The sequence below is a fragment of the Micromonospora sp. NPDC049559 genome, from assembly GCF_040676675.1.
Classification (GTDB): Bacteria; Actinomycetota; Actinomycetes; order Mycobacteriales; family Micromonosporaceae; genus JBFAPK01.
The window spans coordinates 1-56,354 of the sequence record NZ_JBFAPK010000025.1 but is presented as its reverse complement, the minus strand read 5'-3'; the positions used below and the strand labels follow the sequence as shown (position 1 = coordinate 56,354).

Below are 56,354 nucleotides of genomic sequence, written 5' to 3'. Positions count from 1 at the left end.
ATGGCCAGGTGCGCGACCTCGGGGCCGCCGACGATCCGGCCGACCTGGTCGTCCTGGTACGCCGTCGGCGCCGTGGTCGGGCGCACCTGGGCCACGCAGAGGAAGGAGTCGTCGTCGCCGCCGACCGGCACCCAGAGCAGCAGGTCGGCGAAGGAGAGGTCGGAGAGCAGCTGCCAGTCCCCCGCCACCCGGTGCAGGTGGTCGATGTCGACCGGGCGCAGGGCGGTGTGTTCCTCGGCGAGATCGCGCAGCGTGGACACGCCTGCAAGAGTGCCACGCCGGGGTCAGCGCGTGACGGTCACCTTCTTCAGCCCCCTGGGCGTGTCGGGATCCTCGCCCCGCGCCAGCGCGAGCGCGAGCGCCAGTCGCTGCAGCGGCAGGATGTCCAGCAGCGGCGCGTACCGCTCGTCCACCTCCGGTACCGGCAGCCGGGCGCTGGCGCCGGCGGCGTCGGCCGGACCGATGGCGACCACGTCGGCGCGCCGCTCGCCGAGCCGCTCCAGCACCTCCCGCATCGACTCGCCGCCCGGGCCGGCGCCGAGCACGGCGAGCACCGGCACGTCCGGGTCGGTCATCGCCAGCGGGCCGTGCAGCAGGTCGGCGCCGGAGAAGGCGAGCGCCGGCAGGTACGAGGTCTCCATCAGCTTCAGCGCGGTCTCCCGCGCGGTCGGGTAGGCGTACCCACGGCCCGTGGTGACCAGCCGGGCGGCGAAGCGGTACCGCGCGGCCAGCTCGGTCGCGGTCGGGTCGGCCAGGGTCCGTTCCGCCAGCTCCGGCAGGGCGTCGAGCGCGGCCCGCTCCGGGGCGGGCAGCCCGCCGTCCCCGGCGCGGATGCCCTCGACCAGCATCAGCAGCGCGAGCAGCTCGGCGGTGTAGGTCTTGGTGGCGGCGACCGCGCGCTCGTGCCCGGCGGCGATGTCGACGGAGAGTTCGGCGGCGCGCGCCAGCGGCGAGGCGGGGTCGTTGGTGACCGCGAGGGTGAGCGCGCCGGTCTCCCGGGCCACCCGCAGCACCTCGGTCAGGTCGGCCGAGCCGCCGGACTGGCTGACCCCCACCACCAGCGCGCCGGAGAGGTCCGGCCGGGCGCCGAAGAGGGTGACGGCGCTGGGCGAGGCGAGCCCCGCCGGCAGGCCGAGGCGGATCTCGGTGAGGTACGCGCCGTAGAGCGCGGCGTGGTCGGAGGTGCCACGGGCGGTGAAGACGACGTGCCGCGGCCGCCGACGTGCGATCTCGGCGGCGACGGCGGCGATGGCGTCGCGGTTGGCCGGCTCCAGCAGCCGCGCGTAGCCCGCCGGCTGCTCGGCGATGTCCGCCGCCATGCCGGCCCCGGGTGATGTCACTGCCCCTCCCGTCCTGCGCGGTTCCGCGCGCCGCATTCTCGTGCGCGATTCCCGCGCGTTTCATGCGCAGTCTTGCACCATTCAAGCTACTTGGGCAACCGAACGCTCAAGAACGCGCAGGGGATCACGCGGTGTCGAGTGGATGTAGGCTCCACACGCCGGGACGACGACCCGGGGGGAGCGGAGAAGCCGGACGTGTCCGAGGGAATGGACGACCCTCGCCTGTCGGCCGAGGGCGAGCTGGCCCTGGCCCGGCTGGCGCTGGGCGAAGGCGACCTGCGGCACGCCGCCGAACACCTGGCCGGAGCGATCGTGCACACCCCCACGCTGCCCGAGGTGCACGAGGTGCTCGCCCAGCTCGCCGCGCGGGCCGACGGCGGGGTGGAGCTCTTCCCGCTCGACCAGCACCACGCCTTCATCGGCGCCGTGGTCGCCCGGGCCCATCTGCTCGCCGCCGCCGGGCACCCCGCCGACGGGCTGGAACTGCTCGCGGCCGCCACCAGCCACGCGCCGGCCGTCGACTGGGCCGGCGTGCCCTGGGTCGGCGCCCCGGACCTGCCGGGCCGGGTCACGCCCGACCGGATCGCCCGGATCCTGATGCAGGTCTGCGCCGCCGTACCCGACCCGGTCGCCGAGGACGAGCGCGGGCCGCTCCTGCCGTACCTGCGGCTGGCCCGGCACACCGTCGCCGCGTACCCGCGCCACGGGCTGCTGCTCGGCGCGGCCTCGGCGCTGGCCCGCCGGCTCGGCGAGACCGACCTGGCGGTCACCTGGGCCACCCGTGGCGTACGGGAGTCGCCGTCGAAGCTGGCCGAGGTCTGGCTCGGCTACGCGTACCGCAGCGCGGGCCGTACCGCCGACGCGCTCGCCGCGCTGCGCCGGGCCGTCGACCACGATCCGGCGGACCTCTCCGTCTACGCCGACATCGCCGGCACGCTCGCCGACAACGGGCGGCTCGACGAGGCGATCGACTGGATCGACCAGGCGCTCGCCCGCGACCCCACCTTCGACTGCGCCGTGCACACGGGGCACCGGCTGCGGTACCAGCGGGACGGCGAGCTGGCGCAGCTGGTCGCCCTCGCCGACTTCCAGCGCGACCATCCGGACGACTCGCACGAGCACAACGACCTCGCCGAGTGCTGCCACGGCCAGCCCTGGCTGGGGCAGGTGCCGGCCGCCGGGGAGGCCGTGATCAACGTACTGCGGCAGGTGCTCGCGGCGGACGGCCCCGCGACCGACGGTCAGCTGCGGCTGAGCGGGCTGGAACCGCCGAGCGCGATGCGGGCGATGAGCGCGGCGCTGCCGGGCCTGGACGTGGCGGTCGCCGCCATCCCGACCCCGGACATCCGGGAACCCCGCCGGCCCTCGTCCCGCCGGCTGTGGCGGTACGACGGCCCGGTGGCGGTGCCGCTCCTGCCGGCGCCCTCCGAGGCCGCCGTCGAACGGATCCGCCGGCTGGCCCATCCCGCCTGGCCGCACCCGCCGGCGGCGTACGACAGCGCGGTCAGCCTCGCCACGCTCCCCCTCGACGACCTGCTCGGGCTGCTGGTGCATCCGCCCGCCCCGCCGGAGAGCGCGCTCGGCCGGGCGCTGACCGCGCACGATCCGGCGCTGTGGGTACGCTGCGTCCAGGTCTGGGCCTGCCTCGGGCTACTGCACCACAACACCGACGAACCGTGGCCCGACTCGACCCGGCGCCGGGTCCTGGTCGACCTGGTCTGGGGCGTCGAGGACTGGGTCACCGAGGCGGCGCTCTTCGCGCTGCTCACCGCCGCCTGGGTCGACCCCTCGATCCGGGCGGACGTGGCCGCCGTCGCGGCGGAGCGGCTGGCCGACGGGATCGCCGTGGCGCGGCACCGGCCGGTCTCGATCGTCCGTTCGCTGGCTCACCTGGCGCTCGCCACGCCCGACCTGGACCCGGTCGCCGCCACCCGGGCCCGCCGGGTCCTGGCCAGCACCAACGGCCCGGGGCCGGAGGGCCGGCTCCGGCGGCTCTGGCGCCGGCTCACCGGCCGCGGCTGACCATCCCGGCGTTCCTCCGGCCCCGCCCCTCCCCCGAACGCGCACCAGCGCCGATCGTGGAGTTGCGGCTCGGACAGACGGCCACACAAGCCGCGTCTCCGCGACCATAACTCCATGATCGGCGCTGGTACGGCGCCCGGCGCCCCGTGTCGGGCGTCAGGCGCCGGGTGTCAGTGCACCGGGGCGGACGCGAGGGCGGTCTCCGCCTCCTCCTCGGGCGTCTGCTGGCCGCCGGCGGGGCCGCCGCGCAGCGGGATCTCCTTCACGAACCAGGCCAGCACCGGCACCGCGACGGCGAAGAGGATGGCCCAGCCGAAGACCCCGGAGATGGAGTCCGCCAGGCTGGCGAGCAGCCCCTCCCGGATCGGCGCGGGCAGCGCCTTCAGCGCGTCCGGCTCCATCCCGGCGCCGCCGCTGCCGCCGCCGCTGAACTGGTTCGCGACCTGCTCGCCCAGCCGGCTCGCGAGCGAGTCGTGCAGCCGGTTCGCGAAGATCGCGCCGAAGAGCGAGATACCGAACGAGCCGCCGATCGACCGGAAGAAGGTGGCCGCGCCGCTCGCCGCGCCGAGGTCCTTCTGCTCGACGCTGTTCTGCGCGATCAGCATCGTGGTCTGCATCAGGAAGCCCATGCCGGCGCCGAGGACGACCATGTACGCGGACAGCTCCAGCTTGCTGGTGTGCACGTCGAGCAGCATCAGCAGGCCCATGCCCGCGGTCATCGCGACGCCACCGATGATCGGGAAGATCCGGTAGCGGCCGGTCTTGGTGATCGCCCGGCCGACCACGATCGAGACCACCAGCATGCCGAACATCAGCGGCAGCAGGAGCAGACCGCTGTTGGTCGCCGACGCGCCCTGCACGGTCTGCTGGAACAGCGGCAGGAAGTTCATCGCGCCGAACATGGCGAAGCCGAGCAGGAAGCCGATCACCGAGATCAGCGCGAAGTTGCGGTTGGCGAAGAGCGCGAGCGGGAGGATCGGCTCCGGCACCCGGCTCTCGACGAACCCGAAGATGACCAGGGTCACCACCGCGAGCGCGGCGAGGCCGAGAATCTGCGGCGAGCCCCAGTCGTACTCGTTGCCGCCCCAGGTGGTGATCAGCACGATCGCGGTGATGCCCACCGAGAGCAGGCCGGCGCCGATCCAGTCGATCCGGTGCTCGGTACGGTACTTCGGCAGGTGCATCGTGGTGATCAGCAGCAGCAGCGCGACGCCACCGAGCGGCAGGTTCACGTAGAACGCCCAGCGCCAGGAGAGGTTGTCGGTGATGAAGCCACCGACCAGTGGGCCGGCCACCATGGCGATCGCCATGATCCCGGCCATCATGCCCTGGTAGCGACCCCGCTCGCGGGGCGGGACCAGGTCACCGATGATCGCCATGACGCCCACCATCAGGCCGCCGGCGCCCAGACCCTGCACGGCCCGGAACCCGATCAGCTGCATCATGCCGTCCGCGGTGCCGCCGAACATGCTGGAGCCGGACATGCCGCAGAGCGCCGAACCAACCAGGAAGATGACGATCGAGGTCAGGAAGACCGCCTTGCGGCCGTAGAGGTCGCCGAGCTTGCCCCAGATCGGGGTCGAGACGGTGGTGCCCAGCACGTACGCGGTGACCACCCAGGTGAAGTGACTCAGACCGCCGAACTCGCCGACGATACGAGGTAGCGCGGTACTGACGATCATGTTGTCGAGCATCGCGAGCATCATCGCGATCATGAGGCCGGCTAGTACGACCCGGACGTTCGGTCGTACCGCAGCCGGCGGTGCGGTTGCGGTCATCGGTACGCTCCCCCAAAGCTTCGATCTACTTACTTGCCGCCCGGCTAGTATACTTACTAGCCGTACGGTAAGTTGGGGCAGGCCCTTCGTCAAGCCGGTTTCTTGGTTAGGTGGTAATGGTGAGCGAGAGCACAGGGAGCACGCGGTCGCGCATCCAGGCCGTGGCGCTTGAGCTCTTCACCGAGCAGGGTTACGAGAAGACCTCGCTACGCGAGATCGCCGAGCGACTCGGGGTGACCAAGGCGGCCCTCTACTACCACTTCAAGAGCAAGGAAGAGATCGTCAACAGCGTCGTCGAGGACCGGCTGGCCCGGCTCGACGCGATCATCGAGCGGGCGCACACCCGGCCGGACGACGCGGCCGGCCGGCACGCCATCATCGCCGAGTACGCCGACGAGTTCTTCCAGCACGGGCCGTCCGCGATGCGGTTCTTCGAGCAGAACCAGACGGCGTTCAAGCACCTCAGCGGCGGCCAGCAGATGCGCGAGCGGCTCTTCGCCATGATCGGGCTACTCTCCCGCGGCACCGACTCGCCGGCCGACCAACTGCGGGCGGCGCTGGCCCTCTTCTCGATCCACAGCAGCCTCTTCGCCGTACGCGGGCCGGAGCTCAGCAACGAGGAGCGCAAGCGGGTCGCGCTGGAGGTCGCCCACGAACTGCTCGACACGATCGACGGGAAGCCGCCCGCCGGGACGGACTGATCCCGGGGCCGACTCCGGCCGACGGGATCCCCGGACGGACTGATCCCGGAGCGGGCCCGCCCGCGTGCGGCCTGCCGCCGGGCCGCCCGCACGCGGTCGACCGGGCCGGCCTCCCCGGCCCCGCTCAGCCGCGCACCGCCGGCCCGCTCAGCCGCGTGCCGCGGGCACCTGCGCGGCGCGGGCGCCGCCCGGTTCGGGCGCCGGCTCGCGCGGGGTGCGTACCAGCGCGAAGACCAGGCCGGCGCCCAGCACCGCCGCCCCGCCGGCCACCAGGTAGCTGGTGTTCAGCGCGGTCGCCACGGACGTTCCCGGGCCGGTGACCCCGCCGGTGGCGAGGTTCGAGAAGACGGTACCGAGCACGGCCACCCCGATCGCCAGGCCCAGCTGCCGGGCCGAGTTCAGTGCCCCACCCGCCATGCCGGCCCGCTCGCGCGGCACCGCCGCCAGCACCGCCGAGGAGAGCGGCGGCAGCGAGAGGCCGGCGCCCAGCCCGATGCAGATCAGCCCCGGGATCAGGACGCCGGCGGTCGAACCGCTGCGCACCCGGGCCTGCAGCAGCGATCCCACGGCGATGAGGAGCAGCCCGAGCGTCACCGAGTAGCGCGGCGCGACCGCGTGCCCGAACCGCCCCATGACCAGCGGGACGACGAAGGAAACCAGGCTCATCGGCATGATCACCAGTCCGGTGGCGACCGGCCCGAGGCCGAGCCGGTTCTGCATCCACAGCGAGGCGTACGGGAACATCGCCCACGCCCCGAGGGAGAGCAGCGCGCCGCCGACGACCAGTCCGACGAAGGTACGGTGCCGGAAGAGCCCGAGGTCCAGCATCGGCTCGGCCGAGCGGCGCTCGACGGCGACGAAGCTCACGAGCGCGACGGCGGCCACCGCCAGGGGCCCCCACACCTGCGGCTCGGCCCAGGAGATCTCACCGCCCCGGATGAGCCCGTACGTCAACGCGCCGGCCGCCACCGTGAAGGTGGCCATGCCGGGCACGTCCAGCCGGCGGTAGCGGGAGCCGTGGTCCGGCGCGACGGTCCGCAGGGTGATCAGGATCGCCACGACCGCGACCGGCACGTTCACCGCGAAGATCCACTCCCAGCCGAAGTGCTCGGTGAGCAGCCCGCCGATGATCGGCCCCGCCGCGGCGGCGGCGCCGTTCACCGCACCCCAGACGCCGAACGCCACCGCCCGGTCCCGGCCCTGGTACGTCGTGCCGAGCAGCGCGAGCGTGGTGGCGAACATCGCGGCGGCGCCGACGCCCTGCAACACCCGGCCGGCGATCAGTAGCTGCGTCGACGGCGCCAGGGCGCAGCCGAGCGAGGCCGCCCCGAAGAGCGCGAGCCCGGCGGCGTAGACCCGGCGGTGCCCCAACCGGTCGGCGACCGTACCGGTACCGAGCAGCAGCGCGGCCAGCGTCAGTGCGTAGCTGTCCACCACCCACTGCAGCCCGCTGAACGACGTACCGAGTTCGCGCGCCATGTCCGGCAGCGCGACGTTGACGATGGTGACATCGATCAGGAGCATGAAGGCGCCCAGACCGACCGCGGCCAGCGGCCACCACTTGCGCATGAGACGTGCTCCCGGGATATGTATGCCCACCCTAACCGGAACGATCCGAATGATCCCTGGTCACCCGGCCGGTCGGGAAGAGCCGCCGCGCCGGTCCCGCCGCACCCCGCGGACCAGCCGGAGCGGCGCGGAACCGGTCACCGGCGGGACGGTCACTCGATGACGGCGATGAGATCCCCGTCCTGTACCACGTCGCCCTCGTTGACGGCCAGTTCCCGCACCACGCCATCGGACTCGGCCACGACGGGGATCTCCATCTTCATGGACTCGAGGATCACGAGCGTGTCCCCCTCGGAGACGGTGTCGCCCGCGGAGGCGACAACCTTCCAGACGTTCGCCACCATCTCGGCGCGAATCTCCTCGGCCATTCCGGCCCTCCCTCATCTGCGGAGCGTGTGTGCGAACGGTATCCAATCATGGGGCCGCTCGCGCGCGGACGACGACGCTCTCGTCCAGATGTCCCGGCGTCGTCCGGGCCCGCCCGGCGCGGCCCGGATGTGCCCGGCGTCGTCCAGTCGTACCGGTGGAGCGCGGCGGCCGGCACCGCATGGCCTAACATCAGCGGATCGGCTCCCCGGGGTGGCGGGCAGAAAAAGCGGAGAAGTGGAGGCCAGGATGGCGAAGAAGGCTCGGAAGAAGAAGGCGCGTCGCAAGAGCGCGGCGAACCACGGCAAGCGCCCCAACTCCTGACCGGGAGTTCCGCGCACACGAACCGGCCCTGGACCCGGGCGGCCTGAGCGGGCCGCCCCGGTCCAGGGCCGGTGTCGTTTTCTCGGTTGTCGTCGTCCCGGTGCGGTCGGCGGTTCGAGCCCGGTTCAGTCGGCGAGGTACTCGCGGGTCTCGGTCTCGAACACCAACTCGGCGAGCCGGGTGCGCAGCCGCTCGCGCAGGTCGGCCGGGGCCGTCTCGTTGCCGCAGCAGCGGGCCACGAGCGCCTTCACCTCCTGCTCGATGCCGTACTCGCGCAGGCAGGGGGAGCACTCGTCCAGGTGGTCCCGGATCACCGAGCGGCGCTCGTCGGCGCACTCGAGGTCGAGGTAGAGGTAGACCTCGGCCAGCACGTCGCGGCAGTCGGTCTCGTGCGGTTCACCGCAGCTCATCGGTCACACCTCCCGGGCGGCCGTGGCGGTCGGCTGCGCGGCCGAGATTCCGCGCTCGGCGGCGTAGCGCTCGAGCAGCTTGCGAAGGTTACGCCGGCCGCGGTGCAGCCGCGACATCACGGTACCGATCGGCGTGCCCATGATGTCGGCGACCTCCTTGTAGGAGAAGCCCTCGACGTCGGCCAGGTACACGGCGAGCCGGAAGTCCTCCGGCAGCTGCTGGAGGGCCTGCTTGACGTCGCTGTCCGGGAGCCGGTCGAGCGCCTCGGTCTCGGCCGAGCGCAGCCCGCTGGAGGTGTGCGACTCCGCCTCGGCCAGCTGCCAGTCGGTGATCTCCTCGGTCGGCGCCTGGATCGGCTGACGCTGCCGGCGCCGGTACGAGTTGATGTAGGTGTTGGTCAGGATGCGGTAGAGCCAGGCCTTGAGGTTCGTACCCTCTTCGAACTGGTGGAAGGCCGCAAAGGCCTTCAAAAAGGTCTCCTGGACCAGGTCCTCCGCGTCGGCGGGGTTGCGGGTCATCCGCAGCCCGGCCGCGTAGAGCTGGTCAACGAAGGGCAGCGCGTCGCGCTCGAACCGCGCGCGGCGCTCTTCCGTCGTCTCAGGTCGCGTCAACCGCAGGTCCCCTCGAATCGAATGCTGTTCCGCCGAGGATACGCGCAAATCGCCGACGGCACCTCGCATTCGGGTGCCTGTGCCGGTCCTCACCCCGGCCGGCTCGACCGGCGGCGGCGCCGCCTGCCACTCGGGGCCGTGCAGCAGTTCGACCAGCTGTCGCGCTTCCCGCTCGTCGCGTTCCGGGCTCCGTGTCTCGGTCGGCACCGGTCAACCCCCTCGCCATGGATAGCTTCCGGGGGGTGTAACGCCAGCGGCCGGGCCGGACATTCCGGGGTCTGGCCCCATCCCTGGCCCCGGCGGGGCGCACCGCCGCTGGGACCAGGAAGGGCCTGGGAGGATGACGCCGGGGTACCCCCGCGAACCGGTTCCGGTGCCCGGAGCGCCCGGCGTCATGAGTTGCAACGATCACCCATCCGCCGGGAAACGGCAGGCGCGGACCGGAGCCGAGGCCGGCGGGAAACCGCGGGCGACGCCGCCGGGCAGCAGCAGGAGCGGCCGGCGGAGCACAGCCGGCGGGGGTCAGCCGGCGGGGGTCAGCGGGCCCAGCCCCGCTCGCGGAGCCAGGCGACCGCCACGGCCGCCGTACCGGCGGGGTCGCGCCGCAGGTCGTGGCGCTCCCCGGGACGGGTCTCCACCCGTACGCCCGGTCCGGGGGCCGGCACGCCGAACGGGTCCCGGTCGCCGTTGACCACCAGCGTGGGCAGTCCGGTCGCCAACTCGTCCGCCCGGGACCGTTCCGGCCGCCCGGGCGGGTGCAGCGGAAACGCGAGCGCGACGACGCCGGCCGCGCCGAGCGCGACCGCGGTGCGGCAGGCCACCCGCGCGCCGCTGGACCGGCCGCCCACAACCAGCGCCGGGCCGGCCGGGTGGCGCTGGCGTACCGCGCCGACCACGGCCGACCAGGCCTCGTCGAGCTGACCCGCGGGCGCCGGGGCACGGCGGCCGGCCACCCGGTACGGCTGGGTGACCCGGACCACCCCGACGCCGGCGGCGACCGCCGCGTCCCGGAGGGCGACCAGGTCGGGCGCGTCCACGTCGCCGCCGGCGCCGTGGCCGAGCACGAGCAGGCTCGCCGGGTCACCCTCCGGCAGGTCGAGGTCGACCCGCGCCGGGCCCCGGGGAGTCTGGATTTCTTCGGTACGCCGCACCGGGCCATTCTGCCGGGCCGACCCGCCCGGATCGGCTCAGCTCAGCGGCACCAGCGTGAGCAGACGGTCGCGTACCGGCGGGCCGGGATCGTCGACGGCGTCGGGATCGGGCTGCCCCTGACCGCGCCACGCGACGAGCATCGCCCGGCGCTCCCGGGGCGTCGTCCCGCCCCAGACACCGTGGCAGTCGCCGACCGTCAGCGCCCAGGCCAGGCACGAGCCCTGCACGTCGCAGGTGCGGCAGAGCGCCACCGCCGCGTCGGCCGGCTCGCTCGGCGCCGGGAAGAACGTCTCCGGATCCACGCTCTGGCACGCACCTCTGGTACGCCAGGCTTCGTCGAAGGTCTGTTCCCGCAGCGCCCGGAGCAACCTCGGGTCCCGGCGCGCCGCGTCGACCTCATGCGGGCGTGGCATCCGCGCCCGTGTCATTCACCCACCTCCCCCGTGGGACCGGCATGTTCGAGGGGGGACGCGATCCGCCCGGTGCGAATCGACGCCTACTGCCGGCGCTGTGTTCTATCGCACTCGTCCGGGGGGAGACAAGGGGTTGCCGAGAAGCTGAAAAAAGACTGGGCGACGTTTCACCCACAACCCTGGCAAATCAGCGCACGACAATATGCTGAGCGACCGCGCAGAGCGTCGGCATCGATCCGGTCGGGATCGGTCGGAGGCGCGCTAAAAGAGCGTCAGATCGACCGGCTCGCTCTCCGGTACCGCCGGGACGGGGACGCGCTCGATCAGACCCGGGCCGTCGTTGCGTACGTCGCCGACCTCCGGTCCCACCGGCCGGATCTCGATACGGGCCAGCCACTCCGGCCCGGCCGGGGCGAGCAGTTCCGCCGGTTCGCCGCCGCCGGCCAACCACGCCGACCAGCGCTCCGGCGGCAGCAGCAGCGGCATCCGCTCGTGCACCTCGGCCAGCTCGCCAAGGGCCGCGGTGGTCACCACGCTGCACGTGAGCAGCGAGTCGCCGCCGTCCCCGCGCGAATCGCCGCCGCCGCGCGAGCCGCCGCCGCGCCAGCGCGACCAGATGCCGGCGAAGGCGAGGACTTCCCCGTCCCGCGGGGTCATGAAGTAGGGCTGCTTGACGCCGTCGCGCCGGACCCACTCGTACCAGCCGTCGGCCGGGACCAGGCAGCGGCGCTTGGCGAACGCGGAGGCGTACGCCCGGCTGGTGGCGACGGTCTCGGCCCGCGCGTTGATCATGCGGGCGGCGCCACGGGTGTCCTTCGCCCAGCTCGGTACGAAACCCCAGCGCGCCAGCGAGAGCAGGCGCCGGGCGTCGGGCTCGTCGTCGCGGCGCACCACCGGCACGGCGTCGGTGGGCGCGACGTTGTAGTCGGCGGCGAGCCGGTCACCGGTCTCGTCGTACGACTCGAAGACGGCGGCCAGGTCGGCCGCCGGCCGCGTGGTCGCGTACCTCCCGCACATGGCCACACGCTAGCGCTCGCACGATCATTTCGCCGTCCCGGCGCACCAGAGCGAGCTTTCAGCGATCTTCCCGACGAACCGGGCGCGCGGACACGAACCTCCCCGCCGTCCCGGTCTACGGGAGGAGGGGACGGCGATCACCGCCCGCCAGCGGAGCACGGCAGAATGTACGGGTGCCGAACCTGACCGCGACCCGCCCACCCCGTCCCTGGGCCGCACCGCGCGCCACCGAGCCGGTCACCTCGGCCCTGCGCCTGCCCGGCTCGAAGTCGATGACGGCGCGGGCGCTGGTGCTCAGCGCTCTCGCGGACGGCCCCTCGACCCTGCTGCGACCGCTGCGCGCCCGCGACACCGAGCTGATGGCCGGCGGCCTGCGCGCGCTCGGCGCGCACGTCTCCAACTCCGACGACGAGCGCTGGGTGCTGCGGCCGCACCCGCTGCACGGGCCCGCGCAGATCGACGTCGGCCAGGCCGGCACCATCATGCGCTTCCTGCCCCCGCTGGCCGGGCTCGCCGACGCGCCGGTCAGCTTCGACGGGGACCCGAGCGTCCGGTCCCGCCCGCTCGGGCCGCTGGTCGGGGCGCTGCGCTCGCTCGGCGTACGCATCGAGGCGGCCCCCGGCGACGGCCTGCCGCTGACCGTGCACGGCGCGGGCGGCATCGGCGGCGGCGAGGTGGTCATCGACGCCTCCGCCTCCAGCCAGTTCGTATCGGGGCTGCTGCTCGCCGCCCCCGGCTTCGCCCGGGGCGCCACGATCCGCCACGTCGGCCCGCCGGTCCCCTCCGCGCCGCACCTGCGGATGACCGTACAGATGCTGCGGGCCGCCGGCGCCGCGGTCGACGACACGGTCCCGGACGTCTGGGCGGTGGCACCGGGGCGGCTCTCCGGTCGCGGCTGGGAGATCGAACCCGACCTCTCCGGCGCGGTGCCGTTCTTCGCGGCGGCGCTGGTCACCGGGGGGTCGGTGACGCTGCTCGGCTGGCCGCGACGCAGCCTCCAGCCGGTGGAGACCCTGCGTACGCTGCTGCGGCAGCTCGGCGGCGAGGTGACCCAGGACACCGACGGGCTGACCGTGCGGGGCACCGGCACCGTGCACGGCGTCGACGCGGACCTCTCCGATGTGAGCGAGCTGACGCCGGTGGTGGCGGCCCTGGCGGCACTGGCCGACGGGCCGTCGCGGCTGCGCGGGGTGGGGCACATCCGTGGGCACGAGACCGACCGGCTGGCCGCGCTCGCCCACGAGCTGACCGGGCTCGGCGCCGAGGTCGACGAGGCGCCGGACGGGCTGTCGATCCGCCCCCGGCCGCTGCACGGCGGGACGTTCCGGACCTACGACGACCACCGGATGGCCCACGCGGCGGCGGTGCTCGGGCTGACGGTGCCCGGCATCCAGCTGACCGACGTGGGGTGTACCGCCAAGACCCTGCCCGAGTTCCCGGCACTATGGTCAGCGATGGTGAGCGGCGAGAGCTGAGCGGCGGAGGAGAGGGGAAGGCCCTGGCGGCGGGAAAACGGCGCGAGTACGACGAGGAGGACGTCCGCGTCCGGCCCGGCCGTTCCTCGCGCCCGCGTACCCGTACCCGGCCCCGCCACTCCGACGCGGTCGAGGGGTTCGTGGTCGCCGTCGACCGGGGCCGCTACACCTGCGTGCGCGACGACCACGAGGGCGCCGGGCCCCCGCGTACGGTGACCGCGATGCGCGCCCGCGAGCTGGGCCGCAAGTCGGTGGTGGTGGGCGACCGGGTGAGCCTGGTCGGCGACGTCAGCGGCGCGCCCGGCGCGCTGGCCCGGATCGTCCGGATCTCGGAGCGCAGCTCGGTGCTGCGCCGTACCGCCGACGACGACGAGACCACCGCCGAGGGGCGGCTCGAACGGGTCGTGGTGGCCAACGCCGACCAGTTGGTGATCGTCAGCTCGCTGGCCGACCCGCCGCCGCGTACCGGCTTCATCGACCGGTGCCTCGTGGCGGCGTACGACGCCGAGATCGAGCCGCTGCTCTGCCTCACCAAGGCCGACCTCGCCGCGCCGGACGCCGTCCTGGGCTACTACGCCGAGCTGGACCTGCCGTACGTGCTGGTCCGCCCCGACTCCGACCTCACCGAGCCGCGGCGGCTGCTCGCCGGGCACGTGTCGGTGCTGGTCGGGCACTCCGGCGTGGGCAAGTCGACGCTGGTGAACCGGCTGGTGCCGGAGGCGGAGCGGGCGGTCGGTACGGTCAGCGCGATCGGGCGTGGCCGGCACACCTCGACCAGCGCGGTGGCGCTGCGCCTGCCGCCGGTGCCGGACGTCGAGGGCGACCCCGGTTGGATCGTCGACACCCCCGGGGTACGCAGCTTCGGGCTCGCCCACGTCTCGGCCGAGAGCCTGCTGCACGGCTTCCCCGACCTGATCGAGGGGTCGCTGGAGTGCCCGGCCAACTGCGAGCACACCGCGAACGAGCTGGACTGCCGGCTGGACGCCTGGGTCGCCGCCGGGCACGCCGACGAGCGGCGGCTGGCCTCGTACCGGAGGTTGCTCGCCTCCCGGGCCGGCGACACCGACCCGCCACCGGCGGCTTCCCCGTCGATCTAGGGCAAATCCCCGTGGTTTGATCTCCAATCACCCCGATTTGCCCTAGATCGACGCGTCTGGTCAGTCGGCGTACTCCACCGGGCCGCCGATCCGCCAGTAGACGCCGTCCTCGCGCGCCATCAGCGCCTCGTCCACCAGGTAGCGGCGCAGCGCGGCGTGGTCGTCGTGCCAGGCGCGCAGCACCGCGTCCACCTCCCGCTCCGGGTAGCGCACGCCCGGCTCGAACGCCGCCGCCAGGTGTTCGAGCAGGATCCGGCGCTTGCCGCGGGACGCCGGAAGCTGGGTGATCCGGCCGTCGGCGAGGAACGCGCGCAGCACGGCGGCCCGTCCGGGGTCCGGGTCGAGGTCGGCATCGGGCTTCGGGTCGGGGGCGTGCTCGCGTACCGCGGTCTTGAATGCCTCGGTCCGCGCGGCCAGCCGGCCGCCGTCGGCGGTGACCAGGCCCCCGGATTCCAGCCGGCGGATCGCGGCGGCGGCGCGGCGCGGATCCAACCCCGCGCGACGGGCCGCCTCGGTGGGCGTGTCGGCACCCAGCACGATCGCGGCGAAGACGGACAGCCGGTCCGGCTCGGCGAGCAGGCCGACGAGAGTCTCGGGCGTCATGCCGCAGGACCCTACGCGTGTCGCCGGGAATCATCAGCTACGTTTCCGGCCATGACGGGCTACGCCGACGACCTCTCCCTCGCCCACGTGCTGGCCGACACCGCGGACTCGATCTCGATGGCCCGGTTCCGCGCCATCGACCTGCACGTCGAGTCGAAACCGGACCTCACACCGGTCTCCGACGCGGACACCGCCGTGGAGAAGGCCATCCGCTCCACGCTGGGCCGCAGCCGTCCCCGGGACGCGGTGCTCGGCGAGGAGTTCGGCGCGTCGGAGGCGCCGGCCGGGCCGGGCAGCCGCCGCTGGGTGATCGATCCGATCGACGGTACGAAGAACTTCGTCCGGGGCGTACCGGTCTGGGGCACCCTGATCGCGCTGCTGGAGGGGGACCGGCCGGTGGTCGGGCTGGTCTCCGCGCCGGCGCTGGGCCGCCGCTGGTGGGCAGCGACGGGCCACGGGGCGTACGCGGGCCGGCATCCCGCCGCGGCCAGCCCGATCAAGGTCTCCGGGGTACGGCGGCTCGCCGACGCCAGCTTCAGCTACAGCGACCTGATGAGCTGGGAGAAGCGCGGGCGCCTCGACGGAATGCTGGACATCATGCGGCAGAGCTGGCGCAACCGCGCCTACGGCGACTTCTACGGCTACATGCTGGTGGCCGAGGGCGCGGTGGACGCGATGGTGGAGCCGGAACTCTCCCTCTGGGACGTCGCCGCGCTCATCCCGATCGTCACCGAGGCCGGCGGTACCTTCACCGACCTCTCCGGCGCACCCGCGCCGGGCGACGGCAGCGCCGTGGCCAGCAACGGCAGGCTGCACGAAGATCTGTTGCAACGGCTTCGTTGACCCGCCGCGCGGAACGCGCGACCAACCTCTATCCTCGCCAGGTGTCCTCTGGCGGATGGTGGTTCCTGGCGGCGATGATCGTCGCGTACGGGGTCGCCAACCTGCTCCAGTCGATCGCCGCGGCGCGGACCACCGTGCACCACACCTTCGATCCGGGGCTGCTGCTGCGGCTGGCCGGCCACCGCACCTACCTGGTCGGACTGGGCTGCCAGATGCTCGGCTTCGTGCTCGCCTTCCTGGCCCGGCGGGACCTGCCGCTCTTCCTGGTCCAGGCGAGCGTGGCCGCCGGCCTGGGGGTGACCGCCCTGCTGGGCGTGCTGGTGCTCAAGTGGCGGCTGCCGGCCGCCGAGGTGGCCCTGCTGGTCCTGCTCTTCGTCGGGATCACCGCGCTGGTCGTGGCCGCCCGGCCGGCGCCGTCGCGGCAGCTCGGTTTCGCCGGGCTGATCGCGCTGGTCGTCACGCTCGCGGTGATCGCCGTGCTCGGCGTCTTCGCGGTACGCCTGCACGGCTCGCCCGGCTCGGTCGCGCTCGGTTCGCTCGCCGGCATGGCCTTCTCGGCCGCCGCGGTCGCCGCCCGGCCACTCGCCTCGGTCGGCTCGGTCGAGGGCTGCTTCCGCAGCCCGCTGCTCTACCTGCTGGTCGCCCACTCCGTGGTCGGTCAGCTGCTGCTCGGGCTCGCCATGCAGCGCGGCTCCACCACGGCCGCCGTCGCCGCCATGGACGCGGCCGGCGCGATACCGGCCGCGGTGGTCGGGTTGACGCTGCTCAACGACAAGATCTGGCCGGGCCGGGAGTGGCTGGCCACGCTCGGGTTCGCCATCACGCTGGCGGCCGTGATCGGGCTGACCCGGTACGCCGAGCCCCAGCACCACCACGCCGTACCGAGATCGCGGCTGACCTCCTCGTCGATCTAGGGCAAATCCCCGTGATTGGAGATCAAACCACGAGGATTTGCCCTAGATCGACGAGGTCGGGCGCGCGCGGTGGCGGTCAGGCGACCACGACGGGGCGGCGCCGCTCGACCACGCGCTCGTAGAGCCGCTCCAGCGCGCCGGCGGTACGGTCCCAGGTGAAGCTGCACCGCACCCGGTCCACCGCGGCGTGCCCGTACGCGAACCGCTCGGCGTCGTCGGAGAGCAGCCGGCGCAGGCGTATTCCCAGGTCCCGCGCGTCGCCCGGCTTGACCAGGTGCCCGGTGACCTCGTCCACGACGGTGTCGGCGATCCCGCCGAGGGCGTACCCGACCACGGGCACCCCGCAGGCCATCGCCTCCATCGGCACCCGCCCGGCCGAGGCGTACCGGGCGGTGCAGGCCACCACGTCCGCCGAGCGGTACCAGCTGGGCATCTGCTCGTGCGGGACGCCGCCGACGAGGCGTACCTGGTCACCGACGCCGCTGCGGTCGGCCAGCTCGCGCAGCCGGCGCGCCTCGGCGTCGCCCGCGAGCGAGTCCTCCGGCGGGCCGCCGGCGATCACCAGCTCGGCGTCGCCGACCAGCCGCAGCGCGAGGATCAGGTCCTCCTGCCCGTGCCCGGGGCCGAGCCCGCCGGCCGACAGGATCCGCGCCTGCCGGTCGCGCGGCGCCGCCTCGCCGTCCGGGTGGAACCGTTCCGTGTCGACGCCGCCGGGCACCATCGTCACCGCCGCCCGCCGCAAACCCATCCGGGTCAGCTCGTCCACCTCGTCGGTGCACTGGGCGACCGCCATGTCGACGGCCCGGGTCAGCGCGCGTTCCAGCGGGACGCGCTGCTCCGGGCCGGGGTACTCGTCGCCGAGGTGGCGCAGCTGCTCGGCGCCGAGGGAGTGGAAGGTCTGCACGACCGGGATGGCGGTCTCGCGTACCGCGCTCGCCGCCGCGAGCCCACCGATCCAGAAGTGCCCGTGCACCACGTCCGGGCGCCAGTCGCCGGACCAGTCGTCCAGCAGCCAGCGGCTGAACTCCGGTACGAGGGCAACCAGCTCGCCGGTCGAGGTGCGCGCGGGCGGCCCCACCGGCGCGCGGATGACCCGATAGCCGTCCCGCTGCTCGGCCGGCAGCCGGTCCGGGTCGTCCAGGCGCTGGTAGACGCGCACGTCGTGCCCCCGGACGGCCAGTTCGGCGGCGATCCGGGCGACGTGCTGATGCGTACCGGCGGTCTGTTCCGGCGCGGGGCCGGGCGGCCCGGCGTGTGCGCAGACCAGGCCGACACGCATATTCACCTCCGCGTAGAACGCACCAATGGCTTCCGATCAGAGGCTCCCATTAACCGGCCCATCCCGAGCCGAAACGTGCCAACTCAGCCAGCGCCGCCGCGACGCCCGGCGCCGCCCCGACCTCGGGCGCCCCGCCAGGCCCGTCGTCCCCGACGCGCGCGGCGCGCCTCACCCGTCCCGCCGGGCACGGAATCCCCTGGTACGCCTCGCGTCCCGCCCGCCGCGTCGACCTACTCTTCGTCCGGCCAGTGGCCCCGGTTGATCGGGATGCGATGCCTGGCCCGGCAGGGCAGGTCGTTGCCGCACCGGCAGATCCGCCGCCACTTCCACCAGGACCAGACCGGGCGGTGGCGGCGGGCGAGGGTCAGCGCGGCGGCGAACAGGTACTCGTCGTACGACACCCGCCTCCCCGGTTGCCCGCGCCCGGCCACGGATCAGGCCGCCCGGCAGGGGCAGTCGCAGCGCCAGTCGCGCAGGTACGCGTACGGCCCGCCGCCGTCGCGCTCGATGCAGTGGTGCGGCCCCCGACCGCTGGCGGCGCACCGTACGCAGATGTCCCGGAGGCCCATCGGGAGCCCGGGTACCGGGGACCGGCCGGCGGGCAGAACGCGAGCGGCTGGCGGCGGCCAGGGCTCGGGCGCGACGGCTGAGCAGCTCACGGTCGGTCTCCTTTCGACGTATCGGCAGGTCCGGCCCCGGAGACGGCTGTCACGGAGCCGGACCGCCCTCTGGCGCGATCGCGTTCGTTGCCAACCGAACGCGAGCGCTAACCAAGGGTAGATGTGTACGAGCATGTACGTCCAGAGACGTATCTAAAGAACTGCCATCATGCATGGTCGAATAGCGTCCACTCATGATCGATCCAGACGGTCCCGTCCCGGTCTACCAACAGGTCGCGGACATCCTGGCCGCCCGCATCGCGAACGGAGACCTCGCTCCACACCGGCCGATCCCCAGCGAGACCGCGCTCGTCCAGGAATTCGGCATCGCTCGCGGCACGGCCCGGCGCGCCGTCGCGCTGCTCCGAGAGCGCGGACTGGTGTACACGGTGCCGCAACGCGGGACCTACGTGGGCCAGCCGAAATAGCCCACGGGTCAACCGCAGAGCGAAGGGCCGCGCCGATGAGCGGCGCGGCCCTTCCCCGTTGCGTGGCCCTACCAGGGCCTGGTGCTCACGTAGCTGTTGTGGCCGCCGAAGACGATCGGGTCGCTGGCGCAGCCGCCGAGGTTGGCGTTGCTGGCCGCGTCGTGTCCCCAGAGCCGGACCCGGACGGGGTTGATGCTTCCCTGGGCGTCCTCGTTCCAGCGGTCGTTGTTGTACGTGGTGGTGCCGACCTGGTTGTTGTCGAAGAGCCCGTCGGTGCCGCACGCCTCGTCGTCGAACCGCCAGTCGCTGAAGATCGCGTACGCGCCCGTCTTCCAGAACTTGTTCGAGTCGACCGTCGTGTCGTCCGCCCGGTTGCGGGTGCGGATCGGATCGCCGGAGATCAACTCGAAGCGGTTGTCGACGACGCGGGTACCGGTGGCGAGGTTGGCGGCGTAGACGCCGTGGATCGAACCGGGACTGTCGGTGTTCTCCAGGTTCTGGAAGAGGTTGTCCTGCACCGTCAGGCCCGTCGTGTAGGTCGCGTGGACGCCGCCGTAGCCGGTGCCCGGGCCGCTCTGGAACTTGCTGCCGAGGCGCCGGAACGTGTTGCCCGTCACGGTCAGCCCGACGAGTCGGTTGCCCGAGCTGCCGGCGGCGCGGATCCCGCCGTTGCGGCAGTTCTGAAAGACGTACCCGGTGACCGTGACGTCGTCTGCGGTGACGGTCATGCCGTACTCGGTGTTGGTGTTGCCGTCGTCGAAGGTGGCGCAGTCGACGGTCACCGCCGCCGCGCCGACCGGGCCGAACGTGATCCGCCCGCCCGGCGGGGACCAGGTCACCCGCATCGGCCCGTACGTGCCGCCCGCCAGCAGTACGCTCGCCCGCCGCACCCCCCGGGCGCGCAGGATCTCCTGTGCCGCCTCGACGGAGGCGACCGCGCGTTCGGGCGCGAGGCCGGTACGGGCTCCGGCGGTGACGGCCCGGCTCGGATCGACGTACACGGTCAGCTCGCCGACGGGTCCGGCGGCGGCGGGGACCGCCGGTAGCGCGACCGCGAGCGCGAGGCAGGCCGCTCCGGCGGCCACCGGTGCTGTTCCGGGCATGGCTCAACTCCCTTGATCGTCGGATCGCCGGTCACCGGACCGACCAGGCGATGATTTCTGTCGATTTCCCACCGAGAAACCGATCCACCGCCGCCTATGCTGATGGACATGCGGCCCCGCCGCCGGCCGGCGCGTTCGACGGCGGGCCGGTACCGGGGCCCCGACCAGGGCCGGCGCCCGGCACCCCGACGTGGTCGCGCTCGCGTCCCAGGTGGCGAAACCGATCGGCGACGGCCGCATGAAGCGGCGCCGGCCTGGGTACCGGCAAATAACCAGAGGCCAGAGCAGAAGAATTGACCATGGACGACGAATGGACCCTCCCGATCGACGCCACAGCCCGCACCGCCCGGCTGGCGATCCTGCCGGTACGGCGGCCGCAGCGGCCCGGAACGACGCGTAAGGCAGTGACCACCATGTCCACAGCCCAAGGGTCCGGTACCTCCCCCACGACGGCCCGACCCGGCGGCACGGCCGGCGTACGTTTCCTGGTCGAGACCGGAAGGTCCCACTCGCTCGTCCGGCTCGTGGGCGTGCTCGACGGGGCAGCCGCCGGCCCGGTTCGCGGCGCGCTGCTGGCCTGCCTCGCCGACCAGCCCACCCCCGCCGCCGTCGTCGACGTGTCGCGGCTGCGGGTGGCCGAGCCCGCGGCGCTCTCGGTCTTCGCCGCCGTGGCCCGCGAGACGGCCGACTGGCCCTCCGGCCGGCTCACCTTCTGTCTCCCCGAGGCCGGGCCCGACGCCGGGTGGGACGGGGTCGAGGTGGTGGTGCGGGAGAGCCTGGCCGAGGCGCTCGCGCTGCTCGGCGAGCCCGAGGCGGCGCGACCGCTGCGCGCCGAGTTCGCGCCGGCCGCCGGTGCCGCCCGCGAGGCCCGCGAGCTGGCCACCGAGGGGTGCGCGCGGTGGGGCGTACCGGAGCTGGCCGGATCGGCGTGCATCGCGCTGACCGAGATGGTCAACAACGCGGTCGCCCACGCGGCCACCCCGCTGGCCGTCGCGCTGACGCCGCGCGGCCGGGCGCTGCACATCGGCGTACGGGACTACTCGCGGGACGCGCCGACCTTCCACGGCACCGTACCGCCGACCTCGGCCGGCGGCCGGGGCATGCTGCTGGTCGACACCGTGGCCCGGCGCTGGGGCACCAGCCTGCTGCCGGACGGCAAGCTGGTCTGGGCGGTACTGCACGCCGACGACGAGCACCTGGACTGACCCGAGGGGCGGTAAGGCGCCGTCTGCGACGGATGTCCCGGTTGGCGGCTGACCGCTGCGGTTATGGTCGGTGCGGCGATGGGTAGTGAGACCTCATGCGCTACGACGACTACCCGACCCCCGTGTCCGATCCCGAGGCCGAGGGACTGCCCGGCACGGCCGACGACGACTCCACCGCCGGCGACGACGTGCTGACCGGCCGCGAGGCGGACGGGCTCGACCCGGCCGCGCTGCCGGCCGACGAGTTCCTCGCCGCGGACCACTTCGGCAACACCGCCGAGGAACAGCTGGACGGCGAGTCGCTCGACTACAAGATCGCGCGTGAGCAGCTGGAGCCGGACGTCGACGACCCGCTCGCCGGTCCGGTGGACCCGGCGATCGCGGCCGAGGCCGACAGCCAGCAGGCCGCCGCCGAGGCCCAGCTGGACGCGGACGTGATGGATCCCGGCCCGACCTCGGACCCGAACTCGCCGGTCTCCCTCTACGACCACGGCCAACTGGGCGGGCAGACCGCGCCGCCGATCGGGCGGCTGGTCGAGCCGGACCAGGGTGCCCGCACCGACGACGAGCCGGACTCGATCGCGTACGACGCGGGGGCCGCGGGCGGCGGCGCCAGCGCCGAGGAGCTGGCCGTGAACGAGACCGACCCGCCGCCGCGTACCGACTGACCCGCGCGCCCCGGTCAGTCGGGCTCGACCAGGAGGCGGGCGTAGTTGGCCATCGAACGCCGGTAGCGCGGCAGGTGCCGGGCGAGCGCCCCGACGGCGATCGACACCGCCTCCCGCTCCCGACCCACGCTGGTCAGCGCCAGCGCGAGCGTCGCGCTGACCGCGTCGTCGAGTTCGTCGGAGCCGCGCTCGCGCTCCTCGGTCAGCAACCGCACGCTCTCCTCGGCCTGCCCGACGTTCCGCAGCGAGCTGGACAGCTGGATCACCGAGCGCCGCCGCCGGATGCCGTCGATGCCCAGCTCCAGCGCCCTGCGGTAGAGCGGGATCGCTCGGTCGGAGTGACCGGTGGAGTCCCAGGCGCAGGCGCGCTCGAACGCCGCCACCGGATGGTCCGGCCCCAACTCGTCGACGAGGGCGCCCACCCGCTCCCGGAACTCCGCCTCGTCCCACGCCTCGGGCGCCGCGTCGAAGGCCGCCCACAGCTCGGTACTGCGCCGCTCCCAGTCGGCGTTCGGGTCCATCGCCCCTCCTCATGCTCGTCGGTGCGGACCTGGGAAGTCCTGGTGGAGTGTACGGATTCGCGCCGCGTCCGCCCGTTCCAGCAGCTCCGCGGTGACCGTCCACAGGCGCCGCTCCCGGTCGCGGTCGAGGGCGACCGGCCGCACGTTCGTCAGCCTCGTCTTCACCACGAACGCGCCGTCGCGCAGGTGCGCCCACTTCTCGTCCACGGCGACCGCGGCCAGCAGTGGCCCCGAGCGTCGCGGGGTGGAAACACCCGGAACGCGGCCCAGGGCGCGGCCGATCGCCTGGAACGCCTGGGGGGCGTGGCGGCCCAGAGCGGTACCCGGCATCCAGCCGGGCTCGAACACCGACACGTTGATTCCGGCGCCGACGTGGCGTTGCAGCTCGTGCGCGTAGTACAGGATCGCCAGCTTCGCGTTGGAGTAGGCGATCCCGGCCTCGGTCATGCCCGGGTTCGTGTCGCCGCCCGCGGGACGGGCTAGCTCGACCGGGTCCGCCCAGCTGGCCTCCGGCACGTGCAGCATCCGGCGCCACAGGTTGGCGTGGTAGGTGTTCGAGCCGACCAGCACGACCCGGGCCGGGGCGGTGAACGAGTCGAGCAGGTCTCCGATGAGCTGCGCGTGAGCCAGGTAGTTGACGGCGAAGGTCAGCTCGTAGCCGTCGGCGGAGGCCCGGCGGGTGTCGGCCGACATGACACCGGCGTTGGCGACCAGCGCGCGCAGCGGGCGTACGGTGCCGGAGGCGAGCAGGTCGCGTACGGTGGCCGCGGCGGCGCGGACGTCGGCCAGGCGCGACAGGTCGCAGCCGATCTCGCGGACCCGCGCGCCGCGGGCGCGGGCCTCGCTCGCGATCACGGTCAGGTCCGGCCCGGCGCGGCCGACCAGCAGCAGGTCGGCGCGTCGCTCGGCGAGGGCGAGCGTCGCGTGGCGGCCCAGGTTACGCGTCGGGCCGGTGATCAGTACGGTTCCGGGTTCGGTGGACGTCATGGCCTCAGGCTGCGGGCCCGGCGCGGCGTCAGGCAGTCGTGCGCTTTTCGTAGGACTGCCAGGGCCAGGACATCCTCCTCGGGCTCGCGCAGACTGGACGGGTGGAAGCGTGGGAGTTCGGCCGTACGGTGCGCCGCTGGCGCGACCGGGTCGCACCGGAGCACGTCGGCGTGCCCGTCGGGCGGCGCCGTCGGGCCAGCGGTCTACGCCGTGAGGAGTTGGCCGCGCTCGCCGGCATCTCGACCGACTACCTGACCCGGCTCGAGCAGGGCCGCGCGACCGCACCCTCGGCGCAGGTGGTGGAGGCCCTGGCCCGGGCCCTGCGCCTGGCCGACACCGAACGTGACCTGCTGTACCGGTTGGCCGGGCACGCCGCGCCCGGCCTGGACATGGTGCCGTCGCGGGTCACCCCGAGCGTGCAGCGGCTGCTCGACCGGCTCGCACACACCCCGGTGGTGGTCTACGACGCGAGCTGGACCCTGGTCCTGGCCAACGCGCCGTACGACGCGCTGATGGGTGACACCTCCACCTGGCGCGGCCTGGAACGCAACGCCGTCTGGCGCAACCTCGCCGGCCTGCCCACCCGAGTCGTGCACACCCCGGTCGAGCAGGCCGACCATGAGGCCCGGCTCGTCGCCGACCTGCGCCTGACCGCCTCGCGCTACCCCGGCGACCACGCGCTGCGCCGGCTGATCGCCGAACTGGCCGACAGGAGCGCCCGCTTCGCCGAATTGTGGGACGCTCCAGCCCCGCCGCTGTCCGACCCGTCGAAACGCAAGGTCGTCGACCACCCGGCGGTCGGACGCATCACCCTGGACTGCGACACGCTCGTCGTCGCCGTCGACGATCTCCGCATCACCGTCTACACCGCCGAACCGGGCACCGAGGACGCCGAACGCCTCGCCCTCGCCGTCGTCCTGGGCACCCAGACCCTCGTCGACCAGCATCGACGCCGCTAGGCGGGATTCCCGCTAGCCGTCGAGGCCCTGTTCGATGGCGTACCGGGTGAGTTCGACCCGGTTGTGCATCTGCAACTTGCCGAGCGTGTTCTGTACGTGGTTCTGCACCGTACGGTGCGACAGTCCGAGCCGCTCGGCGATCTGCCGGTACGACAGCCCCTTCGCGACCAGGCGCAGCACCTCGGTCTCCCGGTCGGTCAGGCGCGGGGCGTCGCCCGGCTCGTCGCGCGGCGCGGGCGCGATGGCGAGCCGGCGGTACTCGCCGAGCACCAGACCGGCCAGGCCCGGGGTGAAGACCGTCTCGCCGGCGGCGGTACGGGTCACCGCCTCCAGGAACTCCCGTGGCGATGCTGACTTCACCAGGTAGCCGGTGGCGCCGGCCTTGACCGCGTCCAGCACGCTCTGCTGCTCGCCGCTGGCCGAGAGCATCAGCACCCGCACCTCGGGCACCGCGGCCACCAGGCCGTGGATCACCTCGACGCCGGAGATGTCGGGCAGTTGCAGGTCGAGCACGACGACGTCCGGGCGGGTGGCGCCGGCGATGCGGACCGCCTGCCGGCCCTCGCCGGTGGTCGCCACGACCAGGTGCCCCGCCTCGGTCAGGTCGCGGGCGACCCCCTCCCGCCACATCGGGTGGTCGTCGACGACCATCACCCGGATCGGTGCCGCCTCGCTCACGCGCCCGAGCATAGCGGCCGGCCACCAGACTTGATCATGAGCGAGGGCGCGGGACACGCGGGACACGGGGGACACGGGAGGCACGCGGTACAGCGGGGACGCCCGGAACCTCCGGTACGCCCGGGACAGGCGGCACTCGCGGGACGCGAAGCTCGACCTCGGTGCCCTGCCCGGGCGCCGAGGTGATCTCCACCGATCCGCCCAGTGCCTCGACCCGCCCCCGGATCGACTGCACGACGCCGAGCCGCCCCTGCCCGGCCGCCTCGGCGAGCCGCCCCGCCGGGATCCCCGGCCCGTTGTCGCGTACCGAGACGGCGATCTCCTCCGCCTCGTCCTCGATCAGCACCCAGGCCCGGCCGCCCCCGTGCCGGGCCACGTTGTCCAGCGCGGCCCCGACCGCGGCGCCCAGCTCCCGGGCCGCCGCCTCGGGCAGCCGCACGGCGGTGGCCGGCGAGGCGATCGAGACCTGCGGCGAGGCGTACCCGCCGAGGACCGTACGCAGGTCGGCCAGGCCGCCGCCGGCGCCGCCCTCGTCCGGCGGGCCGCTGGCGATCAGCGACCGCAGCGCCGCCTCCTGCTCCCCGGCGAGCCGCGCCAGCTCCCCCGCCTCCCCGTCGAGGTGTGCGCCGCGCCGCTGCACCAGCGCCAGCACCTGGAGCACCGAGTCGTGGATGTCCCGGGCCAGCCGCTCCCGCTCCCGGGTGGCCGCGGTCAGCTCGACGGCGCGTTGCAGCTGCTCCTCGGCGGCGACCGCCAGCCGGGCCACGTGCCCCACGGCGAGGCCGGCGAGCAGCATCAGCGCCGCCCCGGTGGTCGAGGACTGGGTCAGCCGCTCCCGGACGGTGAGGTCGACCGCGCCGAGGATCAGCGCCGCGGCGGCGCCCCGGCTCCGCCCGCCGGAGACCGCCCAGGCCAGCACCGGCCCGGCCAGCCAGGCGACCGCGAGCGGAGGTACGCCGCTGGCGAGCGCGGGCCGGCCGACCACCCACGGCGTGACGAGCAACACCCCCACCGGTACCGCGAGGTCGGCGGCGAGCAGGGGCCAGCCGCGGCGCCTCGGCCGGGCGTACGCGTAGCCGGCGAAGACCGTCCAGCCGGCCATCACGAGCAGGACCGGTACGGCGCCGAGCGGGTGGGCGTAGTCGCGCACGTTGCGTACGACCAGGACCAGGACGTACGCCAGCGCGGCGAAACGGAAGACGGCGATGGCCCGCCAGAGCGGCACCTGAAGTCCACCGGGCGCGTCGGGCACGCCCCGACGATGTCACAGGCCCGCCACCGCCGGGCAAGGCGGTCGCCGGCAAAGTGCATCCCACCTGCTGTTGACGTAGGGTGGAGGGGCGCGTACGCGCTAACGATCATTGGCGGGACGAGGCCATGTCTGACGAAGATCCCCTCGCGCCGCACACGGTTCTGCCCGTCGAACCCGTACCGCTCATCGCCGAGACCTTCGATCGTGGCCAGGTGACCGAAGTGCGGCACAGCGTCTCCGGCTGCGCCGCGGCGGCCGGGCTCCGTGGGCAGCGCCTCGACGACTTCGTGCTCGCGGTGAACGAGCTGATCACGAACGCGGTGCGGCACGGCGGCGGCCGGGGCTGGTTGCGGCTGTGGCACGAGGCGGGGACCGTGTACTGCGAGGTCTCGGACGCCGGCGTCGGCTTCGACTCCGTCGAGCACGAGTCCGGGCAGCGGCCGGAGCCCGGTACGGCGGGGGGCTGGGGGCTGTGGCTGGCCCGGCAGCTCAGCGACGAGATGCGGGTGCTGACCGGGGCGGCCGGGACGACGGTACGGGTCGGCACGGCGATCGAGCAACCCGCGCCGGAGCGCCTCGCCACCGAGGCGGCGGGCGGCCTCGTCGGCCAGCCCGAGCCGGACGGCCTCGCCGCGGGCTGACGCCCCCCCGCCGGCAAGCGGAGGCGCGGCCGTCGATACAGGCCGACGAGCGGAGGCACGGCCGTCAATACGGACCGACGCGCCCCAGGCATGCGAAAGGACCCCCGGTCACCGTGCTCCGGTGACCGGGGGTCCTTTCGCAGTGCCTCACCCGCAGGGGTGCTGGTCCTCCACGAACCGCCGTACCTGTTCGGCCGAGCGCGACCCGCCCGCCGTCTCGAAGGTCATCTCGGCCAGCGGGGTGCCGGCCGGATAGTCCGGCAGGTCGGCGGAGTGCTCGCGGTTCTCCGAGGGTCCCGCGCCGCTGACCGTGTCGACGCTGACCGACAGGCGGCGGGGGAAGCTGGCCGGCGGCGCCAGCTTCACCGTCTCGAACTGGCTGTCGTCACCGAGCACCACGAGGCCCTTCCGGGCCGCGTCGACGCGCGGCGTCTCCGCCTGCCAGAGCAGCGTGAAGTTGCCTCCCTTGTCCGGGTCCGGGGCGGCGTAGACCCGTACGCCCCGGACCTCGTCGTCGGGACAGAGCGGCGCGTAGACCGCCGGTTTCCCGGCCACCTCCGCGTAGCCCAGCTGGTAGCGGACCTGACCGCCCGCCCGGGAGCAGTCGGCGGCCCCCTGGCTCAGGCAGATCAGCCCCGCCAGAGCCAGGAGGTAACGCCGTCGATGCCGGATCAGCAAGGGAGGTAGTTTCCGTCCGCGAGACCGGCCTGGATCTCGTAGATGTTCTTGCAGCCGTTGCCGCCGGTGCGGATCAGCTCGGTCAGGTACATCGGGCCGAACAGCGAGCCGTACCTGCGCCACTGCTTGTCCCGGTGCACCTTCTCGTGCTTGAGCATGTCCGAGTCCGGGTTGGCGTTCTTGTCGGTGACGAAGGTGTCGCCGTACGTCGTGCCGCTGCCGCCGTACAGGGGCCACCGCGTCTTGCAGACCCGGATCCCCTCCATGGTGGAGCAGGAACCGCCGGTCAGCTCGACCGCGTTCTCCGTGATCCCGCCGATCAGCCACGACTGGCCTCTGGTGATCAGTGGTATCGGGTTGTGCTTGGACAGCCAGCCGAGGCCCATCTTGAACGGGTTGGACCCGCCCTTCCGGTCGTCCTTCAGCGCCTCCATCAGCGCCCGCTGGACCATGTCCCGCAGCCGGGCCGCCGCCTCCAGCGCGGCCAGGTAGTTCTGGAACGCCTTGGCCGTCGCCTTGATCGAGTTCAGCTCTTTATTGATCTTGTTGGCTAGTCGTAGCTTCGCCTTCTTGCTCTTCGTCTGTACCCAGACTCTGATCATCTTGACGACCTTGACCAGGCGCTTCACCAGGTACTTGATGTAGCGGATGATGTGCTTGACCACCACGATCTGCCGCGGCACCCAGAAGCTGGCGAAGATGGCCAAGATCAGCTTCACCATCATGGTGATGATCAGTCGCACGATCTCCACCACCTTCCGGATCATCGTCTGGTACACCGTGCGGTAACTGGTGACCATACGCGTCACGTACGCCCGGCCGTCCGGGTCGGTGAAGCTCACCGGGCTGTTGTTGGCGTACGCGTACCCGTGCATCGCCTGCGGATCGTCGAAGTCGATCATTGGGTCGACGGATATGAACCGTCCGGTGTTCGGGTCGTACTCGCGGGCGCCCAGATGGGTGAGCCCGGTCGAGTCGTCCTTCGAGCCGCCCACGAAGCCCCGGTCACCGGCCAGCTTCGGCGTGCCGGTGCCGCGGTCGGAACCGTACGGGTCGTGCCGCTGCCGCTGGATGATCTGGGTCCCCTCGTCCACGCCCAGCTCGGCCGTGCCGTGGTGGTCGGAGACCAGCCAGGTCACCCGCCCGTCCCGGCCGGTGCGCATGGCCACCGTGCTGCCGCCGTGGTTGTAGTACCGCACGGCGGCCAGGCCGCCACCGGTGTCCAGGTGCAGCTCGGTGTCGCCCAGGTAGAGCGTGCTGCCGGTGTCGTCGCGCCGGATCAGCCGCTCGCCGGAGGCGTCGTAGACGTACGAGGTGACCTTGCCGTTCTCGGTGACCTTGGAGAGGTGGCCCTCGGCGTCCCACTCCAGGGTCTGGCCGACACCGGCCTGCACCCGCGACTTCGTGTTGCCGGCCGAGTCGTAGTCGTACTGGTCGACCTTCGTACCGGTCGACGAGGTGGTGGTCACCTTCCGCAGCGCGTGCGGCTGGGCACCCCCGGCCGCGTTGTACTCGTAGGTGCTGCTGGTGGCGGCACCGCTCGGCGCGGTCCGGGTTTCGGTCTTCCGGTTGCCGACGCTGTCGAAGGTCCAGGCGTGCCAGTACGGGGCCGGCCCGCCCAACTGCTGCGCGACCGGTGCGGCCGCACAGTCCCCCGAGGCCGGGGTCCACGCCTCGACCAGCCGCCGCAGCGAGTCGTGCTTGAAGCACTGCGTGTCGGTGATCGAGCCGCTCGCCGGGTCCGGCGCGTCGGTGATCTTCGTGACGTTGCCGGCCTGGTCGTACTCGTAGCCGACGCTGGCGATCAGCTGCGGTCCGGTCTCCCGCCGGGTCTCCGCCTTGCTGAGGCGGCGGGTACCGAACTCGTAGCTGAAGTCGCGGCGCAGCCACTTGCCGCCAGTGGAGAGGTTGACCTGCTTCTGCTCCCCGAACTCCGTGTACGAGGTGCCGGTCACGTACGGCGTGGCGCCGGTCAGCGTCGTCGGCAGCCCGAGCGCGTTGTAGCCGTAGGTGAGCGTCTCGGCGGGCAGCCCGCCGACGCCCGGCAGCGTCTTGCTCGCCACCTCGCCGTCCGGGTAGTAGGCGGTGCCGAACTCGTACGTGTTGCCGAGCCGCCCCTCCTCACCCGGAATGGTGATCGTCTGCTTCGTCACCCGGCCCGCGCCGTCGACCGACTTGACCGCCGTGGTGTACGCCCGACCGTCGACGTAGCGGGTCGCGGTGCCGAGCAGCCCCGGCGCCGGCGTACCGTCGGCGAGCTTGTCATACGTCCACTCGGCGAGCTTCGGACCGGTCGCCGAACCCTGCCGGATCGCGGTCTTTCGGCCCAGCGCGTCGTACTCGTACGCCAGGACCACGCCCCGGGAGTCCTTCTCCGTCAGGATCTCGTTGCCGTCGCCGTAGGTGTACTCGGTGGTGCCCTGGTCCGGGTCCACGCTGCGAATCATCCGGTCCCGGGCGTCGTAGTCGTAGCTCCAGACGTTACCGGCCGAGTCGGTGATCGACTTGGTCTGCCCGGAGTTGGTGTACGTGTACTTCGTCGCGTCGTACGGACCGCTGGTCGTGGTGCCCTTGTACTGCCGCAGCTCGACCAGCCGACCCTGCGCGTCGAGGATGCGGGTGGTGGGCGTCTCGCCGAGCGGCGGCGTGGTGTGCTGCCGGTCGATTTCGTGCACGTGCGTGGTGCGCCACTTCTCCACCCCCTCGACCTTGAAGATCTCGTTGGTGGGCCGGTCCGCGTCGTCGAAGACCGTCACCGTCTGCGCCGGGAGCAGGTCCTCCTGCGGGATCACCGGCTGGTCCCCGGGCGGCGCGTCGTTGTAGTACGGCCCGTTGACCTTCACCTCGCGGCCCCGCGAGTCGTAGACCACGTCCTTGATTACCCGACCGCCGGCGGGCGACGGGGTCTGCGTCTGGCGCAGCCGCATCTTCCCGTCGAAGAGCTGGTACTCGGTCCGGTAGCCGCCGTTGGACTCCAGCGTGCTGGCGATCACCACGTTGGGTCCGTCGGTGCGGATCACGTACTGGTACGTCGCGCTCGGCGACAGGCTGGTGTCCCGGCCCGGCAACCAGGTATTGGTGACCCGGCCCAGCGCGTCGTACTGGGTGACGCTGCGGCTGCCGTCCGGGCCGGTGACCGTCAGCTCCGTCCCGCGGGTCGGGTCCAGCGTGGTGGTCGTGGTCTGGCCCAGCGGGTTGGTCGCCACCACCTTGGTGGTCGGCGCGCCGGTCGCCGGCGTGTAGCCGAACGTCTGCTTGGCGCCCAGCACGTCGGTCTGCTCGACCAGCCGGCCGTGCACGTCGTACGCGGCCCGCATGGTGGTCAGGTACGTCGCCGCACCGTTCGCCCAGCCGTTGATCTCCTCGCGACGGGTCACGTCACCGCGCACCGGCGCGGCGCCGAACGTGTCGCTACCGTCGTAGTAGTACCGCTCGTCCGAGACTATGTCGCCGGCACCCGTCGGCTGCCGGGTGCACGACCCGATCGACGTACGGGTCTGCGACGGCAGGTCGAGCAGCCAGACGGACTGGTTGCGGGCGTACGTGTACTTGGTGCAGGTGTCGTCGTCCGGGTCGGCGACGTTGCCCAGGTCCGCCGCCTCCAGCAGGGTGCCGGAGTCGTCGTACGTGTGCGCCGTGGCCGTCTCCCGCCACTGACCGTTGATCGTCTCGCCCTGGCTGATCTTCTTCTGCTGCACCTGGTACGCGCTCGTGGTGCCCCACGAACGGGTACGGGTCGCGGTCGGCGGCGAGAGCCACGGGTCCGTGATGGTCCGCGACAGCATGGTCCCGCCGTCCGCGGTGTAGGTGATCGTCTCCCGGGCCAGGCCCGCGAACTGGTCGGTGTCCTTCCACGACGTGTTCGTGGAGTCCACGATCGAGACGTTCTTCTTGACCCCGGCGGTGGCGGTCAGGTCACCGTCCATGCCGCGGAAGTAGACCAGCTCGGTGAGCGAGCGGGGCTGGCCCTGCTTGCCCTTGCGCACCCGCAGCCGCTCGTACCCGCGCCACTGGCTCCAGGTCTTGCGGTCCTCGGGGACCAGTCCGTCCTCGTCGTCGTGCCGCCAGGCGGGCGGGCTCACGTACTCGACCGAGGAGATCTCCGGCTCGAACCCGGTGGTCCGGTCGGACTCGCTGACCTCGGTCACCACGTACTTGTTGAACCAGTCGGTCCGCTCGCCCAGCCCCTCCGGGGTCCACCGCAGCGGGTGGCAGCGCTTGGTGTTGGTGTCCGGCGCCGGCAGGTTGGTGCCGTACGCGCACTCCTTCGGCGAGTAGGTCACCCGAATCTCGCCGCCGGACTCGTTGCGCACCGCCTTCATCCGCCACCAGTTCATCGGCGGGATGTTGTCGTTGCCGTCGACCCGGTTGTTCATCTGCACGCCGTCGAAGTTGACCGCGGGCAGCGAGGTGCTGGTGCCGGTCAGACCGGTGTGCTGGATCGAGGCGAGCCAGAGCCGCGCCTTCGTACCGTCGCCCGGGTCCGGGTAGGTCTGGGTGAGGGTCCACGAGTCCACCTCCGTGGGCCCCGTGCCGTTCCAGACCTGGGTGGTGACCTTGCTCAGCCGCTTCTGCGTCCAGAACGTCGGCGTGTACTTGTTGGTACAGCTCGTCGTGCTGGTGCAGGACTGGTCCCACGGCACGTCCGGCCAGTTGGCCGGCGAGGTGGTCGCGCAGGTGGTCCCCGGGATGCAGCGGTCGGCGATCGTGAAGGTCACCTGGCCCACGTACGGCTTGGTGTAGACCTCGCCGTCCCGCTGGCCGTACTGGATCTTGGTGAGGTAGCCGCCGCGGGTGTATTGGGAGACCTTGCTGGCGGTCAGGTTGCGCGCGTAGTTGTTCATCTCGCGCCCGTAGTAGTAGCTGGCGGTGTTGCCGTGCGTGTCCACCACGTAGTCGAGGTTCCAGCGCCAGGCCTGCTGGCACCAGGACGCGTCGAAGGTGGAGGCGTGGCACTCCTCGCCGGTGTGGTTGCCGTACACCGGCACGGTCCAGACCGACTGGGTCTGCGCGTGCTGCGTACTGGCCCAGCCGGGCAGCTTGTTGCGCCCGAAGTAGAACTGCGTACCGGTGCGGGTGGTGATCCGCCAGTACTCGCCGTTGTTGTCGCCGTTGCCGAGGCTGGTGTCCTTCAGGTGCTCCACCCGCGACCCGTCGTCGTTGCGCGGGCGCCAGATCTCGGCGGTGGTGCTGTCGTCGCGGATCAGCTCGCCGCCCTGGCCGTTCAGCGCGAACGACAGGTTGTCGGTGCCCCAGCAGAGGTCACCGGTCTTGGTGGTGTTGTTGGCACCGTTCTTCATGTCGGAGGCGCAGGGGGTGTACCGGCGCTCGATGAAGCCGCCGGGGGCCAGCTCGAAGCCCTCACCGACCCAGGACGGCTGGTTGTTGGTGCCGGTCGTCCGGCCGTCGACGCTGCCAGAGGAGTAGTTCAGCGCCAGCTCCGGGACGGGCCCGTTCAGCGCTGGCGGGATCTCCATCGGGTAGTTCCAGCTGAAGTCGCCCGACGGGCCACCGGCCTGCCAGGTCGAGCTGGGCGACAGCGAGGTCTCGCCGAAGTTGCCGGCGGTACCGGCCGCGGCGGCGACCACCGCGAAGAGACCGGAGGAGGTGGCGCCCGTGGCGGCCAGCCCGCTGCCCGGTACGGCGACCGCGACGTCGCCGCTCAACTTGCCCGAACCATTGTTGCGGGTGGGCACCGGGGTACCCCGGCACTCGGCCCGCTCGGGCGTGGCCGTGGCGCACTCGGGCAGCGCCACCAGCCGCAGCCGGGTCGCCCAGTCACCGCCGTACGCGTTGCCGAAGGTGGAGTAGTCGACCTCCAGCGAGACGCGCCCGGCCCGGGCCACGCCGTCGGCCCGGGCGACCTTGAGCAGCAGCCCGTCGGCGTGCCGCCCGACCAGGTCCACCTTGACCCGGCCCGGGGCCTCCTCGGCCACCGCGGCCCGGGCGGTGCCCGCCGCGGGGGCCGCCGCGCCGACCGAGATCGGCAGCTTGCCGGCCTTCACCCGGCCGCCGGCGGCCAGCGCCGACGCGGTACCGGTCCCGCCCGCCGTACCGAGCTCCACCGTCGCCGAACCCGGCGCCGGCCAGCTCACCATGGGCGTACCCTTGACCGCCTTCTCCTCCGCCGGGTCCGGCAGCAGCGGCTGGACGCCGGCCTCGCGGACCGGCACCGACTTCGTCGGCTGGCCGGCGGGCAACTGCTCCGCCGCCACCGCCGCCACCGCAGGTACGGCGCCGGCAAGACTGCCGACCAGCGCCGATGCCATCAGTACGGATAGCGGTTTCGTTGTTCTCCAGGCACGTCTGAACGTCCGACTGCCCATGCCATCGCCTCCCCGTGCGACCACGACACGTACCGGATGCCTCACGCAATCCACTCGTGGCCGAACCCTAACCGGAAGATCGATAGATAGAAAGACCGATCCGTAATATCTTTTCGGCTCCAAGAGCTGAACTGGCGAAGGATTTCATAGATATGCGTGCATATGGTATGGGCCCGGTTCCCGGGCGTAACCAGCGCCGCCGCCGTTCCGCCAGGGCCACCGCGGTACTGATAGCGGCGACCCTGGCCGGCGGCCTGGCCGGCACACCAACACCGGTCGCGGCGGCGCCGACGCCCCCGCCGGGTCGAGCGGAGGCGACCCCGGCCGGGCCCGCGGAGACGCCGCGCGAGGCGCCCGACGCCGCCACCGCGGCGGCCACGGCCCGCCGCACCGGCGCACCCGTCGAGATCACCAGCGAGCGGTCGGAGACGGGCCGCGTCTTCGCGAACCCGTCCGGCAGCCGGACCCTGGAGGAGTACGCCCTGCCGGTGCGCACCCGGCACGGCGACGACTGGGTACCGGTCGATTCACGGCTGGTCCGCAACGCCGACGGCTCGGTGACCCCGGCCGCCACGGTGACCGGGCTGCGCCTCGCCGGCGGCGGCACCGACGCGCTGGTCAGCGCCACAAGGGACGGTAAGAGCCTGACGCTGCGCTGGCCGGCGCCGCTGCCCGCCCCGGTCCTCGACGGGGACACCGCCACCTACCCCGAGGTCCTGCCCGGGGTCGACCTGGTGGTCCGGGTCAACGCCGTCGGCTTCAGCCAGCTGCTGGTGGTCAAGAACGCCGCCGCCGCCGCGAATCCCGCCCTGCGCCGGATCCGCTTCGGCCTCGGCACCCAGGGACTGGCGCTGCGCCGCACCGACGACGGCGGCAGCGTCGCCGTCGACGACCGCGGCGAGGTCGTCTTCCACTCCGGCGCGCCCGCGATGTGGGAGAGCGCCGCCGACGGCTCCGACACCGCCGCCGACGGTACCGCGCCGTCCGGCACGGCTGCGGCGCGCGTCGCCGGCACCGGTACGACCACGGCCGACGTCGAGCCGCGCCGGCGGGAGATGCGCCTGGAGATCGGGGCCGGCGAACTCGCCGTCGTACCGGACCAGGAGCTGCTCACCGCCCCGGACGTGCGGTACCCGCTCTACCTCGACCCCTCCTACAGCGGCGTGCAGTACCGCTGGACCATGGTCAACTCGGCCAAGAAGGACACGTCCTACTGGACCGACGACTACTACCGGGAGGACGCCCGGGTCGGCAAGGTCTACGGCAGCAGCGACGGGCCCTGGCGCACCTTCTTCCAGGTGAAGGTCGCCGGGCTGGCCCGCTCCACCGTCTCCCGGGCCTGGTTCTCCATCACCATGACCCACACCGGCTCCTGCTCGGCGACCAGCGTGGAGCTGTGGCACACCGCCACCATCGACCCGGCGAGCGCGCTGACCTGGAACAACAGCGGCAGCAAGTGGCTGGACGGCAAGGCGCTGGACACGCAGAGCGGCAAGGCGAACAAGTCGGCATGCGCCCAGCCGCCGATGCTGATGGAGTTCGGCGCGGGCAACGACGCCGTCAAGAACGTGGTGCAGCAGGCGGTCAGCGGCACGGCCGGACCGCAGGAGGCGGTCGCCTTCGGGCTGCGCATCCCCTCTGCCAGCGAGGGCGACCAGAACTACTGGAAGAGGTTCGACGAGGCCACCGCCCGGCTGAACGTCGAGTACAACACCCCACCCCTGGCGCCCACGGGTGTGTCGACCGTACCGGGGACGCCGTGCGGCACCGCCACCGCGCCGACCGTACTGAACACGCCCAACCCGGTGCTCGGCGGCTCGGGCTACGACCCGAACGGGGACAACATCACCAACGAGCTGGAGGTGCTCTCCGGCGAGACCGTGCTCACCACCCTCACCTCCGGCACCGTCGGCTCCGGTACCGCCGTCCGGTGGACCGTACCGGGGGGCGTGCTCCCGAGTGACGAGCCGAACGCCGTCTTCAGCTACCGGGCCCGCACCCGCGACGGTGGCCTCGCCGGCGGGTACGGGCCACGCTGCTACTTCACCGTCGACGCGGCGGCCCCCGCCCCGCCGACGATCAGCTCGACCGACTTCCCCGGCACCACCCCGGTACGCGCCGTCGGCGAACCGGGCACCGTCACGCTGACCCGGTCGGCCGCGAACACCGACGTCACCGGCTTCCGCTACGGCTTCAGCTCGGACAACACCTCGATGTACATCCCGGTCCGCGCGGACGGTACCGCCAGCGTGCCGATCACGCTCTGGCCGGACACCCCCGGCGACACCGGGAACGTGACCCGGACCCTCTACGCCCGCACCGTCGACCGGGCCGGCAACGCCAGTTCCCTGAGCGCGGGCTGGACCCTGACGGCCAGCGGCCGGACCGTCGGCACGCCCGGGGTACGCGGCGACGTCAACGGCGACCGACGGGCCGACTTCGCCGCCCTGGTCGACCAGGGCAACAGCCGTACCACCGCCTGGAACTTCACCACCGGGGCGGCCGGCGCCTCCACCGGGTACATCGGCTGGGACGCCGGCGCCAACGGCGGCTTCCCCACCGACCGGATCCGCAGCGCGAGCGGCGACTTCGACGGCGACGGCCGTACCGACATCGCGGTCTTCCGCGAGGACTCCGACCAGCAGGTACGGCTGTTCCTGCTGCGCAGCGACGGCAGCCGCTTCGTCTCGGCGAGCGAGCCGGTCTGGACCGGCAGCGGCATCCGGCTCAGCCACTTCGAGGTCGTGGCCGGCGACTTCGACGCCGACGGCGACGACGACCTGGCCGAGTTCCAGGGGCTGGCCGGTGGCCAGACCCGGCTGCTGCTACAGGCCTCGAACCGGGGACAGTTCGGCGCCCCGGTGCTGCAGTGGGACAGCGGCGCCGGCAACCTGCCGTTCTCCCGGGTCCACGCGGTGGCCGGCGACTTCGACGGCGACGGCGACGACGACGTCGCCAACGTGTACGACGCCGGCGGGCAGCAGGCCCGGGTGCAGCTGCACCCCGCCGACCTCGGCCGCCTCGGCGCGCCGGTGACGCGCTGGGACAGCGGCGCCGGCAACTTCGCCGCCAGCCGGGCGCGCTTCGTCGCCGGCAACGTCACCGGTGACGCGAGCGGCGCCGACGAGATCATCGCGCTGAGCGACCTCGGCAACGCCACGGCCCGGTTGACCGCCATCGGCGGCACCGGTACCACCTGGACCGCGACCACCTGGTGGAGCAGCGCCAGCGGTGCCTTCGACGCCGGGCGGGCGACCATCGCCAGCGGCGACTACGACGGCGACGGCCGGGCCGACCTCGGCGCGCTCGTCGACGGCGGCGCCGGCACCTGGAACCTCTACCAGTTCACCTCGACGGGCAGCTCGTTCGCGGACAAGCAGTCCCGCTGGACCGGTCCGGTCAGCGACGCCAGGCCGGCCGTACGCGTCGAGTCCGGCCGCAAGTACCTGATCCAGCCGGTGCACAGCGACAAGTGCGTCGACGTGGCGGGCGCCAGCGTCGACAACAGCGCCCTGATCAACCAGCGGAGCTGCGTCGTGACCGCCACCTCGGAGCAGTTCCAGCTGGAGCAGCTCGGCGTCGCACCGTACTTCCGGATCAAGAGCACGGCCGGCAAGTGTCTCGACGACAACGCCAACAGCCTGGCCGACAACACCCAGATGATCCAGTACACCTGCGGGACGTTCCAGCCGAACCAGCACTTCCGGATCGACTACGTCTCGGGCACCGCGCCGGACATCCAGGTACAGATCCGCAACGTGCACAGCGACAAGTGCCTGCAGATCAGCGGCGCGAGCATGAGCGACGGGGCGGCGCTGGTGCAGGTGACCTGCTCGGCCACGCCCCCGGCCAACCAGCAGTTCTTCCTCCGCCTCGAACCGTAGGACCCGGCCCGCACCGGGCAACCGTGGCCGGTCCCCGTCGCGCCCGCGACGGCGACCGGCCACGCGCCTGTCGGCGGTACGCCGCGGCACCCCACGGTCCGGCCACGGCCCGGCACCCGCGTGCGGGCCCCACCCCCAGCCCGGCGGCGCGGGTCCACCCCCGGCCGACGGCGTCGCGGGCCCCGCCTTCGGCCCCCGACCGCGACCGACGCAGGGCGACCGGACGCGTCAGGCGAAGAGCGCGCTGACCGACTCGCCGTTGTGGATCCGCCGCATCGCCTCGGCCAGGGCCGGCGCGACCGAGAGCACCCGGAGCTTGGGCACCCGCTTGGCGGCCGGGATCGGCACGGTGTTGGTACAGACGATCTCCAGTACGCCGTCCTGCTCGCCCAGCCGGGTCAGCGCGTCGGCGGAGAAGAGGCCGTGCGTGCAGGCGAGCCGGATCGAGCGGACCTTGAGATCGCGCAGGTGGTCCATCAGCTCGATCATCGTGCTGCCCTTGGCGATCTCGTCGTCCAGGACGATCACGTCCCGGTCCGCCACGTCGCCGATGACCGCGCTGATCTGCACGCGGTCGTCGCTGAAGCGCTGCTTCGCGCCGGCCGCCACGGGCGTGCCGAGCCGGCGGGCGAAGGCGGCGGCCTCCTTGGCGTTGCCGAGGTCGGGCGAGACCACCACGGCGTTGCTCAGGTCGTACTGCTTGAAGTGGTCGGCCAGCTCACGCAGGGCGTGCAGGTGGTCCACCGGCACGCTGAAGAAGCCGTGTACCTGCGGCGAGTGCAGGGTCAGCGCGAGCACCCGGTCGGCGCCGGCCGAGACCAGCAGGTCGGCGACGAGGCGACCACCGATCGAGATGCGGGGGGCGTCCTTCTTGTCCGACCGCGCGTACGCGTAGTGCGGCAGCACGACGGTGATCCGGCCGGCCGAGGCACCGCGCGCCGCGTCGAGCATCAGCAGCAGCTCGACGAGGTTCTCCTGGACCGGCGGTACCAGTGGTTGGATCAGGAACACGTCCCGTTCGCGGCAGTTGCCCTGCAACTGCACCTCAAGACAGTCGTTCGCGAACCGGGAGACCCGGACCGGGTGCAACGGTACGCCCAGGTTGGCGCAGATCTCGGCCGCGAGTTCGGGATGGGCACTTCCGCTGAAAACGGCGATGGCACGCACGTGCGCATCGTAGGGACCCGACGAGCCGAGCGCCCGGTACCGGGTTCGCCCCGGCGCGTCACCAGCTCCGGCCGGTGAGCCGTTCGTAGACCTCGACGTAGCGGGCCCGGGTCGCCTCGACGACCTCGTCCGGCACCGGCGGGGGCGGGGCCTTCTTGTCCCAGCCGCTGCGCACCGCCCAGTCGCGGACGTACTGCTTGTCGAAGGAGTCCTGCGTCCGCCCCGGCTGGTACGACTCCGCCGGCCAGAACCGCGAGGAGTCGGAGGTGAGCACCTCGTCGGCGAGGACCAGCGTGCCGTCCGGCGCCCAGCCGAACTCCAGCTTGGTGTCCGCCACGATGATGCCGCGCTCGGCGGCGAGTTCCGCGCCACGCCGGTAGACCGCCAGCGTGAGGTCCCGCAGCCGCTCCGCGGTCTCCCGGCCGAGCTTGTCGATCACCTCGTCGAGCGTGATGAACTCGTCGTGCTCGCCGACCGGCGCCTTCGTGGTCGGCGTGAAGATCGGCTCGGGCAGGATCGAGGACTCCACCAGCCCCGGCGGCAGCGCGATGCCGGAGACCGAGCCCCGGTCCTGGTACTCCCGCAGCCCGAGGCCGGTCAGGTAGCCGCGGGCGATGCACTCGACCGGGACCATGCTGAGCCGCCGGCAGCGGATCGCCCGGCCGGCGTACTCGGCCGGGACGTCGGTGGCGGAGACGACATGGTTCGGCAGCAGGTCAGCGAGCTGTTCGAACCACCAGAGCGAGAGCGCCGTGAGCAGCTTGCCCTTGTCGGGGATCGGGGTGGGTAGCACCGCGTCGTAGATCGAAATCCGGTCGGAGGCGACGAGGATCAGGTCGTCGCCGTCGGCGTAGACGTCCCGGACCTTGCCCGAGTGCAGCAGTTCCACGCGGGCAAGTACATCACGCCGCCCGGACCGGCCTGACGATCACGGTACCGTTTGTGGCCCACCTGGCCGGTCGGCGGGCGCCCCGGGGCGGGAGCGGCCCCTCGAACCTCCCGGCGATCGATCCCATCGTGGGGCGGTTTGGCCCCGGACGGGCGTTGACACCCGCCACGCCGGCCTGTGTAAATGGTCCGTCCGCCGCACAGCCGCCCGGCGCCCACAGGAGATGCCGTGTCCCTTCCCGCCCCCGGTCCGGCGCAGCCGCCCGGCACCGCCCGGCGCGTACCGTCCCGGCCGACCCGGCGCGGTGTCGTCGCCGGCATGCTCTCCCTCCTTGCCCTGCCCACCCTGGCGGGCTGCGACGACGAGGCGTCCGCCCCGCGCTCGGGCAAGATCGAACTGTCGGTCTTCTGGTGGGGCGCGCAGCGGCGCGCGGCGCTGACCGAGCAGGCGCTCCAGCTCTACTCCCAGCACCACCCGGAGGTCACCTTCCGGGTCACCTGGCAGGGCAACGCGGGCTACTACGACCGCGTCGCCACGGAGGCCGCCGGCGGCAACCCACCCGACCTCTTCCAGATCGACGACAACTACCTGAGCGAGTACGCCCAGCGCCGGATCATCCTCGACCTGACCGACTTCGTGGAGCGCAAGCAGCTCGACCTGAGCGGGCTGCCGAACAGCCTCGCCCAGTACGGGCAGTTGGGCGGCCGGACCATGGCGGTCGCCGGCGCGGAGAACACGCCCGGTCTGATCTTCAACCGGAGCCTGCTGCGCCGGCTCGACCTGCCCGAGCCGCGCATCGGCATGTCGTACGAGGAGTACCTGGACTGGGCGGTCTCGGTGACCGAGCGCAGCGACGGCAAGGTCGCCGGCACGATGGACCCCTCGGCCGACTACAAGGCGCTCTGGCTGTGGCTGCGCAGCCGGGGCCTGGAGCTGTACCGGGGCCGGCAGATGGGCTTCACCGAACCGGACCTGATCGCCTGGTTCGACCTCTGGAAGCAGGCCCGGGCCCGCAGAGCGACGCCCTCGGTCGCGGTCATCCAGCAGGCCGACGGCGGCGACGTGACGCAGCAGCTGGTCGCCACCGGCAAGGCGGCGGCCTCGTTCATGTGGTCCAACCAGCTCTCGGAGCTGCAGAAGAACACGAACGACGAGCTGGACGTGGTGTCGTACCCGGGTGATCCGCGGGCACAGTGGGCCCGCGCCTCGATGTACTGGGCGGCCTTCCGGGGCACCCGGCACCCCGAGGCCGTGGTCGACGTGATCAACTTCCTGACCAACAACCTGGACGCCGGCCGCATCCTCGGCACGGAGCGGGGGCTCAGCGCCAACCTCGGCGTACGGCAGGCCGTGGAGGCATCCCTTACCGACAAGGGGATGAAGCGGACGAGCGCCTTCGAGGCCGAGATGACGAATCGGTTCGGCTCCGCACCGGTACCGCCGCCCAAGGGGCACGCCAAGGTACGGGCGCTGCTCCAGGGGGCCGCGGAGGGCGTCCAGTCGGGCCGCCAGACCAGCCGCGCCGCGGCGATCCGCTTCATCGGCGAGGCGAACGCGGCGCTGACGAGCTGATCCGGCGGGACCCCGGTGGTCAGCGGCGGCGCCGCCGCATGAAGAGCAGCAGGATCAGCACGATCACGCCGACCACCAGCAGGCAGCAGACGAGGCCGAAGAAGCCGAATCCGCCCCGCGACCGGCGGCGGGCCGCCTCGACCACCAGTTCACCCGTCCCGGTGGAGGCCCAGGCCGCGACCGGTACGAAGACGGCCAGGGAGACCGCGGTCACCGTCGCGGCCAGCCGGGCCCACCATCTCGCTACAGAAGTCATGGCTACATCCTCCGACGGGCGCGCAACCCCCGCTGGCCGACGCCGATCCACGGCGCGTCGCCCCGGCCCACCCCGGGGGTCGGGACCGGCGCGAACCCCGGGCGGGTCCTCGGGCAGGGACCCGGCGGGGACCCCGGGCGGGCGGGTCGGTCAGCCGGCCGCCTGGAAGGCGCGCCCGACCTCGGTCGCCTCGGTACCGCTGCGGAACAGGCCGCTGCGGTCCTTGTCGGTCGCCGGCAGCCCGAACCAGGCGTAGCGCTGCACGTACGAGAGGTCGCCCAGCATCCGGGCGGAGGCGGTGACAAAGGCGGCCTGCTGCTGCTGGCTCGGGAACCTCGCGCCCCCGCCCGAGAAGTCGATCAGGGCGTACTCGGTGAGCCAGATCGGCAGGTGGTAGCGGTCGTGGACGGCCTGGAGGTACGACTTCAGCTGCCTGACCGCGTTGGCGGTGACGAAGTCGCCGCCGTACCAGTGCAGCGCGATGAAGTCCACCCGCAGGTTGCGCGCCCGGGCACCCGACATGAACCGGTCGAGCCAGCCGCCGGGGGTGTCACCGCCGAAGGCGACGGCCGGGCTGCCGAGGATGCTCCCCGTCGCCTGTAGCTGCGGCCAGAGGTCCAGCGCCTGTTCGACGCTGAGGTTTGCCTGCCCGCCCATGTCCGGCTCGTTGAAGCCGAGCAGGTACCGGCCGGCGTTCTTGGCCTGCCCCAGGCTGGTCGCGTTGACGTCCTTCGCGCCCCAGATCATCGGTACGAAGCCGACGCCCTTCGGCGTGGTGATCCCCGAGTGCTGCGGCGACCAGGTGTAGTACCAGCTGGCCTTGGAGGCGGCGAGCGCCTGGCTCACGCCGCCGAAGTTCCAGACCGCGACGCCCTTCTTCGGGCTGCTCACGGCGGGCCCCGCCGGGCCGGCCGGGCGCGCGCCGCTCTTCGCCGCCGCGGGGGTCGAGGCGAGCGGGGTGGGCGTGGGCGTCGCCGCCGGCGGCGTGGTCGCGGCGGCCGTGGCGGCGGTGGCCCCGACCACCACGCCCGCGTCGGCCGGCGGGGCCGCCGCGGGCCGCTCGGGCCGGGCCACGATCAGCGCGGCGGCCACCACCGCGACGAGCGCCGCGGCGGCGGCGACCGGTACGAGCACGGCCCGCGGGCGCCCCGAGAGCAGCCGCCGGCCGGACCGCCCACCGGAGGCGGCGCGCCCGGCGGCGCTCGACCCGCCCGAAGCAGCGGTGGTCGACGCGCCCGAACCGGCGGCGAGCGGGTCGCCGGCGGGCGCCGGGCCGTGCCCCGCCGCCGGGCCGCCTCCCACGGGAGCGGCGCCCGGGGCCGGCCCCGCGGGCACCGCGGCGAAGACCCGGTCGGCCAGGCCCGGCGGCAGGGGCAGCAGCGGCAACCCGGCGAGGAGCCGGTCCACCGGAAGGAGGTCGGCGGCGCGCGGCCCGCACTCGGCGCACTCCCGTACGTGCCGCGCCAGCCGCTTGCGCCAGAGCGGAGCCGGTACGCCGTCCCAGCCGGCGGTGGCGGTACGCAGCGCCGGGCAGCCGGGTCGCGCCGCCAGGGCGCGTACCACGGCCCGCGCGGCCCGCAGCTGCTCCTTCATGCGCTGCACCCGTACGGCGGCGTGCTCGCCGGAGACGCCGAGCGCCCCGGCCAGCTCCGCCCGGTCCAGCTCGCCCGTCTCCTCCAGCCACCAGAGGGCGAGCAGTTCCCGGTCGTCCGGGTCGAGCCAGCGGGTCGCCGTCACGACCTCGCGGCGCTGGTCGGTGAGGCCGAGGCGCAGGATCGTGAGGCCGGCGAAGTCCGCGGCCGGGTCGGCCACCTCGTGCGCGACGTCGACGCCGACGACGTGCCCGCGCTCGGTCCGGCGGCGCTGCTCCCAGTCGCGTACCTGCCGGATCGCGATCGCGATCAGCCAGGAGCGGAACGACTCCGGCTCGCGCAGGTCGGCCAGGTGGTGGACCACGCGCAGCAGGGTCTCCTGCACCACGTCGTCGACGTCGGCGTGCCCGCGCAGCGCGCGCCCGACGACGTTGTAGACCAGCGGGAGGCAGTCCGCCACCAGGATGTCGAGCGCCCGGGGGTCGCCCGCCCGGGCCGCGACGACCAGCCCGGTCGCGGGTCCGCTCCGACCGGTTCCGCGCATCACGCCACTCTCCTTCGATCTCCGGCCCACGGGTCGGGGACGACCGGTGCCGATCCTCCCCCGTTGCGGAGACCGGCGGGAGCCGGGGCGGATAACAGTTTCCGGCACCCCAGTCAGTGTCCTTTCGGTCCGTTCCGCCTGATTCATCCCGCTGGCCCGGATAGCCTGGCTTCCGTCGCGGCGTCGATTCGGAAGGGGCGGGGATGACGAACCGCTTGAGAGCGCCGATGGAGACCACGGCACCGATGCGGATGCCGGCGCCGATGGAGGTCGAGCAGGCCACGGCCGACGGGGCGCAGGGGCTTGGGCCCGGCACGCTCGTCGACCTGACCGTGAACGGTGAGGCCCACCGGCTGCTCGTGGACGTCCGCGCCACGCTGCTCGACGTGATCCGGGAGCAGCTCGACCTCACCGGTACGAAGAAGGGCTGCGACCACGGCCAGTGCGGGGCCTGCACGGTGCACGTCGGCGGCGACGCCGTCCTGTCCTGCCTCGCCCTGGCGGTCGCCGTACGGGGGCCGGTGGAGACGATCGAGTCCCTCGCCGCGCCGGACGGCCGGCTGCACCCGATGCAGCAGGCGTTCATCGACCAGGAGGCCCTCCAGTGCGGGTACTGCACCCCGGGCCAGATCATGTCCGCCGTCAGCTGCCTGCGCACCGGCCACGCGGGTTCCGACCCGGAGATCCGCGACTTCATGAGCGGCAACCTCTGCCGGTGCGGCGCGTACCCGCACATCGTCGCCGCGGTGCGGCAGGTCCGCGACGCCGTCGCGGCGGTCCGGGGCTGACGATGCGTCCCTTCGTCTACTCCCGGGTGGCGACCGCCGAGCAGGCCGTGGCCCGGGCCGCCGTGCCCGCCGACACGGTCGAGAGCGCGACCCGGGCGCCGGCCCAGTTCCTGGCCGGCGGCACCAACGTCGTCGACTACTTCAAGCTCGCCTGCTGGGACGCGGTCGAACTGGTCGACATCAACGACCTGCGGGACGAGCACGGCGCGATCGAGGCGCGGCCCGACGGCATCCGGTTCGGCGCGCTCGTCGGGATGCGGCAGGCCGCCGAGGATCCGGACGTGGTCCGGGACTACCCGGTCATCGCCGAGGCGCTGCGCCAGTCCGCGAGCCAGCAGATCCGCAACGTGGGCACGCTCGCCGGCAACGTGCTGCAACGCACCCGCTGCGGCTACTTCCGCGACGTCGACTACGACGAGTGCAACAAGCGCGCCCCCGGGAGCGGCTGCGCGGCCATCGGGGGACCCAACCGGGGGCATGCCGTGCTGGGGGTCGGCGACCGGTGCATCGCCAGCTACCCCGGTGACCTCGCCCCGGCCCTGGTCGCGCTGGACGCGCGGGTGGAGACGCTCGGTCCGCGCGGCGGGCGGACGTTTCCGCTGCGCACCCTCCACACGGGCGCCGAACGGCCGGAGGTCGAGACGATCCTGGCGCCCGGCGAACTGATCACCGGTTTCCTCGTGCCGGCCGGACCGCACACCCGCCGTTCGACGTACGTGAAGGTGCGCGACCGGGAGAGCTACGAGTTCGGCCTCGCCACGGCGGCCGTCGCGCTCGACCTCGCCCCCGACGGGATCGTCCGGGACGCGCGGATCGCGCTCGGCGGCGGGCTGACCTACCGCCCATGGCGGGCGGACGCGGCGGAGGGGTCGCTGCGCGACCAGCCGCTGACCGAGGAGACCGCCGCGGCGGCCGGACGCCTCGCGCTGGAGGGCGCCGTCACCCACGGCGACAACGACTACCTGCCCGAACTGGGGGCCCGGACCGTGGCCCGGGCGCTGCTGCGCGCGGCCCGCATGGTGGACGTGACATGACGGCGACGTTCGACGGCGCGCCGACCCGGATCGGGGCCCCGACGCCCCGGGTGGACGGCTGGATGCGGGTCACCGGCGCCGCCCGGTACGGCTCCGACTACCCGGTCCCCCACCAGGCGTACGCGTACCTGCGCACCAGCGCGATCGCCCGGGGCCGGATCGTCGAGATCGACGAGACCGAGGCGCGGAGCCTGCCCGGGGTGCTGGACGTGTTCACGTACCGCAACGTCGGCGACGCGCTCAAGGCCGGCCGCGACTTCTCCCGGCAGGGGGTCGCCGACTCCACCATGGCCCCGCTCGCCTCGGACGAGATCCGGTACGCCGGCCAGATCGTCGCGCTGGTGGTCGCCGAGTCGTTCGAGCAGGCCCGGGACGCCGCCCTCCGGCTGCGGGTCGAGTACGCGGCCGAGCCGGCGAAGTCGACCTTCGCCGACGACGACCTCGTCCTCTCCCCACGGGCCGGCCAACCGGGGCGGGAGGCGCGCTCGGGTACGGCCGAGCCGGTCGACGCCGAGGGCGTCGGCGACCCGGACCGCGCCCTGGCCGAGGCGCCGGTGACGGTCGACGCCTGGTACGGCACGCCCACGCAGCACCACAACCCGATCGAGTTGTTCACCACCACCTGCGCCTGGACGGACCGCCGGCTCACCGTCTGGGAGTCCACCCGGAACGTGACCGGGTTCCGCAACGGCATAGCGCAGCAGTTGGGCATCGATCCGCAGGACGTGCGGGTGATCTCGCCGTACATCGGCGGCGCGTTCGGGTCGCGCGGCTTCCTGAACTACCGCACCGCGATCGTGGCGCTGGCCGCCCGGCGGCTGAAGCGCCCGGTGCGGCTGGCCGTCACCCGGGCGCAGATGTTCACCATCAGCACGTACCGGGCGGAGACCCGCCAGCACGTCCGGCTCGGCGCGACGCCCGACGGAAAGCTCCAGGCCCTGAGCCACCGGGGTTGGGAGATCAGCAGCCGGCCGGACCCGTTCCGGGTCGCCGGTACCGAGTCCTCGACCCGGCTCTACGCCTGCCCGAACATCGGCGCCGCCGTCACCGTGGTGCACGCCGACCGCAACACGCCCGGGTTCATGCGCTGCCCGCCCGAGGTGGTGTACCTCTTCGCGCTCGAATCCGCGATGGACGAGCTCAGCTACGCCCTCGGCATCGACCCGGTGGAGCTGCGCCGGATCAACGACACGATGATCGAGCCGGTCAACGGCCGCCCGTACACGTCGCGGCACCTGGTGGAGTGCCTCGACGCCGCCGCCTCGGCCTTCGGCTGGGCGGACCGGGACCCGCGCCCCGGGTCGATGCGCGACGGGGACTGGCGGGTCGGGTACGGCTGCGCCGCGCTCAGCCACACCGCGCACATCGCCCCGGCCAGCGCCCGGGTCACGTACTCCTCCCAGGGCTGGGTACGGGTGCAGACCGGCGCGCACGACGTGGGCGGCGGGCTCGGTACCGCGATCGCGATAACGGCGTCCGAGCGGCTGGACGTGCCGCTGGCCCGGATCACGGTACGGCTCGGCGACAGCGACCTGCCGGTCGCGCCGATCGCGGGGGGCTCCATCTCGACCGCGAGCGTCTGCACCGCCGTGGCGAAGGCGTGCGAGGAGGTGCGGGCGCGCCGGGAGCGGGTGGCGCCGCACGACGGCGGCGGCGCGATCGAGGTCTACGCGGAGTCGGTGCCGGACGGCGTACCGGCCGACGGAATGGCGTACCTCTACCGGGGCGCACCGCTGTTCACCGGCGGATACCGGCGGCCCGACCGGGCCCACTGCTCCTTCGGGGCCGTCTTCGTGGAGACCCGGGTCCACCGGCGGACCGGGGAGGTGCGGATTCCCCGGATCGTGGGGGCGTACGCGGCCGGGACGGTGGTCAACCCGAAGACCGCCGAGAGCCAGCTGATGGGCGCCCAGATCTTCGGCGCCGCGGCGGCCCTGCTCGAAGAGACCAGGATCGACCAGCGGTACGCCCGCTACACGAACACCAACCTCGCCGACTACCACCTGCCGGTCAACGCGGACATCGCCGAGCACCGGGTCATCCTGATCCCCGAGCGGGACGAGTCGCTCAACGAACTCGGCGTGAAGGGCATCGGCGAACTCGCGACCAGCGGTGTGAACGCGGCCGTCGCCAACGCGGTGTACCACGCGACCGGTATCCGGATCCGGGACCTGCCGATCCGGCTGGAGCGGCTGCTCGTCCCGGCCGGATGAGCCCCGACGCGCGGGCGGCGTGGAACTCGACCAGGCGGCGGACCGCGTCGGCGTGACGCGGTACCCCGGATGCGAAAAGGCCCCCCGGATCTTCTCCGAGGGACCTTTTCCCTGGTAGCGGGGACAGGATTTGAACCTGCGACCTCTGGGTTATGAGCCCAGCGAGCTACCGAGCTGCTCCACCCCGCGTCGACGTACTGATCTTACCCCATCGGCCGGACCGCCTCCGACCGCATTCCCCGGCGCGACGAGTCCGACCGCATTTCCGGTGCGAAGCAGGCGGGCTGGTACGCCCCCGTCCGGGGTACCAGCCCGCCACCTCGACGCCCTCGCCCTGGCCACCGAGATCGACAAGCGCGAGGAGCAGGCCCGGGCCCGCGCCGGGCTCGCCCGGCTGGGCGCGGCGGATCGGCTGGGCGCGGCGGATCGGCTGGGCGCGGCGGATCGGGCCGGAGACGAATCAAGGGCCCATCCCGAACGCTCCGGGATGAGCCCTTGATCTTCGTAGCGGGGACAGGATTTGAACCTGCGACCTCTGGGTTATGAGCCCAGCGAGCTACCGAGCTGCTCCACCCCGCGTCGGCCCGTTAACACTAGCGCACCCCGTACCCGGCCCGCAAAACGACCCCGAGTACCCCGTTCGTACCCCGTCTGAACTGCGGCTTTACGTTCCGGGTCGGCGCGTCGCGGCGCCCTCGCCCGCCCGGGTTCCCGGGTCGGCTGCGCCGGAACGGACTCCGGCCCGGCCGAAGATCGGCCGGGCCGCGACCGGGTCAGCTGGGATCCGGGTCAGCTGCTCGCCGTCGGGTTCGGGCTCGCCGGGGGCGCCGAGCCGCCGGGCGCGCCGCTCGGCGACGGGCTGCCCGAGGGGCTGGGCGGCGCCGGCGGCGGGGCCGCCGCCTTCTGGGCCGCCTGGAACGCCGTCATCGCCTCGTCGAGGCCCTTGAGCGCCCGCCCGTACCGCTCGAAGTCGCCGGAGGTCTGCGCCGCCTTCACCTCGGCGATGGCCGCCTGGAGCTTGTTCGCGGCGTCGGCCAGCTCGCCGGTGAGCGGCGGCACGTTGCCCGGCGGCGGGTTGTTGCCGGTGGCCGGCGGCGGCGGGTTGTTGCCCGTGCCCGCCTGTTTGCCCTGCTCGACGAGCTGTTTGATGCCGTCCTGGAGGTTGTTCGCGAGCACCACGTACGAGCCGCCGTCGCCGTACGACAGCAGCACCCGCTGGAGCACCGGATAGGCGTCCTGCTGGTTGGTCTTCACGTAGACCGGCTCGACGTAGAGCATGCCGTCGCCGAACGGCAGCGAGAGCAGGTTGCCGTACTGGACCTGGGCCTTGCCGTCGGCCTGCAACTGGCTGATCTGCTGCCGGATGTTGGCGTTGTTGGTCATCTGCTGGTGCACCTGGACCGGACCCGAGACCACCGTCTGGTCCGGCAGCTCCAGCACCTCCAGCTTCGGCCGCCCGTCGACGTACGAGCCGGAGATCAGCGCCGCGAGGTTCTGCCGCCCCAGCGGGGTGACCGCCGAGGTGAGCTGGAAGCGCGGCCCGTCCTGCCCGGGGAACTGGGTCAGCAGGTAGTACGGCGGCTGCTTCTGGCCGGTGTCCGGCGCGTCCGGGACGTTCGGGACCTCCCAGAAGTCCTGCCCGGAGAAGAAGTCACCGGCGTCGGTGACGTGGAACTTCGCCAGCAGGTTGCGCTGCACCTTGAACAGGTCGGCCGGGTAGCGGAAGTGCGCGGCCAGCTCCGGCGGGATCTGCGACTTGGGGATCACGAGGTCCCCGCCAAACGCCTTGTTCCACGCCTTGAGCACCGGGTCGGTGTCGTCGAACTGGTAGAGCTTGACCGTGCCGTCGTACGCGTCGACGGTCGCCTTCACCGAGTTGCGGATGTAGTTGACGTTCTCCCGGGCGAGCTGGAAGGTGCCCCGGCCGGTCAGCTCGTCGGCCGTCTCGGACTGCAGGTTCACCTGTTCGGCGTAGGGGTAGGTGGCGGCGGTGGTGTAGCCGTCCACGATCCACTGGATCCGCCCGTCCACCACGGCCGGGTACGGGTCGCCGTCGAGCGTCAGGAACGGCGCCACCTTCTCGACCCGGTCCCGCGGATTGCGTACGTAGAGCAGCTTCGAGTTGTCGTTGACCGCCGCGGAGAGCAGGAAGTTGCTCTCCTGTTCCTTGATCGCGTAGAGCAGCCGGCGGGTGAAGGAGCCGATCTTGACCCCGCCCTCGCCGTCGTAGGTCGTGTACTGCTCGCCGCCGGCCCCGGTGGGGCGGTCGAACTCGACGTTGCGCTTCGAGTCGGTCTGCCCGACGATCGCGTAGTCGCTGTCGTCCATCTGCTCGCCGTAGTAGATCCGCGGCTGCTCGACGGGGATCTGCTCGCTCGCCGACGAGCAGGCGTCCTTGGAGCGCTCGCCGAGGAACCCGGAGACGAAGTACGGCTGACCGCCGCAGACCACCTGGTTGGCCGGCGCGCCGACCAGGCCGTACCCGTGGGTGTAGATGGTGTGCCGGTTGATCCAGTTGCTCTGCTGCTCGGTCAGCGCGCCGTAATTGATCTCCCGCATCCCGACCACGAAGTCCTGGGTCCTGCCGTTGACCGCGTAGCGGTCGATGTCGAGCTTCTCGCCGAAGTCGTAGAAGCCCCGGACCTGCTGGAGCTGGGTGTAGGTCTGGGAGACCAGCTGCGGGTCGAGCAGCCGGGTGTTCTGCACCACGCTGGTGTCGGTGGCCAGGGAGGCCGGCGGGGTCAGGTTCGCCGCGGCGTACGGCGTCGACGCCGTGGCGGTCAGCCCGAACGCGTCCCGGGTCGCCCGGATGCTGCGCTCGATGTACGGCGCCTCCTTGTCCCGCGCGCTCGGCTTGACCTCGAAGGTCTGCACCGCCCACGGGTAGATGCCGCCGATCGCCACCGCCGAGACGCCGAGCAGGGCCAGCGAGATGCCCGGCCAGACCAGGTTTCGCATCACCGCGTTGGAGAAGATGATGATCGCGATCGCCACGACGATCGAGATGTAGGCGAGGATCTCCTTGGCCGGCAGCAGCGCGTTGATGTCGGCGTAGCCGGCGCCGTACAGCTTGGCGCCCTCGTTGTACTCCAGCAGCATGGCCCGCCGGTCGAGCACGTACGCGACGGCCTTGAAGAGCACGAAGACCGCCACCAGGGTGGTCAGGTGGGCCCGCGCCGCGCCGGTCATCCGGTCGCCGACCCCCTGCAGCCGCACCCCGCCGAAGATGTAGTGCATGGCGAGCGAGCCGATCACGGCCAGCACGACCGCGGTGAAGCCGAGCGCCAGCAGGTAGCGCCAGAACGGGTACTGAAAGACGTAGAAGCCGATGTCGACCTTGAACTCAGGATCCTCCACCCCGAAGGTCTGCGCGTTGCGGAAGAGCAGCCACTGGCTCCACCGGCTCTGCGCGGAGAGACCGGCGAAGAGCCCGACGACGACCGCCAGCAGCGTGATCCAGGTGCCGATCCGCGGCGACAGGACCTGCCGGTATCGCTCCAGCGTGGCCTGCTCCGCCGAGGGCGGACGCAGGGTCGGGCGGAGCCGGTACGCCAGCCAGAGGTTGCCACCGATCATGACGGCCATCGCGAGCGCCGCCGCCACGAAGAGCAGTACCCGGGTGACCAGCACCCCGGTGAAGACCTGGGTGTAGTCGACCTCCTGGAACCACAGCCAGTCCGTCCATGCCTGCACACCCCAGCCGAGCAGGGTGAAGAGCAGGAAGACCGCGAGCAGCACGCCGACCGTGACGCGGCCGCGCCGGCTCATTCTCGGTAGAGGACTGCTACGCATGACCACTGTTGGCTCCGCACGCTCGAGGGTGACCGGCTCCGATCAGGCACCGAGGCCGTGTTCCACCGGCCTCGCCCTAGACGGCTTAGCGTACGGGGTCTTCCTGAGCGTCACTGACCAGGCCAGCGTGACGGTCAGCAACGTGGAGGTTGACCGCCCGCTCGCAGGGTGTCCAGCGCCGAGAGCGCGTCGTCGAGCGTGGCAATTTTGATCATGGGCAGGCCGGGCTGCGGGTTGCGCACCGCCTCCGCGCAGTTGTCGGCCGGTACGAGGAAGACCTTCGCGCCGGCGTGCTTGGCGCCCACGAGCTTCTGCGGGATGCCGCCGATCGGCCCGACCCGACCCTCGTCGTCGATGGTGCCCGTACCGGCGATGATCTTCCCACCGGTCAGGTCCACGTCCGTGCGGAGCTTGTCGATGATCCCGAGGGCGAACATCAGGCCGGCGCTCGGGCCGCCGATGTCGTTGAGATCGATCTTGAGTTCGAACGGGTGCGGCTGCCGCTGCTCGATGGTGACCCCGATCCGGGGCGTACCGTCCTGCGCCCGGCTCGTGATGGTCGCGGTGGCCGGCTTGCCGTCGCGGAGGTAGGCGACGGTGCGGGCCGTACCGGCCGGCTTGGCCCGGACCAGCTCGGTGAGCTTCTGGCCGACCGTCACCTCCTGCCCGTCGACCGCGGTGATCACGTCGCCGGCCCGCAGCACCCCGGCCGAGGGGCCGTCCGCGGTGACCTCCTTGACCACCACCTGCACCGGGAAGCCCAGCTCGCGCAGGGCCGCGGTCTCCGCGCTGGACTGCGAGGCCGCGAAGTCCTCGGCGTTGCGCTGCTCCACCTGCTGCTCGGACTGGCCCGGCGGGTAGATCAACTCGCGCGGCACCACGGCCTCGTCGGCCGAGAACCAGCCGACGATCGCCGCGAGCAGCTTCGGGTCCGGCTGGACGCCCACCGTGGTCAGCCGGAGCTGCCCGGCCGAGGTGGAGGTCTCCCGCCCGGAAACCTGGATCACCGGCTTGCCGTCGGAGTCGCCCAGCGTGTTCACCGTCGGCCCGGGCCCCAACACCACGTACGGGATGGGTGCCGCGAGCACACCGATGCTGAGCAGCAGGGTGACCAGCGCGCCGAGGAGGACCGTGACGCCGCGACGTTTCATGCGCCAGAGCGTACCGAGCGCGACCCGGGGTGCCCCCGGGACGACCCGGACTTCGCCCTGAGCGCAACGCCGGGGACGGCGTTTCGCGGGGTGGCACGCGTACCGTAGGTGTCGTGCCTGATATCCCGTTCGGCTTCGCGCTACCGGGCGGCCAGCCGCCCGACCCCAATGATCCCGCCCAGATGCAGCAGTTCATGGCGCAGCTCCAGCAGCTGTTCGCCGCGCCGGGCAGCGGCCCGGTCAACTGGGACCTGGCCCGTCAGGTAGCGGCGAGCCAGCTCGCCTCGGCGGGCGATCCGGCGGTCACGCCGTACGAGCGCAACGCCGTCGAGGAGGCGTTGCGCCTGGCCGACCTGTGGCTTGAGCCCACCTCGGCGCTGCCCTCCGGCATCCACACCTCGGTCGCCTGGAACCGCAACGAGTGGATCTACAAGACCCTCGACGTCTGGCGCAAGCTCTGCGACCCGGTCGCGGCGCGGATGGTCGGCGCGATGGGCGACCTGGTACCGCCGGAGGCGCGGGCCCAACTCGGCCCGATGCAGTCCATGGTCGCCACGCTCGGTGGCGCCCTCTTCGGCGGGCAACTCGGTCAGGCACTCGGGTCGCTCGCCGCCGAGGTGCTCTCCGCCGGCGAGATCGGGCTGCCGCTCGGCCCGGCCGGTACGGCCGCCCTGCTGCCGGCGAACATCCGCGAGTACGGCAGCGGTCTGGAGCTGCCCGAGGACGAGGTACGCCTCTACGTGGCGCTGCGCGAGGCGGCCCACCAGCGGCTCTTCGAACACGTACCGTGGCTGCGCGGGCACGTGCTGAGCGCGGTGGAGCTGTACGCCGCGGGCATCACGGTCAACCGCGAGGCGATCGAGGAGGCGATGGGTCGGGTCGACCCGAGCAACCCCGAGTCCCTCCAGGCGATGGCGCTCGAAGGCATCTTCACCCCGGAGGACACCCCGGCGCAGAAGGCGTCCCTGGCCCGGCTGGAGACCGCGCTGGCCCTGGTCGAGGGCTGGGTCTGCCACGTGGTCGACAGCGCCGCCGGCGACCGGCTGCCCAACGTGGTCCGGCTCGCCGAGGCGTTCCGCCGTCGCCGCGCCGCCGGCGGTCCCGCCGAGCAGACCTTCGTGGCCCTGGTCGGGTTGGAGCTGCGCCCACGGCGGCTGCGCGAGGCCGCCGCGCTCTGGGCCGCGCTGACCGAGCACCGGGGCATCGCCGGCCGGGACGCCCTCTGGGGCCACCCGGACCTGCTCCCCTCCGGGGACGACTTCGCCGACCCGGAGGCGTTCGCCCGCGCCCAGCTCGACCTGGGCGACCTCGACGACTTCGACTTCGACCAGCTCGGCGAGGCCGGCGACGAGCCGGGCGCCGGCGGGGAGAAGCCGGACGCCTCCTGACTCGGAACGCCGGGCCGGCGGCACGACCGCCGGCCCGGCTCCCGGCTCCTCCGCCCGTTCCAGGGCGGGCGGCGGCTACGGCGCGGAGAGCAGCACCCGGGTCGCGTCCCAGCCCTCCACCATCGGGTCGAGCGTGGCCAGGTCCGCGGGGCCGCGCAGCCGGCGCCAGGACGGGGTCACCGCGACCTCGGCGGGACGCGGCGCCCCGGCTCGCAGCCCCGCGGGTGTGACCACCCCGTCGAGCTCCACGGCCGGCAACCACTCCGGCGCGGGCAGCCGCGCCGCCAGCCCGAGCAGGCCACCCCGGCCCGAGCCGTCCGGGGCCACGGCCACAGCCCGGCTGGTCAGCGGCCGCAGCAGCTTGCCGACGACCAACCCGGGCAGGTCGGGCGCGTCCGCGGCGATCACGGCGGCCTGGTCGTACCCGTCGGCCGCCGCGGCGGCGAGCACGGCGTTGACGGTACGGTCGGGCAGGTCGTACACCGGCATGCCCGGCCACGAGACGGCGTCCGCCAGCGGTCGTTCGGCGGCGGTCGCCGCGAGCGCCGGCTCCACCTCGTTGAGCGTGGCGATCAGGTCGACCACGTCCTCGGCCAGGGCGGCCCGCCAGGATTCCGGATCGATGCCGGGCGGCGCCCAACCGACCGGGCCGAGCAGAGCCACCACCACTCGTCGCGCCATGCGCCGACGGTAGCGGGTGATGCGGCGGGGCGGTCCCGCGGGCGGATCAGGCGGTGTCGTCGGCGAGCACCAGCCCGGCCGCGGCGGCGACCCCCTCCAGGTAGCCCCGGGCGCGCTCCGCCTTCGGGTACCGGCCCACGAGCGCCCAGAACCGGGCGTTGTGGCTCGGCACCACCAGGTGCGCCAGCTCGTGCAGGAGGACGTAGTCGATGACCCAGTCCGGCATGTCCTGGATCCGGTGCGAGATGCGGATGGTCCGGTCCGCCGGGGTGCAGGAGCCCCAACGGCCGTTCTGGTTGGTCACCCAGCGGACGCTGACCGGTACGGCGGCGCGGCCGTGCTCGTGCAGGTACCGGTCGATCAGGCGGCGGGCCCGCGCGAACAGCTCCTCGTCGGAGCAGCCGTAACGCTCCTCCTTGGCGGCGAGGCGGGCGAGCATGCGGTCCACCCACTCGCTCTCTTCGGCCCGGGAGAACTGGTCCGGGATGAGGACGACCACGCGTTCGCCGTCCCGGTAGGCGGACACCGTCCGGCGCCGACGCTCGCTGCGCCGTACCTCTACGACCGGCTTCCGCGCCCCAGCCATTATCGGCCCGCGTCGCCCCGGGTTCCGTTCACGAAGGAAAGCTAATGCGCTTTGACCTGCTCACCGCAAGAGTCAACGCGCCGGGGGGTGCCGGAAAAGTACAAATTGATGGTCGGGTGTCCCAAAAAAATTTGTTGAGGATTCTTCAACGAAGGTATCGGGGTTCCGAAATACCGTTCGCCCGGCGCGGTCCGACCCGACTTCCGCCAACTTAGTCGATCACGGCCCGTAACCTCAGGGGACCTCCCCCGGGCCATCTTGAGCGGTTCACCCGGCGTGTCCCTGCGAAACTGACTTATCCGACCTATTCCGGCATGCACACTCTCGTCGTCGGCTTCCTCACAGTGTCGATGCATGGCTCGCATGGAACCGCCCCGACCTGGGTAGGGTCCGCGGACCGGCGGTCACGAGGTGGCCGCGGAACAATTCCCAGGCGTCGGAGCCGCGTGGCCCGCCGCCGGGCGCCCCGTCGGGATCAGCAGATCCGGACGGATTAGGACTAGGAGGGCATCGTGGCCGAAACGGCCCAGACTTACAACGGGTACTGCGTGAAGTGCAAGGAGAAGCGCGACTTCGAGGGCACGGTCGAGGTCTCGAAGACCGGGATGAACATGGCCAAGGGCAAGTGTCCGGTCTGCGGGACAACAGTGAACCGGATCCTCGGCAAGGCGAAGGTCTGACCGCACCGCTCAGCGCGCGGAACCGCGGGAGGGGTGGCCGGCCGGAAGCCGTACAGCACGTCGAGCCGGTCCACCTCGTTCTCGATCGGGGTCGCCGCCTCGAGCGCGAAGACGTGG

48 protein-coding genes and 2 tRNA genes (1 of these 50 running past the window's edge) are annotated in these 56,354 nt (G+C 72.8%); 19 read left to right on the top strand and 31 right to left on the bottom strand.

Annotated elements, in window-relative coordinates:
• Positions 1–260, bottom strand: the start of a protein-coding gene (locus AB0J86_RS24605) for a histidine kinase N-terminal domain-containing protein (protein WP_363859952.1). Its footprint begins 1,258 nt before the window's first position; the window shows 260 of its 1,518 coding nt (coding positions 1–260); its start codon is at positions 258–260; its stop codon lies beyond the left edge, outside the window.
• Positions 261–284: 24 nt separating this feature from the next.
• Positions 285–1,319: an SIS domain-containing protein gene (locus tag AB0J86_RS24600; RefSeq protein WP_363860014.1), complete on the bottom strand. Its 1,035-nt coding sequence runs from the start codon at positions 1,317–1,319 to the stop codon at positions 285–287.
• Positions 1,320–1,547: 228 nt separating this feature from the next.
• Here AB0J86_RS24600 and AB0J86_RS24595 point away from each other — a divergent pair, with 228 nt between their 5' ends.
• A complete protein-coding gene (locus tag AB0J86_RS24595) occupies positions 1,548–3,362 on the top strand; it encodes a tetratricopeptide repeat protein (RefSeq protein WP_363860013.1) in 1,815 nt (604 codons plus the stop codon).
• Between the two features lie 170 nt (positions 3,363–3,532).
• On the opposite strand, the gene AB0J86_RS24590 is transcribed toward AB0J86_RS24595, so the two are convergent.
• Positions 3,533–5,140, bottom strand: a complete 1,608-nt coding sequence (locus AB0J86_RS24590) for an MDR family MFS transporter (RefSeq protein WP_363859951.1) — start codon at positions 5,138–5,140, stop codon at positions 3,533–3,535.
• Positions 5,141–5,256: 116 nt separating this feature from the next.
• On the opposite strand from AB0J86_RS24590, the gene AB0J86_RS24585 reads away from it, so the two are divergent.
• Positions 5,257–5,841: a TetR/AcrR family transcriptional regulator gene (locus AB0J86_RS24585; protein WP_363859950.1), complete on the top strand. Its 585-nt coding sequence runs from the start codon at positions 5,257–5,259 to the stop codon at positions 5,839–5,841.
• Positions 5,842–5,988: 147 nt separating this feature from the next.
• On the opposite strand, the gene AB0J86_RS24580 is transcribed toward AB0J86_RS24585, so the two are convergent.
• The 7 genes from AB0J86_RS24580 to AB0J86_RS24550 form a co-directional block, all read right to left on the bottom strand.
• A complete protein-coding gene (locus AB0J86_RS24580; protein WP_363859949.1) occupies positions 5,989–7,410 on the bottom strand; it encodes an MFS transporter in 1,422 nt (473 codons plus the stop codon).
• A 152-nt stretch (positions 7,411–7,562) separates the two neighbouring features.
• Complete coding sequence (locus AB0J86_RS24575; protein ID WP_363859948.1) at positions 7,563–7,778, bottom strand: biotin/lipoyl-binding carrier protein; 216 nt, start codon at positions 7,776–7,778, stop codon at positions 7,563–7,565.
• Between the two features lie 447 nt (positions 7,779–8,225).
• Positions 8,226–8,510, bottom strand: coding sequence for a mycothiol system anti-sigma-R factor (rsrA, locus tag AB0J86_RS24570; RefSeq protein WP_363859947.1), 285 nt, complete (start codon positions 8,508–8,510; stop codon positions 8,226–8,228).
• A 3-nt stretch (positions 8,511–8,513) separates the two neighbouring features.
• The gene (locus AB0J86_RS24565) at positions 8,514–9,329 is read right to left on the bottom strand and encodes a sigma-70 family RNA polymerase sigma factor (RefSeq protein ID WP_363859946.1); all 816 of its coding nucleotides are present in this window, start codon (positions 9,327–9,329) and stop codon (positions 8,514–8,516) included.
• A gap of 329 nt (positions 9,330–9,658) precedes the next feature.
• On the bottom strand, positions 9,659–10,273 hold the full coding sequence (locus AB0J86_RS24560; protein WP_363859945.1) for an alpha/beta family hydrolase: 615 nt from the start codon (positions 10,271–10,273) through the stop codon (positions 9,659–9,661).
• Between the two features lie 36 nt (positions 10,274–10,309).
• Entirely contained in the window at positions 10,310–10,702 is a 393-nt protein-coding gene (locus AB0J86_RS24555; RefSeq protein WP_363859944.1) for a WhiB family transcriptional regulator, read from the bottom strand.
• Between the two features lie 246 nt (positions 10,703–10,948).
• Complete coding sequence (locus AB0J86_RS24550; RefSeq protein WP_363859943.1) at positions 10,949–11,704, bottom strand: SOS response-associated peptidase; 756 nt, start codon at positions 11,702–11,704, stop codon at positions 10,949–10,951.
• Positions 11,705–11,877: 173 nt separating this feature from the next.
• On the opposite strand from AB0J86_RS24550, the gene aroA reads away from it, so the two are divergent.
• Together aroA and rsgA are read left to right on the top strand one after the other, a co-directional pair.
• On the top strand, positions 11,878–13,179 hold the full coding sequence (aroA, locus tag AB0J86_RS24545) for a 3-phosphoshikimate 1-carboxyvinyltransferase (RefSeq protein WP_363859942.1): 1,302 nt from the start codon (positions 11,878–11,880) through the stop codon (positions 13,177–13,179).
• On the top strand, positions 13,149–14,276 hold the full coding sequence (rsgA, locus tag AB0J86_RS24540; RefSeq protein WP_363859941.1) for a ribosome small subunit-dependent GTPase A: 1,128 nt from the start codon (positions 13,149–13,151) through the stop codon (positions 14,274–14,276). Before aroA ends, rsgA begins: the two co-directional genes overlap by 31 nt.
• Positions 14,277–14,336: 60 nt before the next feature.
• On the opposite strand, the gene AB0J86_RS24535 is transcribed toward rsgA, so the two are convergent.
• Complete coding sequence (locus tag AB0J86_RS24535; RefSeq protein ID WP_363859940.1) at positions 14,337–14,879, bottom strand: DUF2087 domain-containing protein; 543 nt, start codon at positions 14,877–14,879, stop codon at positions 14,337–14,339.
• A 51-nt stretch (positions 14,880–14,930) separates the two neighbouring features.
• Here AB0J86_RS24535 and hisN point away from each other — a divergent pair, with 51 nt between their 5' ends.
• Both hisN and AB0J86_RS24525 read left to right on the top strand, forming a co-directional pair.
• Positions 14,931–15,722, top strand: a complete 792-nt coding sequence (gene hisN, locus AB0J86_RS24530) for a histidinol-phosphatase (protein ID WP_363859939.1) — start codon at positions 14,931–14,933, stop codon at positions 15,720–15,722.
• A 74-nt stretch (positions 15,723–15,796) separates the two neighbouring features.
• Positions 15,797–16,636 (top strand): hypothetical protein, encoded by an 840-nt coding sequence (locus tag AB0J86_RS24525; protein WP_363860012.1) that lies wholly within the window; start codon positions 15,797–15,799, stop codon positions 16,634–16,636.
• A 76-nt stretch (positions 16,637–16,712) separates the two neighbouring features.
• Here the strand turns inward: AB0J86_RS24525 and AB0J86_RS24520 are convergent, their stop codons facing one another.
• The 3 genes from AB0J86_RS24520 to AB0J86_RS24510 all read right to left on the bottom strand — a co-directional run bounded on the left by AB0J86_RS24520 (position 16,713) and on the right by AB0J86_RS24510 (position 18,484).
• Positions 16,713–17,915, bottom strand: coding sequence for a glycosyltransferase (locus AB0J86_RS24520; protein ID WP_363859938.1), 1,203 nt, complete (start codon positions 17,913–17,915; stop codon positions 16,713–16,715).
• A gap of 230 nt (positions 17,916–18,145) precedes the next feature.
• Complete coding sequence (locus AB0J86_RS24515) at positions 18,146–18,316, bottom strand: hypothetical protein (protein ID WP_363859937.1); 171 nt, start codon at positions 18,314–18,316, stop codon at positions 18,146–18,148.
• A 33-nt stretch (positions 18,317–18,349) separates the two neighbouring features.
• Entirely contained in the window at positions 18,350–18,484 is a 135-nt protein-coding gene (locus AB0J86_RS24510; protein WP_363859936.1) for a hypothetical protein, read from the bottom strand.
• Between the two features lie 284 nt (positions 18,485–18,768).
• On the opposite strand from AB0J86_RS24510, the gene AB0J86_RS24505 reads away from it, so the two are divergent.
• On the top strand, positions 18,769–19,002 hold the full coding sequence (locus AB0J86_RS24505; RefSeq protein ID WP_363859935.1) for a winged helix-turn-helix domain-containing protein: 234 nt from the start codon (positions 18,769–18,771) through the stop codon (positions 19,000–19,002).
• 68 nt (positions 19,003–19,070) lie between these two features.
• Here AB0J86_RS24505 and AB0J86_RS24500 read toward each other — a convergent pair whose 3' ends face one another.
• The gene (locus AB0J86_RS24500) at positions 19,071–20,105 is read right to left on the bottom strand and encodes a right-handed parallel beta-helix repeat-containing protein (protein WP_363859934.1); all 1,035 of its coding nucleotides are present in this window, start codon (positions 20,103–20,105) and stop codon (positions 19,071–19,073) included.
• Between the two features lie 299 nt (positions 20,106–20,404).
• Here AB0J86_RS24500 and AB0J86_RS24495 point away from each other — a divergent pair, with 299 nt between their 5' ends.
• Together AB0J86_RS24495 and AB0J86_RS24490 are read left to right on the top strand one after the other, a co-directional pair.
• Positions 20,405–21,310, top strand: coding sequence for an ATP-binding protein (locus AB0J86_RS24495; protein ID WP_363859933.1), 906 nt, complete (start codon positions 20,405–20,407; stop codon positions 21,308–21,310).
• 95 nt (positions 21,311–21,405) lie between these two features.
• Complete coding sequence (locus tag AB0J86_RS24490) at positions 21,406–21,978, top strand: DUF5709 domain-containing protein (RefSeq protein WP_363859932.1); 573 nt, start codon at positions 21,406–21,408, stop codon at positions 21,976–21,978.
• 14 nt (positions 21,979–21,992) lie between these two features.
• Here AB0J86_RS24490 and AB0J86_RS24485 read toward each other — a convergent pair whose 3' ends face one another.
• Both AB0J86_RS24485 and AB0J86_RS24480 read right to left on the bottom strand, forming a co-directional pair.
• Positions 21,993–22,499 (bottom strand): tetratricopeptide repeat protein, encoded by a 507-nt coding sequence (locus AB0J86_RS24485; RefSeq protein WP_363859931.1) that lies wholly within the window; start codon positions 22,497–22,499, stop codon positions 21,993–21,995.
• A 9-nt stretch (positions 22,500–22,508) separates the two neighbouring features.
• Positions 22,509–23,486 (bottom strand): SDR family NAD(P)-dependent oxidoreductase, encoded by a 978-nt coding sequence (locus AB0J86_RS24480; RefSeq protein WP_363859930.1) that lies wholly within the window; start codon positions 23,484–23,486, stop codon positions 22,509–22,511.
• Positions 23,487–23,587: 101 nt separating this feature from the next.
• Between AB0J86_RS24480 and AB0J86_RS24475 the strand changes: the two genes are divergently transcribed.
• Positions 23,588–24,445 carry a helix-turn-helix transcriptional regulator gene (locus AB0J86_RS24475; RefSeq protein ID WP_363859929.1) on the top strand — a complete coding sequence of 286 codons (858 nt, stop codon included), beginning with the start codon at positions 23,588–23,590 and terminating at the stop codon, positions 24,443–24,445.
• A 12-nt stretch (positions 24,446–24,457) separates the two neighbouring features.
• Here the strand turns inward: AB0J86_RS24475 and AB0J86_RS24470 are convergent, their stop codons facing one another.
• Entirely contained in the window at positions 24,458–25,096 is a 639-nt protein-coding gene (locus tag AB0J86_RS24470) for a response regulator transcription factor (RefSeq protein ID WP_363860011.1), read from the bottom strand.
• Between the two features lie 61 nt (positions 25,097–25,157).
• Positions 25,158–26,375, bottom strand: coding sequence for a DUF5931 domain-containing protein (locus AB0J86_RS24465; RefSeq protein ID WP_363859928.1), 1,218 nt, complete (start codon positions 26,373–26,375; stop codon positions 25,158–25,160).
• Between the two features lie 125 nt (positions 26,376–26,500).
• Here AB0J86_RS24465 and AB0J86_RS24460 point away from each other — a divergent pair, with 125 nt between their 5' ends.
• Entirely contained in the window at positions 26,501–27,016 is a 516-nt protein-coding gene (locus tag AB0J86_RS24460; protein WP_363859927.1) for an ATP-binding protein, read from the top strand.
• A 147-nt stretch (positions 27,017–27,163) separates the two neighbouring features.
• On the opposite strand, the gene AB0J86_RS24455 is transcribed toward AB0J86_RS24460, so the two are convergent.
• Together AB0J86_RS24455 and AB0J86_RS24450 are read right to left on the bottom strand one after the other, a co-directional pair.
• Positions 27,164–27,694 carry a hypothetical protein gene (locus AB0J86_RS24455; protein ID WP_363859926.1) on the bottom strand — a complete coding sequence of 177 codons (531 nt, stop codon included), beginning with the start codon at positions 27,692–27,694 and terminating at the stop codon, positions 27,164–27,166.
• On the bottom strand, positions 27,688–33,963 hold the full coding sequence (locus AB0J86_RS24450) for an RHS repeat-associated core domain-containing protein (protein ID WP_363859925.1): 6,276 nt from the start codon (positions 33,961–33,963) through the stop codon (positions 27,688–27,690). Before AB0J86_RS24450 ends, AB0J86_RS24455 begins: the two co-directional genes overlap by 7 nt.
• A gap of 209 nt (positions 33,964–34,172) precedes the next feature.
• Here AB0J86_RS24450 and AB0J86_RS24445 point away from each other — a divergent pair, with 209 nt between their 5' ends.
• Positions 34,173–37,904, top strand: a complete 3,732-nt coding sequence (locus AB0J86_RS24445; RefSeq protein ID WP_363859924.1) for an RICIN domain-containing protein — start codon at positions 34,173–34,175, stop codon at positions 37,902–37,904.
• 228 nt (positions 37,905–38,132) lie between these two features.
• Here the strand turns inward: AB0J86_RS24445 and AB0J86_RS24440 are convergent, their stop codons facing one another.
• The gene (locus AB0J86_RS24440) at positions 38,133–39,071 is read right to left on the bottom strand and encodes a ribose-phosphate pyrophosphokinase (RefSeq protein ID WP_363859923.1); all 939 of its coding nucleotides are present in this window, start codon (positions 39,069–39,071) and stop codon (positions 38,133–38,135) included.
• Positions 39,072–39,129: 58 nt separating this feature from the next.
• The gene (locus AB0J86_RS24435) at positions 39,130–39,960 is read right to left on the bottom strand and encodes a phosphoribosylaminoimidazolesuccinocarboxamide synthase (protein WP_363859922.1); all 831 of its coding nucleotides are present in this window, start codon (positions 39,958–39,960) and stop codon (positions 39,130–39,132) included.
• A gap of 228 nt (positions 39,961–40,188) precedes the next feature.
• Between AB0J86_RS24435 and AB0J86_RS24430 the strand changes: the two genes are divergently transcribed.
• Positions 40,189–41,532 (top strand): ABC transporter substrate-binding protein, encoded by a 1,344-nt coding sequence (locus AB0J86_RS24430; protein ID WP_363859921.1) that lies wholly within the window; start codon positions 40,189–40,191, stop codon positions 41,530–41,532.
• 19 nt (positions 41,533–41,551) lie between these two features.
• Here AB0J86_RS24430 and AB0J86_RS24425 read toward each other — a convergent pair whose 3' ends face one another.
• Entirely contained in the window at positions 41,552–41,788 is a 237-nt protein-coding gene (locus AB0J86_RS24425; protein WP_363859920.1) for a hypothetical protein, read from the bottom strand.
• Positions 41,789–41,938: 150 nt separating this feature from the next.
• Complete coding sequence (locus tag AB0J86_RS24420) at positions 41,939–43,924, bottom strand: sigma-70 family RNA polymerase sigma factor (protein ID WP_363860010.1); 1,986 nt, start codon at positions 43,922–43,924, stop codon at positions 41,939–41,941.
• 263 nt (positions 43,925–44,187) lie between these two features.
• On the opposite strand from AB0J86_RS24420, the gene AB0J86_RS24415 reads away from it, so the two are divergent.
• Genes AB0J86_RS24415 through AB0J86_RS24405 form a run of 3 tightly spaced genes read left to right on the top strand, consistent with a single transcriptional unit; the run spans position 44,188 to position 47,959 of the window.
• Positions 44,188–44,712, top strand: coding sequence for a (2Fe-2S)-binding protein (locus AB0J86_RS24415; RefSeq protein WP_363860009.1), 525 nt, complete (start codon positions 44,188–44,190; stop codon positions 44,710–44,712).
• A 2-nt stretch (positions 44,713–44,714) separates the two neighbouring features.
• Positions 44,715–45,746, top strand: a complete 1,032-nt coding sequence (locus AB0J86_RS24410; RefSeq protein ID WP_363859919.1) for an FAD binding domain-containing protein — start codon at positions 44,715–44,717, stop codon at positions 45,744–45,746.
• Positions 45,743–47,959, top strand: a complete 2,217-nt coding sequence (locus AB0J86_RS24405; RefSeq protein ID WP_363859918.1) for a xanthine dehydrogenase family protein molybdopterin-binding subunit — start codon at positions 45,743–45,745, stop codon at positions 47,957–47,959. The genes AB0J86_RS24410 and AB0J86_RS24405 overlap by 4 nt, the downstream gene beginning before the upstream one ends.
• A 112-nt stretch (positions 47,960–48,071) precedes the next feature.
• On the opposite strand, the gene AB0J86_RS24400 is transcribed toward AB0J86_RS24405, so the two are convergent.
• A tRNA-Met gene (locus tag AB0J86_RS24400) sits at positions 48,072–48,148 on the bottom strand.
• A 79-nt stretch (positions 48,149–48,227) separates the two neighbouring features.
• Between AB0J86_RS24400 and AB0J86_RS24395 the strand changes: the two genes are divergently transcribed.
• Positions 48,228–48,458: a hypothetical protein gene (locus tag AB0J86_RS24395; protein WP_363859917.1), complete on the top strand. Its 231-nt coding sequence runs from the start codon at positions 48,228–48,230 to the stop codon at positions 48,456–48,458.
• 6 nt (positions 48,459–48,464) lie between these two features.
• Here the strand turns inward: AB0J86_RS24395 and AB0J86_RS24390 are convergent.
• The 3 genes from AB0J86_RS24390 to AB0J86_RS24380 all read right to left on the bottom strand — a co-directional run bounded on the left by AB0J86_RS24390 (position 48,465) and on the right by AB0J86_RS24380 (position 52,902).
• Positions 48,465–48,538: transfer RNA gene (locus AB0J86_RS24390), tRNA-Met, on the bottom strand.
• Positions 48,539–48,748: 210 nt separating this feature from the next.
• Positions 48,749–51,751 carry a UPF0182 family protein gene (locus AB0J86_RS24385; RefSeq protein ID WP_363859916.1) on the bottom strand — a complete coding sequence of 1,001 codons (3,003 nt, stop codon included), beginning with the start codon at positions 51,749–51,751 and terminating at the stop codon, positions 48,749–48,751.
• Between the two features lie 134 nt (positions 51,752–51,885).
• On the bottom strand, positions 51,886–52,902 hold the full coding sequence (locus tag AB0J86_RS24380) for a PDZ domain-containing protein (protein ID WP_363859915.1): 1,017 nt from the start codon (positions 52,900–52,902) through the stop codon (positions 51,886–51,888).
• Between the two features lie 182 nt (positions 52,903–53,084).
• Here AB0J86_RS24380 and AB0J86_RS24375 point away from each other — a divergent pair, with 182 nt between their 5' ends.
• On the top strand, positions 53,085–54,290 hold the full coding sequence (locus AB0J86_RS24375) for a zinc-dependent metalloprotease (RefSeq protein WP_363860008.1): 1,206 nt from the start codon (positions 53,085–53,087) through the stop codon (positions 54,288–54,290).
• Between the two features lie 75 nt (positions 54,291–54,365).
• Here the strand turns inward: AB0J86_RS24375 and AB0J86_RS24370 are convergent, their stop codons facing one another.
• Both AB0J86_RS24370 and AB0J86_RS24365 read right to left on the bottom strand, forming a co-directional pair.
• Positions 54,366–54,971: a hypothetical protein gene (locus tag AB0J86_RS24370; RefSeq protein ID WP_363859914.1), complete on the bottom strand. Its 606-nt coding sequence runs from the start codon at positions 54,969–54,971 to the stop codon at positions 54,366–54,368.
• A 46-nt stretch (positions 54,972–55,017) separates the two neighbouring features.
• A complete protein-coding gene (locus AB0J86_RS24365) occupies positions 55,018–55,557 on the bottom strand; it encodes a M48 family metallopeptidase (RefSeq protein WP_363859913.1) in 540 nt (179 codons plus the stop codon).
• 512 nt (positions 55,558–56,069) lie between these two features.
• On the opposite strand from AB0J86_RS24365, the gene AB0J86_RS24360 reads away from it, so the two are divergent.
• Positions 56,070–56,237 carry a DUF5679 domain-containing protein gene (locus AB0J86_RS24360; protein ID WP_363859912.1) on the top strand — a complete coding sequence of 56 codons (168 nt, stop codon included), beginning with the start codon at positions 56,070–56,072 and terminating at the stop codon, positions 56,235–56,237.
• Positions 56,238–56,354 lie beyond the last annotated feature (117 nt).

Bases quoted from the DNA above. Each gene is read 5' to 3' on its own strand.
- AB0J86_RS24405 (WP_363859918.1), top strand. From the start codon at position 45,743: ATGACGGCGACGTTCGACGGCGCGCCGACCCGGATCGGGGCCCCGACG.
- AB0J86_RS24535 (WP_363859940.1), bottom strand. From the start codon at position 14,879: ATGACGCCCGAGACTCTCGTCGGCCTGCTCGCCGAGCCGGACCGGCTG.
- AB0J86_RS24380 (WP_363859915.1), bottom strand. From the start codon at position 52,902: ATGAAACGTCGCGGCGTCACGGTCCTCCTCGGCGCGCTGGTCACCCTG.
- AB0J86_RS24460 (WP_363859927.1), top strand. From the start codon at position 26,501: ATGTCTGACGAAGATCCCCTCGCGCCGCACACGGTTCTGCCCGTCGAA.
- AB0J86_RS24575 (WP_363859948.1), bottom strand. From the start codon at position 7,778: ATGGCCGAGGAGATTCGCGCCGAGATGGTGGCGAACGTCTGGAAGGTT.
- rsgA (WP_363859941.1), top strand. From the start codon at position 13,149: ATGGTCAGCGATGGTGAGCGGCGAGAGCTGAGCGGCGGAGGAGAGGGG.
- AB0J86_RS24600 (WP_363860014.1), bottom strand. From the start codon at position 1,319: ATGGCGGCGGACATCGCCGAGCAGCCGGCGGGCTACGCGCGGCTGCTG.
- AB0J86_RS24365 (WP_363859913.1), bottom strand. From the start codon at position 55,557: ATGGCTGGGGCGCGGAAGCCGGTCGTAGAGGTACGGCGCAGCGAGCGT.
- AB0J86_RS24595 (WP_363860013.1), top strand. From the start codon at position 1,548: ATGGACGACCCTCGCCTGTCGGCCGAGGGCGAGCTGGCCCTGGCCCGG.
- AB0J86_RS24550 (WP_363859943.1), bottom strand. From the start codon at position 11,704: ATGTGCGGGAGGTACGCGACCACGCGGCCGGCGGCCGACCTGGCCGCC.
- AB0J86_RS24580 (WP_363859949.1), bottom strand. From the start codon at position 7,410: ATGCGCAAGTGGTGGCCGCTGGCCGCGGTCGGTCTGGGCGCCTTCATG.
- AB0J86_RS24525 (WP_363860012.1), top strand. From the start codon at position 15,797: ATGATCGTCGCGTACGGGGTCGCCAACCTGCTCCAGTCGATCGCCGCG.
- AB0J86_RS24450 (WP_363859925.1), bottom strand. From the start codon at position 33,963: ATGGCATCGGCGCTGGTCGGCAGTCTTGCCGGCGCCGTACCTGCGGTG.
- AB0J86_RS24585 (WP_363859950.1), top strand. From the start codon at position 5,257: ATGGTGAGCGAGAGCACAGGGAGCACGCGGTCGCGCATCCAGGCCGTG.
- hisN (WP_363859939.1), top strand. From the start codon at position 14,931: ATGACGGGCTACGCCGACGACCTCTCCCTCGCCCACGTGCTGGCCGAC.
- AB0J86_RS24500 (WP_363859934.1), bottom strand. From the start codon at position 20,105: ATGCCCGGAACAGCACCGGTGGCCGCCGGAGCGGCCTGCCTCGCGCTC.
- AB0J86_RS24370 (WP_363859914.1), bottom strand. From the start codon at position 54,971: ATGGCGCGACGAGTGGTGGTGGCTCTGCTCGGCCCGGTCGGTTGGGCG.
- AB0J86_RS24480 (WP_363859930.1), bottom strand. From the start codon at position 23,486: ATGACGTCCACCGAACCCGGAACCGTACTGATCACCGGCCCGACGCGT.
- AB0J86_RS24520 (WP_363859938.1), bottom strand. From the start codon at position 17,915: ATGCGTGTCGGCCTGGTCTGCGCACACGCCGGGCCGCCCGGCCCCGCG.
- AB0J86_RS24555 (WP_363859944.1), bottom strand. From the start codon at position 10,702: ATGACACGGGCGCGGATGCCACGCCCGCATGAGGTCGACGCGGCGCGC.
- AB0J86_RS24375 (WP_363860008.1), top strand. From the start codon at position 53,085: ATGCAGCAGTTCATGGCGCAGCTCCAGCAGCTGTTCGCCGCGCCGGGC.
- AB0J86_RS24510 (WP_363859936.1), bottom strand. From the start codon at position 18,484: ATGGGCCTCCGGGACATCTGCGTACGGTGCGCCGCCAGCGGTCGGGGG.
- AB0J86_RS24590 (WP_363859951.1), bottom strand. From the start codon at position 5,140: ATGACCGCAACCGCACCGCCGGCTGCGGTACGACCGAACGTCCGGGTC.
- AB0J86_RS24425 (WP_363859920.1), bottom strand. From the start codon at position 41,788: ATGACTTCTGTAGCGAGATGGTGGGCCCGGCTGGCCGCGACGGTGACC.
- AB0J86_RS24410 (WP_363859919.1), top strand. From the start codon at position 44,715: ATGCGTCCCTTCGTCTACTCCCGGGTGGCGACCGCCGAGCAGGCCGTG.
- AB0J86_RS24505 (WP_363859935.1), top strand. From the start codon at position 18,769: ATGATCGATCCAGACGGTCCCGTCCCGGTCTACCAACAGGTCGCGGAC.
- rsrA (WP_363859947.1), bottom strand. From the start codon at position 8,510: ATGAGCTGCGGTGAACCGCACGAGACCGACTGCCGCGACGTGCTGGCC.
- AB0J86_RS24490 (WP_363859932.1), top strand. From the start codon at position 21,406: ATGCGCTACGACGACTACCCGACCCCCGTGTCCGATCCCGAGGCCGAG.
- AB0J86_RS24415 (WP_363860009.1), top strand. From the start codon at position 44,188: ATGGAGGTCGAGCAGGCCACGGCCGACGGGGCGCAGGGGCTTGGGCCC.
- AB0J86_RS24495 (WP_363859933.1), top strand. From the start codon at position 20,405: ATGGACGACGAATGGACCCTCCCGATCGACGCCACAGCCCGCACCGCC.
- AB0J86_RS24445 (WP_363859924.1), top strand. From the start codon at position 34,173: ATGCGTGCATATGGTATGGGCCCGGTTCCCGGGCGTAACCAGCGCCGC.
- AB0J86_RS24485 (WP_363859931.1), bottom strand. From the start codon at position 22,499: ATGGACCCGAACGCCGACTGGGAGCGGCGCAGTACCGAGCTGTGGGCG.
- AB0J86_RS24420 (WP_363860010.1), bottom strand. From the start codon at position 43,924: ATGCGCGGAACCGGTCGGAGCGGACCCGCGACCGGGCTGGTCGTCGCG.
- AB0J86_RS24385 (WP_363859916.1), bottom strand. From the start codon at position 51,751: ATGCGTAGCAGTCCTCTACCGAGAATGAGCCGGCGCGGCCGCGTCACG.
- AB0J86_RS24470 (WP_363860011.1), bottom strand. From the start codon at position 25,096: ATGGTCGTCGACGACCACCCGATGTGGCGGGAGGGGGTCGCCCGCGAC.